Source organism: Catellatospora tritici, from assembly GCF_019083965.1.
Classification (GTDB): Bacteria; Actinomycetota; Actinomycetes; order Mycobacteriales; family Micromonosporaceae; genus Catellatospora; species Catellatospora tritici.
The window spans coordinates 685,714-742,542 of sequence record NZ_JAHRCY010000002.1 but is presented as its reverse complement, the minus strand read 5'-3'; the positions used below and the strand labels follow the sequence as shown (position 1 = coordinate 742,542).

Annotated in this window: 52 protein-coding genes and 1 pseudogene (2 of these 53 cut by a window edge); 32 read left to right on the top strand and 21 right to left on the bottom strand. The window is 71.7% G+C overall.

Features of this window, described 5'->3' with window-relative positions:
- Both KUA19_RS07335 and KUA19_RS07330 read right to left on the bottom strand, forming a co-directional pair.
- Positions 1-1,183: the 5' portion of an FHA domain-containing protein gene (locus tag KUA19_RS07335; protein ID WP_217395309.1), read on the bottom strand. Its footprint begins 566 nt before the window's first position; 1,183 of the gene's 1,749 nt are visible here — the first part of the coding sequence; its start codon is at positions 1,181-1,183; its stop codon lies beyond the left edge, outside the window.
- A gap of 241 nt (positions 1,184-1,424) precedes the next feature.
- Complete coding sequence (locus KUA19_RS07330) at positions 1,425-2,240, bottom strand: hypothetical protein (RefSeq protein WP_217395308.1); 816 nt, start codon at positions 2,238-2,240, stop codon at positions 1,425-1,427.
- 173 nt (positions 2,241-2,413) lie between these two features.
- On the opposite strand from KUA19_RS07330, the gene KUA19_RS07325 reads away from it, so the two are divergent.
- On the top strand, positions 2,414-4,117 hold the full coding sequence (locus KUA19_RS07325; protein ID WP_217395307.1) for a helix-turn-helix domain-containing protein: 1,704 nt from the start codon (positions 2,414-2,416) through the stop codon (positions 4,115-4,117).
- Positions 4,118-4,557: 440 nt separating this feature from the next.
- Here KUA19_RS07325 and KUA19_RS07320 read toward each other — a convergent pair whose 3' ends face one another.
- A complete protein-coding gene (locus KUA19_RS07320) occupies positions 4,558-5,304 on the bottom strand; it encodes a phosphoglyceromutase (protein ID WP_217395306.1) in 747 nt (248 codons plus the stop codon).
- A gap of 156 nt (positions 5,305-5,460) precedes the next feature.
- Here KUA19_RS07320 and KUA19_RS07315 point away from each other — a divergent pair, with 156 nt between their 5' ends.
- The 8 genes from KUA19_RS07315 to KUA19_RS44445 all read left to right on the top strand — a co-directional run bounded on the left by KUA19_RS07315 (position 5,461) and on the right by KUA19_RS44445 (position 15,266).
- On the top strand, positions 5,461-6,714 hold the full coding sequence (locus KUA19_RS07315) for an MDR family MFS transporter (protein ID WP_217395305.1): 1,254 nt from the start codon (positions 5,461-5,463) through the stop codon (positions 6,712-6,714).
- The gene (locus tag KUA19_RS07310; protein ID WP_217395304.1) at positions 6,695-7,942 is read left to right on the top strand and encodes an MDR family MFS transporter; all 1,248 of its coding nucleotides are present in this window, start codon (positions 6,695-6,697) and stop codon (positions 7,940-7,942) included. Before KUA19_RS07315 ends, KUA19_RS07310 begins: the two co-directional genes overlap by 20 nt.
- Positions 7,943-7,949: 7 nt before the next feature.
- Entirely contained in the window at positions 7,950-9,287 is a 1,338-nt protein-coding gene (locus tag KUA19_RS07305) for an MFS transporter (RefSeq protein WP_217395303.1), read from the top strand.
- 189 nt (positions 9,288-9,476) lie between these two features.
- On the top strand, positions 9,477-10,379 hold the full coding sequence (locus KUA19_RS07300) for a MurR/RpiR family transcriptional regulator (protein ID WP_217395302.1): 903 nt from the start codon (positions 9,477-9,479) through the stop codon (positions 10,377-10,379).
- 240 nt (positions 10,380-10,619) lie between these two features.
- Positions 10,620-12,053, top strand: a complete 1,434-nt coding sequence (gene ngcE / locus KUA19_RS07295) for an N-acetylglucosamine/diacetylchitobiose ABC transporter substrate-binding protein (RefSeq protein WP_217395301.1) — start codon at positions 10,620-10,622, stop codon at positions 12,051-12,053.
- 119 nt (positions 12,054-12,172) lie between these two features.
- Complete coding sequence (locus tag KUA19_RS07290; RefSeq protein ID WP_217395300.1) at positions 12,173-13,183, top strand: carbohydrate ABC transporter permease; 1,011 nt, start codon at positions 12,173-12,175, stop codon at positions 13,181-13,183.
- A gap of 10 nt (positions 13,184-13,193) precedes the next feature.
- On the top strand, positions 13,194-14,144 hold the full coding sequence (locus KUA19_RS07285) for a carbohydrate ABC transporter permease (RefSeq protein WP_217395299.1): 951 nt from the start codon (positions 13,194-13,196) through the stop codon (positions 14,142-14,144).
- A 210-nt stretch (positions 14,145-14,354) separates the two neighbouring features.
- Positions 14,355-15,266, top strand: coding sequence for a DUF559 domain-containing protein (locus KUA19_RS44445; RefSeq protein WP_217395298.1), 912 nt, complete (start codon positions 14,355-14,357; stop codon positions 15,264-15,266).
- 184 nt (positions 15,267-15,450) lie between these two features.
- Here the strand turns inward: KUA19_RS44445 and phoU are convergent, their stop codons facing one another.
- Complete coding sequence (phoU, locus tag KUA19_RS07275) at positions 15,451-16,089, bottom strand: phosphate signaling complex protein PhoU (protein WP_217395296.1); 639 nt, start codon at positions 16,087-16,089, stop codon at positions 15,451-15,453.
- A 211-nt stretch (positions 16,090-16,300) separates the two neighbouring features.
- Between phoU and KUA19_RS07270 the strand changes: the two genes are divergently transcribed.
- Positions 16,301-17,632: a sensor histidine kinase gene (locus KUA19_RS07270; protein ID WP_254548950.1), complete on the top strand. Its 1,332-nt coding sequence runs from the start codon at positions 16,301-16,303 to the stop codon at positions 17,630-17,632.
- 24 nt (positions 17,633-17,656) lie between these two features.
- Positions 17,657-18,340: a response regulator transcription factor gene (locus tag KUA19_RS07265; protein ID WP_212827902.1), complete on the top strand. Its 684-nt coding sequence runs from the start codon at positions 17,657-17,659 to the stop codon at positions 18,338-18,340.
- A 36-nt stretch (positions 18,341-18,376) separates the two neighbouring features.
- Here the strand turns inward: KUA19_RS07265 and KUA19_RS07260 are convergent, their stop codons facing one another.
- Genes KUA19_RS07260 through KUA19_RS07250 form a run of 3 tightly spaced genes read right to left on the bottom strand, consistent with a single transcriptional unit; the run spans position 18,377 to position 19,748 of the window.
- On the bottom strand, positions 18,377-18,760 hold the full coding sequence (locus KUA19_RS07260) for a type II toxin-antitoxin system death-on-curing family toxin (protein ID WP_308167364.1): 384 nt from the start codon (positions 18,758-18,760) through the stop codon (positions 18,377-18,379).
- Entirely contained in the window at positions 18,757-18,939 is a 183-nt protein-coding gene (locus KUA19_RS07255; protein ID WP_217395294.1) for a hypothetical protein, read from the bottom strand. Before KUA19_RS07255 ends, KUA19_RS07260 begins: the two co-directional genes overlap by 4 nt.
- Positions 18,936-19,748 carry a DUF3109 family protein gene (locus KUA19_RS07250; RefSeq protein WP_217395293.1) on the bottom strand — a complete coding sequence of 271 codons (813 nt, stop codon included), beginning with the start codon at positions 19,746-19,748 and terminating at the stop codon, positions 18,936-18,938. Before KUA19_RS07250 ends, KUA19_RS07255 begins: the two co-directional genes overlap by 4 nt.
- 309 nt (positions 19,749-20,057) lie before the next feature.
- On the opposite strand from KUA19_RS07250, the gene KUA19_RS07245 reads away from it, so the two are divergent.
- Together KUA19_RS07245 and KUA19_RS07240 are read left to right on the top strand one after the other, a co-directional pair.
- Positions 20,058-20,984, top strand: a complete 927-nt coding sequence (locus KUA19_RS07245) for a Ppx/GppA phosphatase family protein (protein WP_217395292.1) — start codon at positions 20,058-20,060, stop codon at positions 20,982-20,984.
- Between the two features lie 20 nt (positions 20,985-21,004).
- Entirely contained in the window at positions 21,005-21,805 is an 801-nt protein-coding gene (locus KUA19_RS07240; RefSeq protein ID WP_372451773.1) for a sugar phosphate isomerase/epimerase family protein, read from the top strand.
- 3 nt (positions 21,806-21,808) lie between these two features.
- Here KUA19_RS07240 and KUA19_RS07235 read toward each other — a convergent pair whose 3' ends face one another.
- Positions 21,809-22,408, bottom strand: coding sequence for a CGNR zinc finger domain-containing protein (locus KUA19_RS07235; protein WP_217395290.1), 600 nt, complete (start codon positions 22,406-22,408; stop codon positions 21,809-21,811).
- 350 nt (positions 22,409-22,758) lie between these two features.
- Here KUA19_RS07235 and KUA19_RS07230 point away from each other — a divergent pair, with 350 nt between their 5' ends.
- From KUA19_RS07230 to KUA19_RS07205, 6 genes are all read left to right on the top strand, one after another.
- Positions 22,759-23,712, top strand: coding sequence for a proline dehydrogenase family protein (locus tag KUA19_RS07230; RefSeq protein WP_217395288.1), 954 nt, complete (start codon positions 22,759-22,761; stop codon positions 23,710-23,712).
- Positions 23,713-23,864: 152 nt separating this feature from the next.
- Positions 23,865-25,712 (top strand): hypothetical protein, encoded by a 1,848-nt coding sequence (locus KUA19_RS07225; protein WP_217395287.1) that lies wholly within the window; start codon positions 23,865-23,867, stop codon positions 25,710-25,712.
- A 119-nt stretch (positions 25,713-25,831) separates the two neighbouring features.
- A complete protein-coding gene (locus KUA19_RS07220) occupies positions 25,832-26,032 on the top strand; it encodes a helix-turn-helix domain-containing protein (protein ID WP_212829236.1) in 201 nt (66 codons plus the stop codon).
- A 97-nt stretch (positions 26,033-26,129) separates the two neighbouring features.
- The gene (locus KUA19_RS07215; protein WP_007465623.1) at positions 26,130-26,231 is read left to right on the top strand and encodes a 30S ribosomal protein bS22; all 102 of its coding nucleotides are present in this window, start codon (positions 26,130-26,132) and stop codon (positions 26,229-26,231) included.
- Positions 26,232-26,297: 66 nt separating this feature from the next.
- The gene (locus KUA19_RS07210) at positions 26,298-27,377 is read left to right on the top strand and encodes an NAD-dependent epimerase/dehydratase family protein (protein WP_217395285.1); all 1,080 of its coding nucleotides are present in this window, start codon (positions 26,298-26,300) and stop codon (positions 27,375-27,377) included.
- Complete coding sequence (locus KUA19_RS07205) at positions 27,374-28,234, top strand: lysophospholipid acyltransferase family protein (RefSeq protein WP_217395284.1); 861 nt, start codon at positions 27,374-27,376, stop codon at positions 28,232-28,234. The genes KUA19_RS07210 and KUA19_RS07205 overlap by 4 nt, the downstream gene beginning before the upstream one ends.
- Positions 28,235-28,243: 9 nt before the next feature.
- Here the strand turns inward: KUA19_RS07205 and KUA19_RS07200 are convergent, their stop codons facing one another.
- The 4 genes and pseudogenes from KUA19_RS07200 to KUA19_RS07185 form a co-directional block, all read right to left on the bottom strand.
- A complete protein-coding gene (locus KUA19_RS07200; protein ID WP_217395282.1) occupies positions 28,244-29,401 on the bottom strand; it encodes a hypothetical protein in 1,158 nt (385 codons plus the stop codon).
- A complete protein-coding gene (locus KUA19_RS07195; protein ID WP_217395280.1) occupies positions 29,398-30,279 on the bottom strand; it encodes an HAD family hydrolase in 882 nt (293 codons plus the stop codon). Before KUA19_RS07195 ends, KUA19_RS07200 begins: the two co-directional genes overlap by 4 nt.
- Positions 30,280-30,604: 325 nt before the next feature.
- Positions 30,605-31,441 (bottom strand): annotated as a pseudogene (locus KUA19_RS07190) (DUF5667 domain-containing protein); the annotation flags it as partial.
- A 145-nt stretch (positions 31,442-31,586) separates the two neighbouring features.
- Positions 31,587-32,417 carry an ECF subfamily RNA polymerase sigma factor, BldN family gene (locus tag KUA19_RS07185; RefSeq protein WP_443623174.1) on the bottom strand — a complete coding sequence of 277 codons (831 nt, stop codon included), beginning with the start codon at positions 32,415-32,417 and terminating at the stop codon, positions 31,587-31,589.
- Between the two features lie 656 nt (positions 32,418-33,073).
- Here KUA19_RS07185 and KUA19_RS07180 point away from each other — a divergent pair.
- The 9 genes from KUA19_RS07180 to KUA19_RS07140 all read left to right on the top strand — a co-directional run bounded on the left by KUA19_RS07180 (position 33,074) and on the right by KUA19_RS07140 (position 42,141).
- Positions 33,074-34,615 (top strand): AMP-binding protein, encoded by a 1,542-nt coding sequence (locus KUA19_RS07180; protein ID WP_217395276.1) that lies wholly within the window; start codon positions 33,074-33,076, stop codon positions 34,613-34,615.
- A gap of 4 nt (positions 34,616-34,619) precedes the next feature.
- On the top strand, positions 34,620-34,847 hold the full coding sequence (locus tag KUA19_RS07175; protein WP_217395275.1) for a glutaredoxin family protein: 228 nt from the start codon (positions 34,620-34,622) through the stop codon (positions 34,845-34,847).
- A 20-nt stretch (positions 34,848-34,867) separates the two neighbouring features.
- Positions 34,868-35,521, top strand: coding sequence for an HAD family hydrolase (locus KUA19_RS07170; RefSeq protein ID WP_217395274.1), 654 nt, complete (start codon positions 34,868-34,870; stop codon positions 35,519-35,521).
- Positions 35,522-36,011: 490 nt separating this feature from the next.
- A complete protein-coding gene (locus KUA19_RS07165; protein ID WP_217395273.1) occupies positions 36,012-36,893 on the top strand; it encodes a redox-sensing transcriptional repressor Rex in 882 nt (293 codons plus the stop codon).
- Positions 36,890-38,227, top strand: a complete 1,338-nt coding sequence (locus tag KUA19_RS07160) for a glutamyl-tRNA reductase (RefSeq protein WP_217395272.1) — start codon at positions 36,890-36,892, stop codon at positions 38,225-38,227. Before KUA19_RS07165 ends, KUA19_RS07160 begins: the two co-directional genes overlap by 4 nt.
- Positions 38,224-39,147 carry a hydroxymethylbilane synthase gene (gene hemC / locus KUA19_RS07155; RefSeq protein WP_217395271.1) on the top strand — a complete coding sequence of 308 codons (924 nt, stop codon included), beginning with the start codon at positions 38,224-38,226 and terminating at the stop codon, positions 39,145-39,147. The genes KUA19_RS07160 and hemC overlap by 4 nt, the downstream gene beginning before the upstream one ends.
- The gene (locus KUA19_RS07150; protein WP_217395270.1) at positions 39,144-40,724 is read left to right on the top strand and encodes a bifunctional uroporphyrinogen-III C-methyltransferase/uroporphyrinogen-III synthase; all 1,581 of its coding nucleotides are present in this window, start codon (positions 39,144-39,146) and stop codon (positions 40,722-40,724) included. Before hemC ends, KUA19_RS07150 begins: the two co-directional genes overlap by 4 nt.
- A gap of 36 nt (positions 40,725-40,760) precedes the next feature.
- Positions 40,761-41,744, top strand: coding sequence for a porphobilinogen synthase (gene hemB / locus KUA19_RS07145; protein WP_217395269.1), 984 nt, complete (start codon positions 40,761-40,763; stop codon positions 41,742-41,744).
- A 22-nt stretch (positions 41,745-41,766) separates the two neighbouring features.
- On the top strand, positions 41,767-42,141 hold the full coding sequence (locus KUA19_RS07140; protein ID WP_217395268.1) for a VOC family protein: 375 nt from the start codon (positions 41,767-41,769) through the stop codon (positions 42,139-42,141).
- Here the strand turns inward: KUA19_RS07140 and KUA19_RS07135 are convergent.
- From KUA19_RS07135 to KUA19_RS43795, 5 genes are all read right to left on the bottom strand, one after another.
- Complete coding sequence (locus KUA19_RS07135; protein WP_217395267.1) at positions 42,138-42,626, bottom strand: helix-turn-helix domain-containing protein; 489 nt, start codon at positions 42,624-42,626, stop codon at positions 42,138-42,140. The genes KUA19_RS07140 and KUA19_RS07135 overlap by 4 nt on opposite strands.
- A 570-nt stretch (positions 42,627-43,196) precedes the next feature.
- Positions 43,197-43,727 carry a ribonuclease FAU-1 family protein gene (locus tag KUA19_RS07130; protein WP_217395266.1) on the bottom strand — a complete coding sequence of 177 codons (531 nt, stop codon included), beginning with the start codon at positions 43,725-43,727 and terminating at the stop codon, positions 43,197-43,199.
- A 2-nt stretch (positions 43,728-43,729) separates the two neighbouring features.
- Complete coding sequence (locus KUA19_RS07125; protein ID WP_217395265.1) at positions 43,730-43,942, bottom strand: FmdB family zinc ribbon protein; 213 nt, start codon at positions 43,940-43,942, stop codon at positions 43,730-43,732.
- Between the two features lie 10 nt (positions 43,943-43,952).
- Positions 43,953-44,990: a GNAT family N-acetyltransferase gene (locus tag KUA19_RS07120; protein ID WP_308167363.1), complete on the bottom strand. Its 1,038-nt coding sequence runs from the start codon at positions 44,988-44,990 to the stop codon at positions 43,953-43,955.
- Positions 44,991-45,143: 153 nt separating this feature from the next.
- On the bottom strand, positions 45,144-46,265 hold the full coding sequence (locus tag KUA19_RS43795; protein ID WP_217395263.1) for a lytic murein transglycosylase: 1,122 nt from the start codon (positions 46,263-46,265) through the stop codon (positions 45,144-45,146).
- 287 nt (positions 46,266-46,552) lie between these two features.
- On the opposite strand from KUA19_RS43795, the gene KUA19_RS07110 reads away from it, so the two are divergent.
- Positions 46,553-49,243, top strand: a complete 2,691-nt coding sequence (locus KUA19_RS07110) for an ATP-binding protein (protein WP_372451772.1) — start codon at positions 46,553-46,555, stop codon at positions 49,241-49,243.
- 120 nt (positions 49,244-49,363) lie between these two features.
- Here KUA19_RS07110 and KUA19_RS07105 read toward each other — a convergent pair whose 3' ends face one another.
- Entirely contained in the window at positions 49,364-49,894 is a 531-nt protein-coding gene (locus tag KUA19_RS07105) for a phospholipase (protein ID WP_308167362.1), read from the bottom strand.
- 244 nt (positions 49,895-50,138) lie between these two features.
- Here KUA19_RS07105 and KUA19_RS07100 point away from each other — a divergent pair, with 244 nt between their 5' ends.
- From KUA19_RS07100 to KUA19_RS07090, 3 genes are all read left to right on the top strand, one after another.
- The gene (locus KUA19_RS07100) at positions 50,139-51,431 is read left to right on the top strand and encodes a hypothetical protein (protein ID WP_217395261.1); all 1,293 of its coding nucleotides are present in this window, start codon (positions 50,139-50,141) and stop codon (positions 51,429-51,431) included.
- 66 nt (positions 51,432-51,497) lie between these two features.
- Positions 51,498-52,046 carry a SigE family RNA polymerase sigma factor gene (locus KUA19_RS07095; protein ID WP_217395260.1) on the top strand — a complete coding sequence of 183 codons (549 nt, stop codon included), beginning with the start codon at positions 51,498-51,500 and terminating at the stop codon, positions 52,044-52,046.
- Positions 52,043-52,801, top strand: coding sequence for a hypothetical protein (locus KUA19_RS07090; RefSeq protein WP_217395259.1), 759 nt, complete (start codon positions 52,043-52,045; stop codon positions 52,799-52,801). The genes KUA19_RS07095 and KUA19_RS07090 overlap by 4 nt, the downstream gene beginning before the upstream one ends.
- A gap of 244 nt (positions 52,802-53,045) precedes the next feature.
- Here the strand turns inward: KUA19_RS07090 and KUA19_RS07085 are convergent, their stop codons facing one another.
- From KUA19_RS07085 to KUA19_RS07075, 3 genes are all read right to left on the bottom strand, one after another.
- Positions 53,046-54,077: a 2-oxoacid:ferredoxin oxidoreductase subunit beta gene (locus tag KUA19_RS07085; protein ID WP_217395258.1), complete on the bottom strand. Its 1,032-nt coding sequence runs from the start codon at positions 54,075-54,077 to the stop codon at positions 53,046-53,048.
- A complete protein-coding gene (locus KUA19_RS07080) occupies positions 54,070-55,884 on the bottom strand; it encodes a 2-oxoacid:acceptor oxidoreductase subunit alpha (protein ID WP_308167369.1) in 1,815 nt (604 codons plus the stop codon). Before KUA19_RS07080 ends, KUA19_RS07085 begins: the two co-directional genes overlap by 8 nt.
- A 314-nt stretch (positions 55,885-56,198) precedes the next feature.
- Positions 56,199-56,829 carry the 3' end of a SigE family RNA polymerase sigma factor gene (locus tag KUA19_RS07075; protein ID WP_254548701.1) on the bottom strand. The gene runs 1,160 nt beyond the window's last position, so the window shows 631 of its 1,791 coding nt (coding positions 1,161-1,791); its start codon lies beyond the right edge, outside the window; the stop codon is at positions 56,199-56,201.

Below are 56,829 nucleotides of genomic sequence, written 5' to 3'. Positions count from 1 at the left end.
CCGAAGTGTCCACAAAGGCGAACGGCATGCCCATCATCAGCATGAACCCGCCCCGGGTCACGGTGCGGCCGTACGACTTCACCGCCAGCGCGTGCGCCGACTCGTGCACCATCAGCGCGAGCAGGTACCCGAGGCCGACCGCGACGACGCCGCCCACCCCGGCGCCCCGGATGTCGAACAGGTTCTGCTCGGCGCCGGCCACCACGGCGGCATACAGCCCCACCGCGATCACGATCCAGAGCAGGGCCACGCCGGTACGCGTGAAGAAGCGCCAGCCGAACGCCCGGTACAGCCCCCCGAAGAAGCCGTCCAGTCCCTTGATGGACAGCTCCATGCGCAGCAGCGCGTGCAGCACCGCGCGGCCGATCCGCTTGAGCAGCGGCGGCTTCTCCGGTTCGCGCTGGCCGTGCACGCCGCGCACGAGTTCCAGCGCGGCGAAGGTATCCAGGGTGCGCTCGATGCGGGGCAGGGCGAGCTCGCCGAACTTCTGCGCGTACGCGAACAGCAGGTCTCGTACGGTGTTCTCGCCGTCGAGCTGGTGCCACAGGAACACGTCGCGCTCGTCGAGCTGCAGATACTGCCCGGAGCGGGTGTTGCGCAGCACCCACTGCTGGTCGCCGCGCACGTCGGGCACCTGCTTGAGCGCCCAACCGCTGCGCCGCTTCGGCCGCGCCGACAGCGGGCCGCCCGCGGTGGGCGCGGGCTCGGGCAGGCCGGGCTGCGCGGGCTGCGGCTGCAGCAGCATGCTGTGCTCGACCCCGGCCACCATGGTCTTGGAGCCGATCGCGGCGCTGCGCGGCTGCGCGAACCGCACCGGCACGTCGCCGACGTGCAGCTCGATCTCGTCGGTGAGCAGCATGGCGTTGCCGTGCATTGTGTATCCGGCGACGGTGGTGCCGTTGAAGGAGTTCAGGTCTTCGATCTCGAAGCCGTTGGCGGTGCGGGTCACCCGGGCGTGGGCGCGCGAGACGCTGCCGTCGTCGAGCACCACGTCGTTGTCGGCGCTGCGGCCGATGGTGGTGACCGGTTTGACCAGCTCCAGCGTCCGCGATCCGGCCGGGGTGTCCCAGCGCAGCTCAGGCGCGGCGTAGGCCTCCACTTTGGCGCCCTTGCGCAGCGTGCCGCAGTGCAGGCAGTAGGGGTAGTCCCGGCGCAGGTGCACGTGGCAGGCGTGGCACAACATCTTTCGGCCTCTCGGGGGCGACGAAGGTCGGCCTGTGCCCGGCGAGCCGTGTGCGGGTGGTGCGCCGGACGGGCCACCCTCGTGGGGGCGAGCCAGATCATAAGCGGCCGAACGGGTGTACGGGGTCGGCTGACTGCTTTACGACCCTTCACCGATCAGCCGGTCCGGGCTGGTGATCTGCTGCCGGGCAGCGGGGAGGCGACGGGGGACACATTCCCCGCCGCCCGGCAGGGTCTTCGGGTCAGGCCGCGGCCGTACCCTCGTCTTCGGACTTGTTCAGCGACTTGCCCGCGACCGCACCGGCGATGCCGCCGGCGAGCGCGCCCGCGGCCAGCCCCGCGCCGCCCAGGATCAGGCCGGTGGTGCCGATGCCGCCGTCGGCCTGCTCGGCCGCGACCGGCTGCACCGCGGCCGGGTCCGCCGCGCCGGTCGCGTCGCCGGTCTGCAGCGGCCCGACCTCGACGGCCGGCTCCGGCTCCGGCTCGGGCAGCGGCGGCGGTGTGGGCGCCGCCCCGGCGTCGTGCGACGAGCCGTGCGACGAACCGTGGTCGGAGCCATGGTCCGAGCCGTGGCTGGACCCGTGGTCGCCGGAGTCGCCGTCGTCGTGCACCAGCGGCGGCGGCAGCGGGTCGCCGCCGTCCGTCGGCGGGTCGACCGGGTGGATCACGCCGGGGTCGAGCGGATGGATGTCGATCGGGCCGATCGGGAACAGCGGGCCGATCGGGGGATCCGGGTGCACGGGGTCGACGATGACGCCCTGCGGTAGGTGGATGTCGAACGGCGGCGAGATCGGGTCCGGCTCCGGGTCCGGCAGCTGGAAGTGCGGCGTCTCGAGCAGCCCGGCCAGGCCGCCGGTGCCGATGCCCGACTTGGACAGGCGGGCGCCGAGCGCGGTGGGTCCGGCCCCGGCGGACGCGTCGGCCAGGCCGCGCAACTGCTCGGTCTCGTCGGGCGTGAGGCCGTACTGGGCGGCGACGGCCTCCGGGTTGGCGCGGGCGTGCCGAGCGAACTCGGGGTCCACCGCCATCCGTGCGATCAGGTCACGGAACTGGGACATTGCTGACTCCTCGGCGGGTTCCGGAACCCGGCGCGTCGCGTGGGCGGCGGTCGTGTCCCGAGCGGGGGGTTGTGCATTTCACGCTAGGTCCGGTAGGGGACTGCGCACATCGCGGCGAGTACGTAACTTTGCCGGGAGGGTGCTGCGTACCGGCCCGGAGAGGGGAGGCGGTCGTGGACCACCAGCAGGCCGCGGAGCTGCTGGCCGAGCGTATCGGGCGGCCCGTGCCGCCGCGCCTGGTCGAGCAGCTGCTCCGGCGTACCGACGCCGATCGGGCGCTGCTGTCGGCCGTGGCCGACCAGGTCGACCCGGACGGCGACGTGCTGCACCGTATCCCGCTGCGCTGGCCGCCGGAGCAGGTCGCGGCGGTGCGGGAGGCGCTGACGGGGCTGGGTCCGCACGGCCGGGCCGTGGCGGGCGCGGGCGCGGTCATCGGGCGCGAGTTCGACCTGGCCATCCTGGAGGGCGCCTGCCCCGACGTCGAGGTGCTGGCCGGGCTGGAGGAGGCCGAGGAGGCGGGGCTGGTGCGACCGCTGGCCGGGCAGGTCTTCGGGTTCGTCCGGGCCCTGGACCGCGAGGTCTGCTACGAGGCGCTGGGCACCCGGCAGCGAGCCGAGCTGCACGGGCGGGTCGCCGCGGCACTGATCCGGCTGGGGGCGCTGGGTGGGGCGCGGGCGGCTACCGTACCGGAGCTGGCTCTGCACACCGCCGAGGCCGCCGCGCTGGGCGGCGCCGAACGCCTCGACGCCGCGGTCGCCGCCTCGGCCGCCGCGGGCGCGGCCGCCGCCGACGAGGGCGCACACGACCTGGCCGCGGGCTACCTGGCCCAGGCCGCCCTGTTCGCCGGGCGGGCGGGCTGGGCCCCGGGGCAGTCCGGGCGGCTGCTCGCCGCCGGGGGCACGGCCCGGCTGCGCGCGGCGACCGCCCCGAGCGCCCGCGAGGCGGGCCGGGCGTCGCTGCTCGGCGCGCTGCGGCTGGGCCTGCGCGCCGGTGACCCGGGCCTGGTCGCCGCGGCGGCGCTCGGCCTGGGTCCCCGCGCGAGCACGGGCGCGCTGGCAGGCGACCGCCCCGCACCGGCGGACCCGGTCCGCCTCGACGCGCTGCGCCAGGCCGCGGCCCTGCTCCCGCTGGACGGGACCGTGCCGTCCGAGCTGCGCTCGGCCGCCGCGCGGGTCGCCGCCCGGCTGGCCCTGGAGGAAAGGAAGGGCCCCTTCTTATCGCTTTGCGAGGTGGAAGGGCCCCTTCCAGACGTGGGCGCGGCAGCCCCGGACGCGCTGGCCCTGGCCCGCGCGAGCGGCGACCCGCGCGCGGTCGCCGAGGCGCTGCTGACCGCCGACCAAGATCTTGATCAGGTGGTCCGCGAGGCGGCCGCGCTGCACGACCCGGAGCTGCTGTCCCGGGCGTACGACCGGGCCGCCGCGGCCGCCGTCGCCGCCGGGGACCGCACCCGTGCCACCCGGCTGCTGGCGGCGCTCGCCGCCCTGGGCAGCGCGTCCTCGCGGGAAGTTCGCCCGCCCGCCTTCGTCCGCTGGTACGCCCTGCGTGCCGCGGCCGAGCTCGCGGTGCTGCGCGGCGCCCCCGACCCGGCGGCCGCGGCCCAGGCCCTGGCCGCGGGCGAGGTGGTCGACCCGGCCGCCGCCGAGGCCGCCGACGCGGCGCTGCGCGAGTTCGGCGGGCGCCGGGGCGGGCCCGACGGGCTGACCGCGCGTGAGCGTGAGGTGCTGGCCTGGGCGCTGCGCGGGACGCCCGCCAAGGAGATCGCCGAGGGGCTGTTCCTGGGCGAACGGACGGTGGAGACGCACCTGGCGAGCATCTACCGCAAGCTCGGCGTACGGACCCGCATCGAGCTGATCAAGAAGCTGGGTGGCGGTAGCTAAGCGTAGAGGTGACAGTTACAAAATGTTACGAATGAGATTCGCAAATGGGTGGACGCTGCTCTGAACAGGCGCGTAGCGTCTCTGGCAAGCGCATCGCTCGATGAACACCCGGGGGATGGCCCAGCTGATCGATTTTCGGCTGTGGCGCCGAGCGAAGCGCCGGGGGATGGGTGGCACCACGCCGTTGGGGGACGGCCGCCACCTGAGACCGGTCGGCCGGCCGGCGACGCTAACGGGGGTGAGCGTCGCACGGGCCGGCCGCCGGCATTGTTGCTGGCGCCCGCCTTCGCGGGCGCGGGCTTCCGTCCCTGAAGCCGATGGCTGCCGCGCGTCGCTACATCGCTGCGCGATGTCACGCTCCTTTACGGCAACCATCGGCGGACGGAAGCCGGTCTGTGGGCGCTGTCCTCGGTGGGCGCGCTTGAGACAGGCGCTGTCCGTTACCGGCCCTGGTTGGCGACCGCGGCGGCGGCCTCGGCGGCGGCGGCCGGGTCGAGGTAGGTGCCGCCGGGGGTGACCGGGCGCAGCTTGGCGTCCAGGTCGTAGCGCAGCGGGATGCCGGTCGGGATGTTGAGGGCGGCGATGGCCTCGTCGGAGATCCCGTCCAGGTGCTTGACCAGCGCGCGCAGCGAGTTGCCGTGCGCCACGACCAGCACGTTCTTGCCGTCGAGCAGGTCCGGGATGATCGCGTCGTACCAGTACGGCAGCATCCGCGCGACCACGTCCTTGAGGCACTCGGTGCGCGGCTTCAGCTCGTCCGGCAGCCCGGCATAGCGCGCGTCGGCGAACTGCGAGAACTCGTCGTCGTCGGCGATCGGCGGCGGGGGGGTGTCGTACGAGCGGCGCCAGAGCATGAACTGCTCCTCGCCGTACGCCTCGAGGGTCTGCTTCTTGTCCTTGCCCTGCAGCGCGCCGTAGTGGCGCTCGTTGAGCCGCCAGCTGCGCGACACCGGGATCCAGTGCCGGTCCGCCGTGTGCAGGGCGATCTCGGCGGTACGGATCGCGCGGCGCAGCACGCTGGTGTGCACCACGTCGGGCAGCAGGCCGTGCTCCTTGAGCAGCTCTCCGCCGCGGCGCGCCTCCGCCTCACCCTGGGCGTTGAGGTCGACGTCGACCCAACCGGTGAAGAGGTTCTTGGCGTTCCATTCGCTGTAGCCGTGCCGCAGCAGCACCAGTGTTCCAACCATGTCCTGCATCCTCCCTGATGGTCGTCAAAGGGCTGTGACCAGGCCCCAGCGGCGCCGCGTGGTGACCGTCACGCGGAAAGGCGAGTGACTTCTGTCAGGCCGGGCCCCTAGGTTGTAAGGCACTGAGGGCCATAGCGAGCATTACAGGAGCGCGGCGTGCGGGGCTGGCTACAACAGACGGCGGGCGGACTACCCAAGACTTTCTGGTACCTGTGGAGCGGCACCCTGATCAACCGAACGGGTGCCTTCGTCATGCTCTACCTCGAGATCCACATGGTGTACGACTACGGCTTCACCGCCTCGTTCGCCGGTCTCGTGCTCGGTCTGTTCGGTGGCGGCATGGCGCTCGGCTCGCTGGCCGGAGGCGTGCTCGCCGACCGCTGGGGCCGTCGCTCGACGCTGCTGCTGTCCAACATCGCCCTGGCCGTCACCGCGATCGGCCTCGGCCTGTCCTTCCAGCCCGTCGTCGTCGCCGCGCTCGCCACCGTGTACGGCTTCTGGAACGGCCTGGGCCGCCCCGCCTTCTCCGCGACGATGGTCGACGTGCTCGGCCCGAGCCTGCGCATGCGCGGTATGAACCTCAACTACTGGGCCATCAACCTGGGCTTCTCGGCGGCCGCGATGCTCGCCGGGGTGCTCGCGCACGCCCCGCACCTGACCGTGTTCGTGCTGAACGCCGCCAGCCAGCTGGTCATGGCCACCATCGTCTTCCTGCGCGTGCCGGAGACCACCCCGGTCACCGCCGTTACCGGCCGTCCGAAGTCCGAGGGCAGCATCGGGCTGGTGCTGCGCGACCGGGTCTTCATGACGTTCGTGCTGCTCAACCTTGGTCTCTGGATCATCATCGAGGCCTGCAAGCTCATCCCGATCGCGATGCACCAGCGCGGCCTGGACGCCACCGACTACGGCACCGTCATCGCCGTCAACGGCATCATGATCGTGGTCGGCCAGCTGTTCGTGCCGCGCCTGCTGGCCGGGCGCAGCCGCAGCCGGGTGCTCAGCGCCGCCGCGCTGCTGGTCGGCCTGGGTATGGGCGCGGTGGCCGTCGCCGGGACGGTGCCGCTGCTGATGCTGACCGTGGTCGTGTGGACCGCGGGCGAGATGATCAACGCGCCGGTGAACGGGACCTACATCGCCGACCTGTCCCGGCCGACCATGCGCGGGCGATACCAGGGTGTGGCCTCGATGGGCTTCACCGCCGCCAACTTCGTCGCGCCGATCATCGGCGGCGCGCTGCTCGACCACGCCCCGCGCGCGACCCTGTGGTTGGTGCTCGCGGCGCTCGGCGTGGTGGTCGCGGTCGGGCAGGCGCTCAGCGGCCCGTCGCGCGAACGCCGGGTGCAGGCACTCCAGGCCGCGCAGGCCCGCCCCGCCGAGGGGGTGCGCGCGGATGCGGCCCTGGCTGCGTGAGCGAGCGGGGATCCGCGGTTGGCTCAGTGAAACCGCGGGTGGGTTGCCTGCCACCTACTGGTACCTGTGGACCGGCACGCTGATCAACCGGGCGGGCGGGTTCGTGGTGGTCTACCTGACCATCTACCTGACCACGGTGCAGCACTTCAGCTCGACCGAGGCGGGCCTGGTGCTCGGCCTGTGGGCGGCGGGCGGCGCGGTCGGCACGATGATCGGCGGCGTCGCGGCGGACCGGATCGGGCGCCGCCCGAGCCTGCTCGCGGCGCACCTGGGCGCGTGCGCGCTGCTGGTTTCGCTGGCGTTCGCCCAGGGGCTCGCCGCGATCGCCGCGCTGACGTTCCTGTTCGGCCTGGTCGCCGAGTCGGCCCGGCCCGCGTTCCAGGCACTCATGATCGACGTGGTGCCCGAGCGGGACCGGCTGCGGGCGTTCACGCTGACGTACTGGGCGGTCAACGTCGGGTTCGCGGTCGCCGCGACGGTCGCCGGGCTGGTCGCCAAGGCCGACCCCAAGCTGATCTTCATGGTGGACGCGGCGACGACGCTGGCCCCGTTCCTGCTGATCCTGCTCAAGGTGCGCGAGCCGCAGCGGGTCCGCCCGGTCGTGGCGGCCGACACGCCGGTAGGGCCGAAGCCCGGCCTGGGCACGGTGCTGCGGGACCGGATCTTCATCGGGTTCGTCCTGCTCAACGTGCTGATCTCGTTCGTGTTCATGCAGCACCTGTCCACGCTGCCGATCGCGATGACCCGCGACGGCATCCCGCCGCAGCAGTATGGCCTGGTCATCGCGCTCAACGGCGTCCTGATCGTGGCCGGGCAGCTGTTCATCCCGAGACTGATCAAGCAGTACGACCGCTCGCGGGTGCTCGCCGCCGCCGCCCTCATCATCGGGCTCGGCTTCGGCCTGACCGCGTTCGCCGACTCGGCCGCGTTCTACGCCGTCACGGTGCTGATCTGGACCGTCGGCGAGATGCTGAACTCCCCGTCCAACTCGACCCTGATCGCGGCGCTGTCCCCGGCGGCGATGCGGGGCCGATACCAGGGCATGATGTCGCTGTCCTGGTCGGTGGCGGGGTTCGCCGCCCCGGTGCTCGGCGGCTGGGTCCAGCAGCATCTCGGCGACGAGGTGCTGTGGCTGGGCTGCGCGCTGATCGCCGCGGTCGCGGCCGGGGCGCAACTGTGGGCCGGACCGGCCCGGGAACGGCGGGCCGCCGCGCTGCGGGCGATGTGAGGACTCCATGACTTTCCTGCGCCAGACCGTGGGCGGGCTGCCGCGCATCTTCTGGATGCTGTTCACGGTGATGCTGGTCAACCGGCTCGGCGCGTTCGGCCTGCTGCTGTTGCCGACCTACCTGACCAGCGCCCGGGGCACCACCCTGGCCGTCGCGGGCCTGGTCACCGGCGTGTACGGCGCGGGCGGCGCGGTCGGCACCCTGCTCGGCGGAGTGCTGGCCGACCGATGGGGCCGCAAGCCCACGTACCTGGCCGGGCTCACCACCGCCTCGGTGCTGATGCTGGCCATGGGCCTGGCCCGGCCGATCTGGCTCATCGCGCTGCTCGCGGGCGGCATCGGCCTGGCCCACTCGCTGCCCGGCCCGGCCACGGTCGCCGCGATCGTGGACGTGCTGCCCGAGGCGGACCGCTCGCGCGCGTTCAACCTGCAGTTCTGGGCGTTCAACATGGGCGGTGCGGTCGCGGCGTCGCTGGCCGGGCTGATCGCCGAGGCCAGCTTCGTGGCCCTGTTCTTCATCGACGGCGCGATGACCGCCGCCACCGCCCTGGTGGTGTGGCGCCTCATTCCGGAGACCCTGCGCCGCCCCGCTCCGCCGCCGCCCCATGATCGTCATCTTCGGTCAGCGGGTGCGGCGGAAGCCGAGCTGGTGACCGCCAACGGCGATCCTGCCGGGACGACGGCGAGCGCCGCGGCCGAGACCAGGCGGGCCGGGCTGGGAACGGTGCTGCGAGACCGGGTGTTCCTGACCTTCGTCGGGCTGACGTTCGTGCTGGCGCTGTTGACGGTGCAGGGGCAGTCGATTCTGCAGTTGGCGATGGAGGGCGACGGGCTGCGGCCGGCGGCGTACGGGGCGGTGGTGTCGCTGGGCGGGGCCATGATCGTGGTCGGGCAGCTGTTCGTGCCCCGACTGATCCGGGGTAGGCGGCACGCGACCGTGCTGGCCGGGGCATTCGCCCTGCTGGCGGTCGGCTACACGGCGGTGGCCCTGGCCGGGCCGCTGTGGACGTACCTGGCAGCGGCGTCGGTGTGGACGGTCGGGCAGATGCTGGCCGCCCCGCCCAACGCCTCGATCATCGCCGAGCTGGCCCCGGTGCGACTGCGGGGCCGGTACCAGGGCGTGTTCTTCCTGGTCTTCCCGGCGGCGGGTTTCGTCGCGCCGACCGTGGGCGGCTGGAGCCTGCAGCAGTTGGGGGCGTGGCACTGGGTCGGGTGCGGACTGCTGGGACTGCTGGCGGCGGGCGGACATCTGCTCGCGGCACGCACGCGGGAACGTCGCGCCGACCACATCAGAGTGATCGAATCGGCCGCTGCTTCGGCCGCGCTGGAGCCCGCCGCTGCCTGATCGTGATCGGGCCCTAATAACCCCGCAACATGCCCTCCACCGAACGGTGGAGGGCATGTTCGTCTATACGGATGAGCTCGCAAAGTAACGGTTTGAAAACGTCCAACGTGACTGTTGACACGGCCGCAAATTAAGTAAGAATTCTTTCCACATACAGTTAACACTCCTTCCTAAAAGAGGTTGACGATCGTGGAACGAGGCGGGCACTCGGCGGCAGGCACCGACAGCGTGCTCGCCCGGCTGCGCGCCAAGCTTCCCGAGTTCACCGGGGCGCTGCGCCGCGTGGCCGAACAGGTGCTCACCGATCCCGCCGGGGCGTCCCGCGCGACCATCGTCGAGCTCGCGGAGCGTTCGCATACATCGCCCGCGACGATTACCCGGTTCTGCCGGGCGGTCGGCTTCGAGGGATACGCCGACCTGCGCCTGGCCATCGCGGGCGAGACCGGCCGCGCCGCCCGCTCCGCCGGCTGGGCCGTGGACATCGGCCGCGCCATCCAGCCGGGCGACCCGCTGGAGCGCGTGCTCGGCCAGATCATGGCCGCCGACACCCAGGCGATGCAGGACACCGCCGCCATGACCGACCTGGCCGAGGTGGAGCGGGCCGCCGACGCGATCGCCGCCGCCGAGCGGGTCGACATCTACGGCGCGTCCGGTTCGGCCCTGGTCGGCGCGGAGATGCAGTTCTCGTTGCACCGCATCGGGATCGCCGCCTGGTCCTGGCCGGACGTGCACAACGGACTGGCCAGCGCCGCCCTGCTGCGCAACGGCGACGTGGCGCTGGGCATCTCGCACTCGGGGCAGACCCGGGAGACGATCGAGATGATCGCCGAGGCGGGCAGCCGGGGCGCCACCACCGTCGCGCTGACCAGCTTCCCCCGTTCGCCGCTGGCCGACGTCGCCGACATCGTGCTGACCACGGCCACCCAGGCGACCACGTTCCGGCCCGACTCGCTGTCGGCCCGCCACCCCCAGCTGGTGGTGCTGGACCTGCTCTACATCGCGGTCGCGCAGCGCACCCACGAGCGCGCGCACGCGGCCTTCCAGCGCACCGCCCAGGCCGTTGCCGGCCACCGCCTGCGGGAGGTGGTGTGACGTGCTCACCGCACTCGCGCCGCGCGCCGCGCGTCCGGCCCCGGCCCAACTCACAGACTCCGGCGCGGCAGCGTCGGTAGACGCGGCGACGTCCTGCTCGGACGTGCCGCTGCGGCATCTGGTCACGCCCTCGGGCGTGACGTTTCCCGGCATCCCCGGGGAAGCGCAACACCAGAGCGAAGTGCAGCGACGCGCCGGATGGGCCCGACGCGCCGCCATATCTCGTACGAGGAGATTCTCATGACCGTAACCCCCGACAGCCCGTCGGAGCTGAACCGCCGCACCGTGTTGCGCCGGGCTGCCGCCGCCGGTCTGCTCGCCACCCCCGCCGCCGGCATCCTGGCCGCTTGCGCCAGCACCGACAACGGCGGCGACACCGGTGACAAGGGCGCGACCAGCGAGTCGAACCCGTTCGGCGTCGACGGGACCAAGCCGGTTGAGGCGGTCGTCTTCGACGGCGGCTTCGGCCAGGACTACGCCAAGTACTACGCGGCGTCCTACGAGAAGAAGTACTCCGGCTCCAAGGTCGGCATCGTGTGGTCGAAGGAGATCCAGACGGACCTCCAGCCGCGCTTCGCCGGCAACAACCCGCCGGACGTCATCAACAACTCGTCGCCGAAGACCCTCGGCATCGACGTGCTGGTCGCCAACAGCCAGGTCGAGGACCTGACCCAGCTGTTCGACGCGGGCAGCGTCGACGACCCGAAGGTCAAGGTCAAGGAGACCCTGCTCGCCGGTGTCATCGACGAGGGTCTGTACAACGACAAGCCCTACACCCTGAACGCCGCGTTCACCGTGTACGGCTTCTTCCACGACGCGACGCTGTTCGCGGCCAAGGGCTGGACCGTCCCGAAGACCTGGGAGGAGTTCCTCACCCTCGCCGAGAACGCGAAGAAGGAGGGCATCGCCGCGTTCACGCACCAGGGCAAGTACCCCTGGTACATGAACAACGTGATCATCGACTGGGTGTGGAAGGTGGGCGGCAAGTCGGCCGTCGTCGCCATCGACAACCTGGACGCCAACGCGTGGAAGGCCCCCGCCGTCGTCACCGTGATCGACAAGATCAAGGAGATGCTGGACAAGGGCTACGTGCAGCCGGGTGCGGCGGGTCTGGACCACACCACCACCCAGCAGGCCGTCATCGACGGCAAGGCGCTGTTCATCCCGTGTGGCACCTGGCTCGAGGGTGAGATGGCCAAGACCCTCAAGCCGGACACCAAGCTCGAGGTGACCGCGCAGTGGAGCCTGACCGCGTCCGACGCGAGCCCGTACGGCACCATCCGTGCCGCCGCGGGTGAGGGCTGGATCGTGCCGTCCGGCGGCAAGAACAAGCAGGGTGGCCTGGAGTTCCTGCGCCTGATGCTGTCGAAGGACAACGCGCGCAAGTTCGCCGAGCTGACCAAGTCGCTGCCGGTCGTCAAGGGCGCCGCGGAGGGTCTGACCGGCTCCTCGCAGTTCACCTCGGCGAACAAGGCGCTGGCCGAGGCCGGCACCAACATCGTCAGCACGAAGTTCGGCGGCTGGTACCCCGACCTGTACAAGGCCTTCGAGGGCGCGATCAGCAACCTGATGGCCGGCAAGGGCGGCTCCGCCGAGTTCACCGACGCGATGCAGAAGGCGGCCGACAAGATCGCGGCCGACCCGAACGTCAAGAAGCAGAAGCGGACCAACTGACGTTCGCCGTCTGACCCGGCCGGGTCCGGAACTCCTTCGCGGGGTTCCGGGACCGGCCGGGTTCCGGGGCTTCCGCTCCTCGTACCCCCTGGTCTTCACTCATCCGAAGGATTGCGGTCATGTTGCGAGCCCGGCGTCGGTTCCGGCCCGACAGGTTCCTGTTCATCACGGGCTTCCTGGTCTTCCCGGTCGTGCTCTACCTGATCTACGTGATCAACCCATACCTGCAGACGGCGTTCTACTCGCTCACCGACTGGAACGGCTTCTCGCCCGACGTGCCGTTCGTCGGCACCGGCAACTACGTCGACCTGTTCAAGGACGATGTCTTCCTGCGCGCGCTCTTTCACAACGTCCTGATCCTGACCGTGTATCCGCTGGTCACGATCACGATCGGCCTGTTCTTCGCGTTCATGCTGAACGTGGGTGGCCGCGGCGACAAGGCCGGTATCCGGGGTGTGCGCGGATCGTCGTTCTACAAGATCGTGTTCTTCTTCCCGCAGGTCCTCTCGATCGCCGTCGTCGCGATCATCTGGGGGCGGGTCTACGAGAGCAGCGCCGACTCGGGCCTGCTCAACTCGCTGCTGCTGAAGCTCGGCCTGATCGACCACGACAAGCCGAAGCTGTTCCTCGGCGAGTCCGACTCGTGGCCCTTCCCCGCGCTGCACCTGGGCGACGTGACGCTCGACGCCTCCGTCGTGCTCTGGTGCCTCATCGCGGTGGCGGTCTGGGGCGGCGTCGGTTTCTACCTGGTGCTCTTCTCGGCCGGCATGCAGTCGATCCCCAAGGACATCTACGAGGCGGCGCTGCTGGACGGCTCCTCGCGGGCGCAGTCCTTCTTCCGGGTCACCCTGCCGCTGCTGTGGGAGCAGATCTCGGTCGCCTGGGTCTACCTCGGCATCGCCGCACTCGACTTCTTCCTGCTGGTCTGGACGATGACCCCGGGTTCCGGCGGTCCGGACCACGCCAGCGAGGTGATGAGCTCGTGGATGTACTTCACCGCGTTCAACGCCAGCCGGATCGACAAGTTCGGCTACGCCTGCGCCATGGGCATCACCATGGCCGTGTTCACCCTGCTCTTCACGGTGGTCCAGCTGCGGATCACCCGCCGGCGCGACAAGATCGAATTCTGAGGTGGCTGCGATGACTACGACTACCACCCGCTCCGCGCACTCGAATCCGGCGCCGGCGCCGACCGCGCCGGACGGCATCGGCCCGTCGAAGGAGGACGGCCGCGTCCTCAACATCTTCTCGCACGGCTTTCTGATCATCTGGGCGCTGCTGGTCACCATCCCGCTGGTGTGGGCCGTGATCCAGTCGTTCAAGACCGATCGCGAGATCCTCACCAACCCGCTCAGCCTGCCGTCGAGCCTGAACTTCGACGCGTTCGGCCGGGCCTGGAGCAAGGGTCACATCGGCGAGTACTTCCTCAACACCGTTGTGGTCATGGTGTTCAGTGTCAGCCTGACCATGCTGCTGGGCGCCATGGTGGCGTACGTGCTGGCCCGCTACCCCTTCCCGGGCAACCGGTTCATCTACTACCTGTTCGTGGTCGGCCTGACCATGCCGATCTTCCTCGGCCTGGTGCCGCTCTACCTCACGGTGAAGAACTTCGCGGCCTCGCTCGGCCTGGAGAGCGTGATCGGGCTGAACACCTACGGCGGCCTGATCCTGGTGTACGTCGCCTACTCGCTGCCGTTCACCGTGTTCTTCCTGCACGCGTTCTTCCGCACGCTGCCGACCACGATCGCCGAGGCCGGCATGATGGACGGCGCCGGGCACTCCCGCCTGTTCTTCCGCATCATGCTGCCGATGGCCAAGCCCGGCCTCATCAGCGTCGGCCTGTTCAACATCATCGGCCAGTGGAACCAGTTCCTCCTGCCGAAGCTGCTGATGTTCCCGCAGTCGGGCTTCGAGAAGGGCCACTTCGTCATCACGCAGGGCCTGCTGGAGCTGGCGAACAACTCCAAGTACGAGACGGACTGGGCTCGGCTGTTCGCCGGCATGACGCTGGCGATGCTGCCCATCCTGGCCGTATACCTGGCCTTCAACCGGCAGATCCAGGCCGGCCTGACGGGTGCCACGGTCAAGTAGCGCCAGCCCGCCGCTTGACGGGACTCCGGGGTCAGGCCCGGGTTTGTCATTGACGCTGGCCTATCCAGAGGACGATTTTCCGAAATCCGTCCACTGGATAGGCCAGCGTCAATGCTATGTGAAGGGGGTCCTGTGGACAGGTGCGCGTGTCGTCCACAGGTCGGGCTCACCCGGTGGTGGCGGAGGTGAATCAGCTCCACGCTTGCCGAGGTGAACCCACGACTGCTGAAGCTCATGGAGTATGGCGAAGGGGTCTGCCACCGCCTCGACGCCACGCAGGTGGTGCCGCCCCACGTGATCGAGTACGCCGTCGCGACTGGGCAGGTGGTCCGGCCCCTGCCGCGTACGCTGATCGATCCGGGGCTGCTCGGTGACCATGATGCCGTCCTACGAGCAGCGCTCGCCTATTCTCGCGGCCCGGCCGCCGCGAGTCACCTGTCGGCGCTGCGGGTCTGGGGTCTGCCTGTACCGCCTCTGATGTGGGTGCACCTACTGACCGACGACCGACGGCACCTTCGCGGCGTGCCCGGCGTCCGGGTTCACCGCCGCGAGGATTTCGTCATCGAGCCGCCGGAAGTGCTGATGCGGCGCGATATCCCGGTGACCAGGGTCGAGTCGGCGGTCGTCGACAGCTGGCCGTTGCTCGATGGGGATGCCAAGCGCGCGCCGGCGATCGCGGCCGTGGCTTCCCGGCTCACGACCGTCGAGCGAATCCGCGAGGTGTTCGACCGCTTTCCCAGGATCGCGGGGCGACGCCACCTCGCTCGGCTGCTCGCGCTGCTGGATGCGGGATGCCGCAGCATGCTGGAGTTGTGGGGGCATGATCACGTCTTCTCCGGCCCTCAGTTCGTCGGGCTGCGGTGGCAGGTCCCGGTCCGGATCGGGGAGCGTTGGGTGTACCTGGATGCGCTGGACGAACCGTCCGGAGTGAACCTCGAACTGGACGGGGCCGCGACGCACGCGGGTGCGTCGGACCGGGAGCGGGATCTGCGTCGGGATGCCGCGCTGACAGCTCTCGGCTTCACCGTGGTGCGCTTCACGTCGGCTCGTCTGCGGCGAGAGCCGGCGAAGGTGCGTGCGGAGGCGTTGTCGATCATCGAAGCGCACCGACGCGGGCGATGAGTCAGTGCGGGTAGTCGATCGGTCGACGGGTCACCCGGTCGAGGTGATGCTCGGGGAGGGGGCCTCGGCGGCGCCACCTAGCATTGACGCTGGCCTATCCAGTAGACGGATTTCATGGAATCGTCTTCTGGATAGGCCAGCGTCAATTGAAAACGGGCTGGGGCCCGCGGTGGTGCCAGGCGGCTCAGGACTCGCCGGTGACCAGGTAGATGACGTGGCGGCCGGCGTTCACGGCGTGGTCGGCGTACCGCTCGTAGAAGCGGGCCAGCAGTGCCGCGTCGACCGCCGCCTCGACGCCGTGCGCCCAGTCCGGCCCCAGCAGCGTGTTGAACAGCGCCTTCTCCAGCTCGTCCATGACGTCGTCGTCGCGCTCCAGTTCGGCGGCGCGCTCGATGTCGCGGGAGGCGAGCACCAGCGTGATCTTGCCGGCGATGCGGTCCGCGATGTTGGCCATCTGGCCGAAGGTGGGGGCGAGCTCGGACGGTACGCAGACCGCCGGGTAGCGCCGCAGGGCTGCCTTGGCGACGTGCTCGGCGAGGTCGCCCATGCGCTCGAGGTCGGTGCCGATGTGCAGGGAGGTGATGACCATGCGCAGGTCGGAGGCGACCGGGGCCTGCTGGGCGAGCAGGCGCAGCACCTTCTCCTCGACCTGCTTGAACAGGGCGTTGATCTCCTCGTCGCGGCGGACGACCCGCTCCGCACCTTCCTTGTCGGCGCTGAGCAGGGCGGTGGTGGCGGCGCTCATGGCGGTGCGGACCGCCTCGGCCATCGACACCAGCAGGCGGCCGACCTCGAGCAGGTCTGCCCGGAACTCCTCGCGCATTCGTCACTTCCTGAGGTGGGGGCGGGACCGGTGTCCCGGTGTGGTGCGCCCAAGGTAGGTCGCGTACGCGTCTTGAAGGTGAACAATGGTGAACGAAGACGGGCGCACCGGTGAACACTGTGCAACCAATGCCAGTTATAAACCAGTTCGCGCCTTTTTGTACCAGAACGTGAGTCGCAAGATCTGACCTACGATCGGCATCGTGACGGCACTGGCAGCGGCTTCGAGCGACGGCACGATCGGCATCGCGATCGCTGTCGGTGTCGTGCTGGGCCTGCTGGCCGGGCTCGCCCTGGCCCGCTACCGCGCGAACAAGCGGGCGGCGTCGGCGGTCAACACCCTCGGCCCGAGCGGCCTGGGCGCGCCGCCCCCGAACGACCCGCTGGCCGGACTGGGCCGCAAGAGCCTGGACTCGCTGCGCGTCGGGGTGGTGCTGCTCGACGCCGGAGACCAGGTCGTGCTGGCCAACCGGGGCGCCCGCGCCATGGGGCTGCTGCGCGCCAGCGCCATCCCGGGCGCCATCACCGCCCACCCCATCCTGCGTACGCTCGCCGCGCAGGTGCGGCACACCGGCGTGCCGCGTGAGGTCGAACTGGACCTGCCGCGCGGGCGCGAGCTGGCCGAGTCCCAGCCGCTGGGCGTGCACCTGCGTGCCGTGGCGGTCGGCGGTGGGCTGGTCTGTGTGGAGGCGGCCGACGTCACCGACGCGCACCGGGTCGAACGGGTGCGCCGCGACTTCGTCGCCAACGTCAGCCACGAACTGAAGACCCCGATCGGGGCGCTGCAACTGCTCGCCGAGGCGCTGCTGGACGCGACCGAGCCGCGTACCGACGACGAGGACGCCGACCCGGTGGCCACCGCCGCGCAGGCCGCCGAGGATGTGGCGGCCAGCCGCCGGTTCGCCGAGCGGATCAAGCGGGAGAGCACCCGGCTGGGCCGACTGGTGTCGGAGCTGCTGGAACTGTCCCGGCTGCAGGGCGCCGAGCGGCTGCCCGACCCGGAACCGGTCGCCGTCGACGCGGTGATCGCCGAGGCGCTGGACCGCGCCCGTACCACCGCCGTGGCCAAGAAGATCGAGCTGGTCGTGGTCGGCACCCGGGGGCTGACCATCTTCGGCAGCGACACGCAGTTCGCCACCGCGCTGGGCAACCTGGTGGAGAACGCTGTCGCCTACTCGCACGAGGGGGCGGCGGTGATCGTCAGCGCCCTGGCCGAGGGCGACCGGGTCGACATCAGCGTCTCCGACCAGGGCATCGGTATCGGGCCCGAGGATCTGGACCGCGTCTTCGAGCGCTTCTACCGCGCCGACCAGGCCCGCTCGCGCGCCACCGGCGGCACCGGCCTGGGCCTGGCCATCGTCAAGCACATCGCGACCAACCACGGCGGGCGCGTCGACGTGCGCAGCCGCCTCGGCGGCGGCTCCACGTTCACGCTGCGCCTGCCCGCCCGCCCGCCGGAGGCGATGCTCCCGCAGCCCGCCGACATCGACCTGACTGCCGCCATACCCCCCGCAAACCCTGTGCATCCGGCCCCGGCCGGCTGACCAACCTTCGGAAAGGTGGGCCAGATGTCCCGCGTACTGGTCGTGGAGGACGAGGAGTCCTTCTCCGACGCGCTCTCGTACATGCTGCGCAAGGAGGGATTCGAGGTCTCCGTCGCCGCCACCGGCACCGCCGCGCTCACCGAGTTCGACCGGACCGGCGCCGACATCGTGCTGCTGGACCTGATGCTGCCGGAGATGTCCGGCACCGAGGTGTGCCGCCAGCTGCGCCAGCGCTCGCACGTGCCGATCATCATGGTCACCGCGCGCGACAGCGAGATCGACAAGGTGGTCGGCCTGGAGATCGGGGCCGACGACTACGTGACCAAGCCGTACTCGCCGCGCGAACTGGTCGCCCGCATCCGCGCCGTGCTGCGTCGCCAGGCCGGGGACGTGGTCGAGGTCGCGGGTGGGACGCTGGCCGCCGGCCCGGTGCGGATGGACGTGGAGCGGCACGTGGTGACCGTCGAGGGCACCCCGGTGCAGCTGCCGCTCAAGGAGTTCGAGCTGCTGGAGCTGCTGCTGCGCAACGCGGGCCGGGTGCTGACCCGCGGGCAGCTCATCGACCGGGTGTGGGGCGCGGACTACGTCGGCGACACCAAGACGCTGGATGTGCACGTCAAGCGGCTGCGCTCGAAGATCGAGCCGGAGCCGTCCACCCCGCGCTACCTGGTGACGGTCCGCGGACTGGGCTACAAGTTCGAGCCGTGAGCCGGTGCGGACGGGCCCACGACCCGCCAAGCGGGGTCAGTACAGGTCGCGCAGTGCCTCGGCGATCTGCTCGACTTCGCGCAGTTCGCTGGTCGAGACCGCGATGACCAGGTCGTACGCCGCGTCCTGGTTCAGCGCGGCCAGGCGTCGCCGGGTCACCGCACCGTTGACGGTCAGGAACGCCGTGGCGGCGATCCAGCCGATCCGCTTGTTGCCGTCCACGAACGGGTGGTTGCGCACCAGCGACTGCAGCAGCGCCGCCGCCTTGGTCCACAGGTCGGGGTAGGCGTCGGCGCCGAACACGGTGCTGCGCGGCCGGGCGACCGCCGATTCGACCAGGCCGGGGTCGCGCACGGCGACGCCGAGCCGGGCCGCGATCGCCATGACGTCCGCGTACGACGGGACGTAGACCTCGCTCACTGGGCGAGCCGCTCGAGCAGGTCCTCGTGCAACGCGAGGATGTCGCCGACCGCCGCCGCGAACGCCTCGGGTGAGGCGTCGACGGTTTCGGTCACGTCGTCGAGCGCGGCCAGGCGCTCCTCGTCGACGGGCGAGGCGGGTTCGCCGGTCGTGGTGCGGGGACGGGTCTCGTCGGTCATGGCTCGAGGTTAGTCCCGTCGGCAACCGGGTTGGCGCGCTCGCGGGCGGCGACGGTGGCCGGGTGCTCGGCGACCAGGCCGTGCTTCTCGCGTTGGGCGCACAGCTCGGCCAGGCGGGCGTACGCGGGCTCGCCGATGAGTTCGGTCAGTTCGGGGCCGTAGCTGAGGTACATCGGCTCGGTGCCGGTGTGTGCGTCCGGCGACGAGGTGCACCACCAGTGCAGGTCGTGGCCGCCCGCGCCCCAGCCGCGCCGGTCGAACTCGCTGATCGAGGAGACCAGGATCTTGGTGTCGTCGGGGCGCTTGGTCCACTGCTGGTCGCGCCGGATCGGCAGCTGCCAGCACACGTCGGGCTTGTAGCGCAGCGGGTGCACCCCGTCGCGCAGCGCCTGGGCGTGCAGGGCGCAGCCGCCGCCGCCCGGGAAGTCGTCGTCGTTGAGGAACACGCACGGGCCGTGCTCGCCCTGGGTGGCGGTGCGCCGGGCGGGCTTCTCGTCGTGCAGTTCGTCCAGCTCGGTCCACTTCTCGAACCCGCGTACGTGGTGCTGCCAGGTGGAGCGGTCCAGCCGTTTGACCGCCGCCTTGACCCGCTTGATGTCGTCGTTGTCGGTGAAGAAGGCGCCGTGCGAGCAGCAGCCCTCGCGCTCGCGGCCCGCGATGATGCCCCGGCACTTGCTGCCGAACACGCACGTCCATCGCGAGAGCAGCCAGGTCAGGTCGGCCCGGATCACGTGCTTGGGGTCGGCCGGATCGGCGAACTCGAGCCATTCGCGCGGGAAGTCCAGCGGGGTCTCGCCCTCGTGCTCCATCCGTCCAGGGTACGGCGGCCGCCGGAGCGCCGGTTCCTGCCGCGCCCACCGCCCGGCTTCCGTCCGCCGATGGTTGCCGTAAAGGAGCGTGACATCGCGCAGCGATGTAGCGACGCGCGGCAGCCATCGGCTTCAGGGACGGAAGCCCGCGCGCGCGGGGGGGGGCCCGGCCCGCCCCCCCGTCCCCCCGCCCCCGCGGGGGGGGGCGCCGGCAGCTCAGACGGAAGCCCGCGCCCGCGCAGGGGGGCGCCGGCAGCTCAGACGGAAGCCCGCGCCCGCGCAGGCGGGCGCCATGACACAGTTATGCGCATGCGGCTCGGGGTGCTGGACGTCGGGAGTAACACGGTCCATCTGCTGGTGCTGGACGCGCATCGGGGTGCCCATCCGTGGCCCGCGCATTCACAGAAGGAGCGGCTGCGGCTGGCCGAGCAGCTGGGTGAGGCCGGGGAGCTGACCCGGGCCGGGGCGGATGCGCTGGTCAAGGCGTGTGCGCAGGCCCGCCGGGCGGCGAAGGAGCTGGAGGTCGACGAGCTGATGGCGTTCGCGACCTCGGCCGTGCGTGACGCCACGAACTCGGCCGAGGTGCTGCGCCGGGTGCGCGAGGAGGCCGGGGTCGAGCTGCGGGTGCTCTCCGGCGAGGACGAGGCCCGGATGACCTTCTTCGCGGTGCGCCGCTGGTTCGGCTGGTCGGCGGGGCGGATGCTGGTGCTCGACATCGGCGGCGGGTCACTGGAGATCGCGGCCGGGATCGATGAGGAGCCCGCCCTGGCCGTGTCGCTGCCCCTCGGCGCGGGACGTCTGACCAGGCGTTTCTTCCAAAGTGACCCACCGTCGGCGGCGGAGTTGGCGGAGCTGGAGTCGTACGTGGACGAGCAGCTGCAGCACCGGGAGCTGGACGCGTTGCGCGGCTGGAAGATGGCGGCCGCCACCTCGAAGACGTTCCGTTCGCTGGCCCGGCTGTCCGGCGCGGCGCCCAGCGGCGACGGGCTGTGGTCGCCCCGCGCGATGACCCGTCAGGGCCTGCACCAGGTGCGCGGCTTCATCCAGCGGATGGCGTCGTCGGCACTGGCCGAACTGGATGGAGTCAGCGCCAGCCGGGCGCACCAACTGCTCGCCGGTGCCGTGGTGGCGGAGGCCACCATGCGCCGTTTGGGCATCGACGAGCTGCGGATCTGTCCCTGGGCGCTACGGGAGGGGGTCATCCTCGCCCGCCTGGATCAGCTCACCGGCAGGTGAACGGGGATACCCTGGACAACGTGTCCATTCCCGTACTGCTGTCCAGCTCGTCCGTTTTCCCGGAGCCGACCGCGGCCGCCTTCGAGCTGGCCGCGTCACTGGGCTACGACGGTGTCGAGGTGATGGTGTGGACCGACGCGGTCAGCCAGGACGCGGGGGCGCTGCGCGGCCTGTCCCGCCACTATGGCGTGCCCGTGCTGTCGGTGCACGCGCCGTGTCTGCTGGTCACCCAGCGGGTGTGGAGCTCCGACCCGCGGGAGCGGCTGCGGCGCGCGGTGGTGCTGGCCGACACGCTGAGCGCCCCGACGGTGGTGGTGCATCCGCCGTTCACCTGGCAGCGCGACTACGCCCGCCAGTTCACCGACACGGTCGCCGACCTGGCGCACCGGCACACCGGCATCCGGATCGCGGTGGAGAACATGTACCCGGTGCGGATGGGCCGCCGCCAGTTCGTGCCGTACGCCCCGGGCTGGGATCCGACCGAGACCGGCTATGACTCGTACACGCTGGATCTGTCGCACTGCGCGGCCTCGCGCTCCAACGCGATGATCATGGCGGACGCGATGGGGGCGGGACTGGCCCACATCCACCTCGGCGACGGCACCGGCGAGGGCCGCGACGAGCACCTGGTGCCGGGCCGGGGCGGCCAGCCGTGCGGGGCGCTGCTGCGCTCGCTGGCCGGACGCGGCTTCACCGGCTCGGTGGCGCTGGAGGTGGCGACTCGCAAGGCCGGCAGTCGCGCCGAGCGCGAAGCCGACCTGGCGGAGTCACTGGAGTTCGCCCGCAAGCACCTCAGCCCGGCCGTGACCACCCCAGCGTGACCTTCAGCTGAGAGCGGGGGCCAGTTCCTTGGCGCGCTCGGCGGGCTGGGGGAGGCGGGCGACCGGAGCGGCCGGGGCGGCGGCGTTGGCGGCCTTCTTGCGGGCGCGGTGCGCGGCCACGTGCGAGCGGGTCGCGCAGCGCTCGGAGCAGAAGCGGCGGCAGTTGTTGGACGAGGTGTCCAGGTAGACGTTGCCGCAGCGGTCGTCGGCGCAGACGCCGAAGCGGGCGCTGCCGTACTCGCACAGCCACACCGACAGCCCCCAGACGGCCCCGGCCAGGTACTCGGCGCTGACCGCCGAACCGCGGCTGGTGACGTGGATGTGCCAGTTGCCGGACTCGTGGCCGGAGATGCGCGGGTGCACGGGGTGCGCTTCGAGCATCGAGTTCAGCTCGTTGACGGCCTCACGTTCGCGGCCCGCGGCGCCGTGCTCGAACACCTCGCGCAGCCGCCGCTGGGCCTTGCGGAAGACCTGCAGGTCGCGGTCGGTGGCGTCTTCGCACATCCAGTCCGGGCCGGGCAGCATGGCGCGGAGCTGGATGAGGTCGTCCAGCGGCGCGTTGATGAGCTCAACAGCCGTTCGGGCGTACGCATCGAAGTTCACCCGACAAAGGTAGAGCACCCGCGCCGATTGTGCAGTGTCAACATAAGCCGGGGTCGGCACGGGGGCGGTGCGGGTGACCGTGCGTGATCATGTTGATGCGCTGCGGCGATATCGGCGCCACGGACGGTGGTCGGACCGGGCGTGATCCGGTCGCGGCGAACCGGCGGCGAGGCACGCACTCCCGGTCGGGAGCGTCCTTTCGCCACGGCCACGGTCGGTGACGCCGCGGCCGGGCGCAGTGACGATCGGCACAGCGACCGCGCGGGTCCTCAAGACATAGAAGAGTGTTCTTGTATACAGAGTCAGGTGGTCCCGCGAAGCGGCGGCCGTAGGGGAGTTACGCTGCCCTCATGCTTCGCTCCGTGATCCTTGCCGCCGCTCGCTCCCACAAGGTGGAGCGGCTCGTGGAGACCGCACCGGTCAGCCGTGATGTGGTCAAGCGCTTCGTCGCCGGTACCGGTACCCCAGAGGCCCTCGACACCACGGCGGAACTCGCCGACCAGGGGCTGTGCGTCACGCTCGACAACCTCGGCGAGGACACGCTGACCCCGGAGCAGGCGGAGGTCACCAAGCAGGCGTACCTGGAGCTGCTCAAGGCGCTGGGCGGGGCTGGGCTGACCACCGACCGGGCGCCCGCCGGGGCGCAGACCATCGCCACGGCCGAGGTGAGCCTGAAGCTGTCCGCGCTCGGGCAGGCCTTCGACGAGCAGCTGGCCGAGCGCAACGCGCGCGAGATCTGCGAGGCCGCGGCGGCGGTCGGCACGACGGTCACCCTCGACATGGAGGACCACACCACCACCGACTCGACTCTGGACATCCTGTCCCGACTGCGCCGCGACTTCCCGGCCACCGGGGCGGTGCTCCAGGCGTACCTGCGGCGCACCGAGAGCGACTGCCGGGAGCTGGCCACCGCCGGGTCGCGGGTGCGGCTGTGCAAGGGGGCGTACAAGGAGCCCGAGCACGTGGCCTACCAGGCGACGCTGGAGGTCGACAAGTCGTACGTGCGGTGCATGAACATCCTGATGGCGGGCGAGGGCTACCCGATGCTGGCCACGCACGACCCGCGCCTGATCGCGATCGGGCAGGACCGGGCCCGCTGGTTCGACCGCGCCCCGAGCCAGTTCGAGTTCCAGATGCTGTACGGCATCCGCCCGGACGAGCAGCAGCGCCTGGCCCGCCTTGGCCACACCGTCCGCGTCTATGTCCCCTACGGCACGCAGTGGTACGGCTACCTCATGCGACGGCTCGCCGAGCGGCCCGCCAACCTGGGCTTCTTCGCCCGAGCCCTGGTGTCGAAGAAGTAACTGATCGGCTGATCATCGGTGCTTGACCGGGCACGGTAGCGTCCACGTCCGTGCAGCCCGAGGACGCGACTTCTCCGTATCAACCGCCCGTCCCCGACCAAACGGAAACGCGGCACCTCCCCCTCGACGGGGAGGAGCCCACTCCCAATGCCGTGATCGCCGCCGCCCAGACGCCGATCGTGCCCTCCCAGTACGTCCCGCGGGAACCGGCCATGCCGGTGGCGCCGCGGGACGAGCCGGTGGCGTTCGGCGGTCCGACGCAGGCGGTGCCGGTGCAGCAGCCCGTGCCCGCGCGGCCGTCCCAGGCGGTCCCCACGCCCGTGGCGCCCGCGCAGTACGGTCAGCCGACGTACCCCCAGCAGCCCTACGGGCAGCAGTACCCCCAGCAGCCCCACCCGCAGCCGACGTACGGGCAGCCCGGGTACCCGCAGCAGCCGACGTACCCGCAGCAGCCCGCGTACCCGCAGCAGCCCTATGGGCAGCCGACGTATGGACAGCCGACGGCGCCGCCGACCGTGCCGCCGACGGCGCTGCCATACCCGGGCCAGCAGGTGCCGGGGCAGCAGATGCCGGGGCCGGGCGCCGCGGGGGCGCCCGGTCAGCCGGTGACGCAGCCCTGGCCGTACCCCCAGCAGGCGCCGCAGCCCACGGCCTGGCCGCCGCAGCCCTATCCGGGCGCGATCCCCGGTCAGTGGCCCGGCGCGCCGGTGCCCCCGCCGCCGCGCAAGAAGCGCGGCAAGCTGATCGCGATCCTCGCGGTGGTGCTGGTGCTGGTCTGCCTCGGCGCGGGCACGGCGGTCGTGATCGGCGTGCCGTGGCTGGTCAAGCAGGCGGACGGCGACCCGAGCGCGAGCCCGAGCGGGGTGCGCAGCCCCAAGCCGGGCGACCCGGTCAGCGTGGCCCAGGCCTGGGCCGACGACAAGATCCGCAAGACCCTGGCCAAGCAGGACGCCGCGCTGCTCAAGGGCGACGAGGCGGAGTACCTGAGCATGGTCGACCCGGCCGCGACGGCCGCGTACGAGACGCTGCAGCGGCAGTTCCGCTCGCTGCGCGCGATGAAGGTCTCCAGCATGGTCGACAAGGCCGACCGGGCGGCGCCGGTGGTCACCACCGACGGCGAGTGGCGGGCCGAGGTCACCACCCAGACCTGCTTCGTGGTCACCCCGTGCGAGGACGCCGAGGCGAAGTCGGGCACCCGCTGGCGGATCGAGAACGACCAGGCCGTGGTCGTGGAGTGGACGCCGCGTACCGGCAACCCGTCGCCGCACCCGTGGCAGGTCAGCGAGCTGGTCGCGCGGACCGGCAACCGTACGGTGGTGGCCACCACCAAGACGTACGCGGCGAAGCTGCCCACGCTGCTGCGCGAGGCGGAGAAGGCGGCGCTGGTCGCCGACCGGTTCGTCCGGGCCGACCACAAGCCGAGCCAGTACATCGTCTACTACGCCGGTAAGCGGGAGTGGAAGAGCTGGTTCGACTGGGGCCCGCCGGACTGGGCCGGCGGCGTGGCGATCGACGTGAGCGACGACCGGTACGAGCTGGTGCTCAACGCCGACGTGCTGCAGCCGAGCTTCCTGGACAACATCCTGCGCCACGAGCTGACCCACGCCTCCTCGCTGCCGGGCCGCTACACCGACCGCGACGACCTGTGGTGGCTGGTGGAGGGCATCGCCGAGGTCGCCGAGATGTCCGGTCTGCCGGTCAAGCAGTACGAGGGCCTGCCCGACGTGAAGAAGTACCTGAAGACCTGGGACGGCAACGTCGAGGTGGATCCGCCGGGCGACAAGACCGCCGAGTGGATCGTGGGCGCCCGCTACGGCGTCGGCTTCCTGGCGCTGCGTCACGTCAGCGAGAAGTACGGCGAGAAGAAGCTGGTCGAGTTCTTCCACGCGGTGGTGCACGACCACGAGACGTTCGAGAACGCCGCCAAGAAGGTGCTGGGCACGTCCTGGTCGGCGTTGGAGAAGGAGTGCGCCGAGTACATCAAGCGCAATGCGCGCTGATCTTGACGAAAGCCTCGCATCGGTAACAATGGTCCCGGTACCGTACTCAATACACAGGAAGCCACGGCCGCGACACATCCACCACCGGCCGCCCTGTGCCAGAGGAGGTGGGGCTGGTCATGATCGGATCAGCGCGACAGGACGCTCGACTGGCGGAAGTCAGGTTCCTCACCGTCGCCGAGGTGGCCACGCTCATGCGGGTGTCGAAGATGACCGTCTACCGGCTGGTGCACTCCGGCGAGCTGTCGGCGGTGCGGGTGGGCAGGTCGTTCCGGGTCCCCGAGCAGGCGGTTCAGGAGTATCTGCGCGCGGCGCTGTGAGACCGAGCGCTCAGGCACAACCCCCTGGACGTGCAACTGCGGCTGCTCGGCTACCCTGAACGGGTTCCACCACCGTCAACGTCGAGAGGGATGCCGTATGGGCTCCGTGGTCAAGAAGCGCCGCAAGCGCATGGCGAAGAAGAAGCACCGCAAGCTGCTGCGCAAGACCCGCGTTCAGCGTCGTCGTCTCGGCAAGTAGTGCGTCTGCCCGGGCTGTGACTGTTCCGGCTGGGCATCGAACTTCGCCGCCCCGGGGAGGCGCGTCATGACCGCGGTAGAGACCGGCCCGGCCGGAGACCGCGTGCGCGCTCCCCGGGTCGTCATCGTCACCGGCATCAGCCGGTTTCTCGGGGCGACCATCGCCGCGCGCATCGCGGCCACCCCCGGGGTGGTGCGCGTGATCGGCGTGGACCGCGCCGACCCGCCCAGCGAGCTGCGCCCGTTGCTGCGCGGCGTACGGGTGCACCGCATCGACCTCACCGAAGGCGCGGCGGAGCTGATCGACCTGGGCGCCGAGGCACTGGTGCACCTGGCCGTGGTCTCCTCGCCCGACGGCAAGGGTGGCCGGGCGGCGATGAAGGACCAGAACGTCATCGGCACCATGCAGCTACTCGCCGCGTGCCAGCAGATGCCGTCGCTGCGGCGGCTGGTGCTGCGCTCGTCGACCGCCGCCTACGGCGCGTCGTTCCGCGACCCGGCGGTGTTCACCGAGGACACCGAACCCCGGGCCGTGCCGCGCGGCGGATACGCCCGCGACATCCTCGACATCGAGGGCTACGTGCGGGGCTTCCGGCGCCGCAATCCCCGGGTCACCACCACGGTGCTGCGCTTCACCCCGTTCGTCGGCCCGCGGCCGGACACCGGGCTGCTGCAGCTGCTGGCGCAGCCGGTCGTGCCGACGGTGCTGGGCCGCGACCCGCGACTGCAGTTCATCCACGTCGACGACGCGCTGGAGCTGCTGTACCGGTCGGTGGTCGAGGACCACCAGGGCGTGTTCAACGTGGCCGGGCCGGGCACCATCACGCTCTCCCAGGCCATCCGCCGCCTCGGGCGCATCGCGCTGCCGGTGCCCGAGGGCATCCTGCAGGCCGCCGCGGTCTACGGTCGGGGCGTCAACGGGCTGCGCAGCCTGGACCAGGTCGACCTGTTCGTGCACGGCCGGGTGGTCGACACCGCCCGCCTGACCGAGCAGTATGGGTTCACGCCCCGCTCCACCGCCGAGGCCTTCGACGACTTCGTCCGGGCCCAGCGCGGCGACGCCGTGCTCACCCCGGGCCGGTTGGCCGAGACAGAGCGGCGGCTGCTCGAAATGATCCGCTCGGTACGCGCAGGGAGGACGCCGTGACCGTCCCCGAGCTCGCCGACGAGTTCGACAACCGGGTCGCCTCCGGCCTGGCCTTCCTCCGCCGCCGCCTGTCCGGCCAGTACCGGGTGGACGAGTTCGGGTTCGATCCCGAGCTCACCGAGCAGGTGTTCCAGCCCGTGCTGCGGCTGCTCTACCGCGACTGGTTCCGCACCGAGGTGCTCGACGTCAAGAACCTGCCCGCCGAGGGCGGCGCGCTGGTCGTCGGCAACCACTCCGGCACCATCGCCCTGGACGCGCTGATGCTGACCGTGGCCTGCCACGACGAGCACCCGGCGCACCGGCACCTGCGGCTGCTCGGCGCCGACTTCGTGTTCAAGCTGCCGTTCGTGTCGGAGCTGGCCCGCAAGTCCGGCGCCACGCTGGCCTGCAACCCCGACGTCGAGCGGCTGCTGGAGGCCGACGAGCTGGTCGGCGTCTTCCCGGAGGGGTTCAAGGGCGTCGGCAAGAAGTTCACCGACCGGTACAAGCTGCAGCGGTTCGGCCGGGGCGGGTTCGTGTCGGCGGCGCTGCGCACCCGCAGGCCGATCGTGCCGGTCGCGATCGTCGGCGCCGAGGAGATCTACCCGCTGCTGGGTGACATCAAGCCGCTGGCCCGGCTGATCGGCGCGCCGTACTTCCCGGTCACGCCGACGTTTCCGTGGCTGGGGCCGCTGGGGCTGGTGCCGCTGCCGAGCAAGTGGCTGATCCGGTTCGGCGAGCCCATCGACACCGAACCGTACGCCGACCGCGCCGACGACCCCGCGGTCGTGTTCAATCTGGCCGACCACGTGCGCGAGACGATCCAGGGCATGCTGAACGAGCTGCTGGAGCTGCGGCCGGACGCCTTCGGCCCGTAGGCCGGGCGGCTACAGCGCCAGCGCGTGCAGGTTCAGCACGTGCCACTTGAGGGTCTCGTTGTCGCCGGTGGACCACCACAGCACCCCGTCGCGCGCCACGACCTGGTTGGCGACCGGGGCGACCCGGGACAGCCTGCCGGTCTTCAGGTCGAACAGCAGCAGCTCGGTGGCGGAGTAGTCGGAGGCGGCGCGGGAGTAGACCTCGTACCGGTCCAGCATGGCGATGTCGGTGACCGCGGCGGCGACGCTGCCGGTGGCGGTGCGGACCGCGCCGCTGCCGTCCGGCCGTCGTAGCTCGATGGTGGTGGTCGCGTCGTCGCTGCCGATGGTGCTCGACCGGCACCAGGTGGGGGAGCAGGACAGCATCTCGCCGCTGTGCGCGGCGACGGTGGTCTCGGCTCCGCCGACCAGGTCGCGCAGCCGCACCGGGGTGCCGTCGGCGGTGTCCTCGCTGACCAGCCACGGCCACGCGCTGATCGACCAGGCCCCGGGCACCTCGAGCCGCTGCGGCTTGCCGCCGGTCAGCGGCAGGGTGTACACCGCCGACACGTCGGCCTTGCCGATGTCGGAGATCCAGCTCAGCTGCCCGTCGTGCAGGCTCAGGTCGCCCTGCTTGTCGAACAGAAGCACGTTGCCGGTGTCGGCGGTGAGTTCGCGCGGCGCCCCGGCGGCCAGGGTCGCGGCCATCACCCGGGTGTGCGCGGCACCCTCCTTGTCGGAGGTCAGCTCCAGCCAGGCCAGGGTGGTGCCGTCGGTGGTGAAACCGGCGAACTCGGGTGCCCGCTCGCGCGGCACCGTGTCCAGCACCCGCTGCTGGCCGCCGCCGAGCAGCAGCAGCCGGATGGAGGCCTCGTCGGCCGTGGGCGCCGTGCCCACCGACCGCTGCGCGTCCAGGAAATACACCGGGGTGTACGGCGCGCCGTCGGGCAGCGTGCCCGGCAGCTCGGTCACCGCCCCGCCCGCCGCCAGCTCGGGCGTGCCGTCCTTCGACCGGCCGGGATCATCGGACCCGGGATCGAGGACCAGCAGCGCGCCGGCGGCGCCCAGCGCCGCCACCAGGGCGACCGCCCCGCCGATCGCCCGTCTGGACGGCCCGGAACGGCCCTTCGTCGACTCCCCGTCGGCGGCACCCATGTCCGCCTGCCGCAGCCCCCCGGTGTCGGTCACAGAGCCTTCTTCCTCCGCCTGCTCAGAGCCATTCCGCCGACCACGGCGCCGGCCACCATGCCCGCGCCCAGCACCACCGGCACGGCCACCTTGGCGGCGTTGCGGCCGCTGCGGAAGTCGCGCACCTCCCAGCCCTGGCTGCGGGCCATCCGGCGCAGCGCGCTGTCCGGGTTGACCGCGACCGCCCGGCCGACGGTGGTCAGCATCGGCACGTCGTTGATCGAGTCGCTGTACGCGGTACAGCGGGAAAGGTCCAGTCCTTCGGCCGCGGCCAGCGCCTCGACGGCGTTGGCCTTGTTCGGCCCGTGCATCATCTCGCCCACCAGCCGCCCGGTGTACGCGCCGTCGCGGATCTCGGCGACCGTGCCCAGCGCACCGGTCAGGCCCAGCCGGGTCGCGATGACCCGGCCCAGCTCGACCGGGGCCGCGGTGACCAGCCACACCCGCTGGCCCGAGGCCAGGTGCGCGTCGGCCAGTGCCCGGGTGCCCGACCAGATCCGGTCGGCCATCAGCTCGTCGAAGATCTCCTCGCTGAGCCGCTGCATCTCCTCGACCTGCCAGCCCTTGACGAAGGACAGCGCCGCCTCACGGGCGCGGTCCATGTCGCCGGCGTGCTCGGCGGCCAGCAGCCGGAACCGAGCCTGGCTGATGGCGAACCGGGCCAGGTCGATGGTGGTGAAGTAGCGCCGCGCGGCCAGGCCGCGGGCGAAGTAGTACAGCGAGGCGCCCTGCATCATCGTGTTGTCGACGTCGAAGAACGCGGCCCCGGTGCGGTCCTGGGCGGGCTGCGCGGTCGGCGCCAGCTCCGCGGCGGCCAGTGGCGGCTGCGCCACCAGCACCGCCTCGTCGAGCGGAGCTGACCTCTGCCTGCGCGCCATCGGATCTCCTCTACCCCTGCCCGCAACTTCCTGCGAGCTCTCTCACAGCCTAGGGGCGCGATGCCCGTTCGGCATCGCGCCCCAGTTCCGTGCGGTCGCCCGATCAGCCGAGCAGGCCCCCGAGGATGCGGCCCAGCTCGTCGAGCAGGCCCTCCTCCTGCGGCGCCGGCGTCTGCTCCCCGGCCGGGGCCGGGGTCGCGCTGGCCGACGGGGCCGGGGAGGTCGACGGGTTGGGCCCGTTACCGCTGGGCTTGCCGTTGTTCTCCTTGACCGGCTCCGGCGTGTGCTGCTGGGTCGGCTGCTGCGGCTGGGTGCTGACGTTGACGCAGGCGCCGGGGACGGCACCCAGCTTGTCGCTGCCGACCGAGGCCGCGCCGCAGGCCATCGCCGTACGGGCGTCGGCCGAGCGCTTCTCGATCTGGTCGAGCAGGCGCAGCGAGTCGGTCACCTTGTCGCGGGCGGTACCCGTGGCGTCGTCGAGCAGCTGCGCCACGAGCATCCGCTGATCGGTGACGAACCGGTCCACCGCGTCCAGGGACCCGGTGTCGCGGCGTTCGATCGCGGAGGTGAGCAGCATCTTGACGCCCTGTCGGGTGTCGCCGTCCATGTCGCGCAGCGCGTCGCCGAAGCCCTCGGCCCCGCGTACGGCGTGGGCCTCCTGCAGGCGGGTGCGGGCGAACTCGAGGTAGAGGCGGCCGCGGCTGAGGTCGGAACCGGCCAGGGCCAGCTGTGCCTTCTCCGTCGAGCGCTTCACGCCGTACAGCGTGTCGCCGGGGATCGCGTCACCGCTCGCCACCGACACGCCGGACAGCGCCAGCGTGCCGGCGGCGATACCGACCACGATCGCGCCCCGGGCGCGGGCCCGCCCGGTGCGCGCCGGCCAACCGGCCGTGGAGCGCCGGTCCTCCGTCTCGGGTCGGGCGGTGACGCCGATGCCGTCCCGCTGCGCGGTGGCGATCAGCTGGGCGCGAAGGTCGCGCTTGAACGAGGCGTCGGGCGTGCCGGGCAGCGTGACGGTCTGCAGCTGCTGTCCGACCGCCACCAGCTCGGTGAGCTGGTCGTCGACGCGGGAACGGGTGTGGTGACGGCGGCCGCCGTTGGCCTCGTCGAGTAGCTGGGCGAAGCGCTCGGCGCGCCGGCGATCGAACAAGGAGGTGTTCACCGCGGGCACCCCCCTTCGCTGATCGCGGTGACTGAAACTGCGAGGGCGGTGGAGAATGCCGCTCGCACCCGGTCAAACGCGATCAGGGCACGATCAGTTACGCCCGCCGCGGCCAGGCCACCGCAGAGAGTGATGTGAATCACGTTCACGGCTGGAAACCCTCCGGAAGCAGTCGGGCCAGGGCGCGGACCGCGCGGTACTGCAGCGCCTTGATCGCGCCCTCGTTCTTGCCCATCGCCTGGGCCGTCTCGGCGACCGAGAAGCCCTGCAGGAACCGCAGCACGATGCACTCCTGCTGCTCGGGGTTGAGCTGCTTGACCGCCGTCAGCAGCGCGACGTTGGTGATGTGGTCCACCACCGCGGTCTCCGGGCTCCCCTCGGGCCCCCGGTCCTCCCGATCCGCGTCGAGCACGTCGCCGGTCGTGACCTCCAGCCGGTACCGGCCGGACTTGAAGTGGTCGGCGACCAGGTTGCGCGCGATGGTCACCAGCCAGGCGCCCAGGTCGCGGCCCTGCCAGGTGAAGCTGCCGATGCGCTTGAGCGCGCGCAGGAAGGTGTCCGAGGTCAGGTCCTCGGCCAGCGGACGGTTGCCGACCCGGAAGTAGATGAACCGGAAGACGGTGTCGACGTACCGGTCGTAGATCAGGCCGAACGCCTCGGCGTCGCCCTGCTGGGCCCGCTCGACCAGCGTCCACACCTCGTGCGCGGCGTCGCTGGGGTCGGGTCGGTCGGGGTAGACCGGCCCGGCACCGCCACCGCCGGTGCCCTGCTCCTCGACCGAGGGCAGCACCGCGGTGTCGCCGTCGGACGCGCCGGCGCCGTGCGGGCCGCTCTGGGTCGGCATGCCCGTGCGGCCGGTGACACGGCCGCCGACCGGCTTGGTGCCGGGCGGCTGGTGCCGGGTCGCGGCGTCATTGGTCTGCCGGGTACGGATGCGCTGGGTGCCGCCGTCGCCACGTACCGCCGTGGCGAGCATCTCGTTGAGCGAGATACGGAGGGCGGACAGACCGTCGACCAGGGCTCGGCGGGCCGACGCCACCTCACTGGTGATCAGCTCGTCGCCGTAGAACAGAGAACTCATCCCGCCACCTCCGCGTGCCCCCAGTCCGATACGCCCCGGGCTGCGGGCGGCCGCGAACGGCTACCGGCATACCGGGCAATCTCCACCATAAGCCGCTGAACACCCATGGGGCACGCGTTCAGTGCGATAACCGGCACAAAGGCCTCCTCTGGCTGAGGGGTGTCGACTCATGGCAAAACGGGCGAGTCGACCCTGGTGATGATAAGGGCCGACGTCACTCAGCGGTGTGGAGCCAACGCTGGAGCGAAATGTTGCCGCGTACTGGGCGACCTCGTCGCACAACGTGTGCGGCTTGGCGCCCTCGGTGTGCCAATGTGTGTCGGTCTCACCCGCCCGGGTGAAGATCACCCCTTGCCCCCCGCCCGCCGCCCCTTCACCACGGGCCGGGAAAGCCCCAAGACCACGCGAGTTGCCGGGCAGTCGTGCGTATCTTGGGGCGCCATACGCCCAGTTGCCTGGCAACATGAGCGATCTTGGAGGGGTGGGCGGGCGGGCAAGGGGCTGCGGGAGGGCTGGGCGGGGCACCCTCCGCTGTGGAAAACTCAGCCCCCGTGAACCTCGCCACACTGCTGCGCCAACAGGCCGCCGCCCAGCCGGACCGCATCGCACTGCGCGCGGGCGGGCAGACGCTGACCTGGGCCGAGTGGGACGCGCGCACCGACGCGGCGGCGTACGGGCTACTGGCACTGCGCCTGCCGACCGCCGGCGGCCACGCCGCCCGGGTGGCGATAGCGCTGCCGAACACCGTCGAGTTCGCGGTGGCGCTCACGGCGGTGCTGCGCGCGGGGCTGATCGCCGTGCCGGGCAACCCCGGCCTCACCCCGCGCGAGCTGCGCCACGTCCTGTCCGACAGCGGCGCCGAGGTGCTGCTCGCCCAGTCGGAGCTGCTGGCAGGGGTCGCCGGGGCGGTGCCGCACGCGCTGACGGAACTGCCGACCGCCGCCGCGACCGGCGGCCTGCCCGAGACCGGCGACGACGAGATCGCGCTGCTGCTCTACACCTCCGGCACCGAGGGCGCGCCCAAGGGCGCGATGCTGCCGCACCGGGCCCTGTTGGCCAACCACCGGCAGCTCGCCGCGCTGGAGCCGCCGCTGCTGGGCGCCGACGACACGGTGCTGCTGGCGCTGCCGCTGTTCCACGCGTACGGCCTCAACACCGGGCTGGGCTCGGTGCTCTGGCACGGGGCCACCGGCGTGCTGGTGCCCGACTTCGACCCGGCCGGCACCGCCGCCGCGATCGAGGCGCACGCGGTGACCGTGGTCGTCGGCGTGCCGCAGATGTTCCTGGCCTGGAGCGCCCTGCCAGACGCCCGCGCGCGCCTGGCCACGGTGCGGCTGGCGGTGTGCGGCGCGGCCGCGCTGGAGCCCGCCGCCGCGACCCGGTTCACCCAGCTCACGGGGATCGCCGTCCAGGTCGGGTACGGCCTGACCGAGACCGCGCCGGTGCTCGCCGCGACCGTGGCCGCGCCGGCGGCGAAGCCCGGCTCGATCGGGCGCCCGCTGCCCGGAGTGGAGCTGCGGCTGGTCAACGCCGCGGGCGAGGACGTGTGGCGGGGCGGGTCGGCGCTCCTGGAGGACGATGACGACCCTGATGACGAGGCTCCGGACCTGGCCGTGCCGGACTCGCCGGGCACCGACCCGGGCGAGATCGTGGTGCGCGGCGACAACCTGTTCCTGGGTTACTGGCCCGACGGGCGGGGCGGCCCGGACGCCGACGGCTGGTGGCCCACCCGCGACGTGGCGTACGCCGACGGCGACGGCGACCTGTTCCTGGTCGACCGGCTCGGCGAACTGATCCTGGTCAGCGGCTTCAACGTGTACCCGGCCGAGGTCGAGCAGGTGCTGCTGGCGCACCCGGGCGTGGCGCAGGCGGCGGTGCTGGCCGCCCCGCACCCGCTCACCGGCCAGCAGGTGCGGGCGATCGTGGTGCCCCGTCAGCGCGGCGGCGAGGTCGCCGAGCTGACCGAGGCGGAGCTGGCCGCGCACTGCGCGCGCAACCTGGCCCGGTTCAAGTGCCCGGCGCGCATCGAGTTCGCGCGGGAGCTGCCGCTGTCGGTCATCGGCAAGGTGCGCAAGTCGCTGCTGCGAGAATGACCCGGTGACCCGACTGACGCTGTACACCCGGTCCGGCTGCCACCTGTGCGAGGTGGCCGCCGAGACGCTCGACCGCATCGGCGAGCCGTACGAGGAGATCGACATCTCCGGCGATCGCGAGCTGGAAGCCGAGTACGGCGACCGCATCCCGGTGATCATGCTGGACGGTCGGGAACACGGCTACTGGCGGGTGGAGGAGGAGCGGCTGCGCCGCGACCTGGCCAAGGGCTGATCACCCGGTACCCTGTCCCGATGGCAAGGCATCTCGTCTGGGACTGGAACGGCACCCTGCTCGACGACCTCCATCTGGTCGTCGCCTCGACCAACGCGGCGTTCGCGACGGTCCCGGGACCGGCGGGCCCGGTCTCGGTCACGGTCCACGAGCACCGGCGCGACTTCCGCCGTCCCATCCACGAGTACTACGGGCAGGTGCTCGGCCGTGAGGTGGGGCTGGCCGAGTTCGCGTTGCTCGACCGGGTGTTCCACGACAGCTACCGCACCCGGCTGACCACGGTGGCGCTGGCCGCCGACGCGCTGGCCGCGCTCGCGGCGTGGCAGGGCACCCAGTCGCTGCTGTCCATGTGGTTCCACCGGGAACTGGTGCCGATGGTCGAGGGGTACTCGCTCACGCCGCACTTCCTGCGGGTGGACGGGCTGCGCGACAACACCGACGGCGGCTTCAAGTCGATCCACCTCAAGCGGCACCTGGGTGAGCTGCGCATCGACGGCGCGAACGTGGTCATGATCGGCGACTCGATCGACGACGCCGACGCGGCGGCCTCGGTCGGCGCGAAGTGCGTCCTCTACACCGGCGGCCTCACCGATCCGGACCGGCTGCGCGCCTACGGCGTGCCCGTGGCCGACAGCCTGCTGGACGCGGTGGCCGTCGCGACCGCGCTGGCCTGAGCATCCGTGAACCTCGTCGCCGAGTATCGGTGACCCTCGGCCCGGGGGATCGGTGACTCTCGTCCCTGGGCATCGGTGACCCTCGTCGCATCCCGACGTCTCGGGCAGTGAGATCGATCACTGCCCGGTTTCTGTTTCCGTGCGCTGTTCGGGACAGGAGACGCTCAGGGTGGCCGGTGGGAATGGGCGTGTTCTGCGGATGTTTGTCATGGTTGCGACATAATCGCGGAGCAGCGCCCATCCGGACTGCCGCGACGAGCCGCGCGTGAGCGCGTCCGCCGAGCCCGGTGGCGCGTGACGAGCCAGAGTGGGGGCACCATGCCGCGGGGGCATTCTGGCTGTTGCGCGAGACCCGGATGGGCGCGCTTTCAAGATCGCGATTTGTGCACCCGTTCACAAGCGCCTACTCTGTTACCTCGACGTTCCCCGCTAGCACAGAGCCGTTCGGCCATGTGATCGGGGGTCTAAGCCTTGTTCGGCACGGAGTCTCATGAGTCAGCAGCGCACCGGTCACGAAGCCGGGATCACCGGCCGTGTCGGCGCGGTCGCCGGAGGGTCAGGCCCGGATTTTCCGGATCTGCCCGAAGCGACGGTGGCCCGGCTGCCGGAGTACCTGCGCGCCCTGCACCACCTCGCCGAGACCGGACACGACACGGTCTCCAGTGAGGGTCTGGCGGGCGCCGCCGGGGTCAACTCGGCCAAGCTCCGCAAGGACCTGTCGCACCTGGGCTCCTACGGCACCCGCGGCGTCGGCTACGACATCGAGCCGCTGGTCAGCCAGATCGAATACATCCTCGGCCTGAACAAGCGGCGCGCCGTCGCCCTGGTCGGCGTCGGCAACCTCGGCCACGCGCTGGCCGGTTACGCGGGCTTCGCCAGCCGCGGGTTCCGCATCGCGGCGCTGTTCGACGCCGACGTCACCCGGGTCGGCGAGCTGATCAACGGCATCGCGGTCCGGCACGTGAACGACATCCCCGAGGTCGTCGCGACCGAGGGCATCTCCATCGCCGTGCTCGCCACCCCCGCCGGTGCCGCCCAGATGGTCGCCGACCAGCTCGTGGCCGCCGGCGTGACCAGCATCCTCAACTTCGCCCCGGTCGTGCTGAACCTGCCCGACCAGGTGGACGTGCGCAAGGTCGACCTCGCGGTCGAGCTGCAGATCCTGTCGTTCCACGAGCACCGCAAGTCGGCGCGCAACGGTGGAGCCGAGCCCCGTGACGGCGGCGACACCGGCGCCCGTGACGGCGGCGGCGAGCCCGGCGGCCCGCGCCTGCGCAACGGCGCCGCCCGCCGGGGCGCCCCGGCGGTGGCGCGCTTCCTGGCCCCGGAGACCGGCACCGGCCGGACCGCGCTTGGGGAGGTCGCCGCATGAACCTGATCGTGGTCGGTGCGTCATATCGCACCGCGCCGGTCGAGCTGCTGGAGACGCTGTCGCTGGTCGACGGTGCCCGCGCGCTGCCCCGGCTGCTGTCCGACGGACGGGTCGGCGAAGCCGTCGTCCTGTCCACCTGCAACCGGGTCGAGGTCTACGCCGCCGCGCCCGCGTTCCACCCCGGCCTGAGCCACCTCGGCGACGTGCTCGCCGAGCTGACCGGCCTGCCCGCCGACCAGCTCGCCTCCTCGCTGTACGTGCACCACGGCGAGGACGCGGTGCGGCACGTGTTCCGGGTCGCGGCCGGGTTGGACTCGATGGTGGCGGGCGAGGCGCAGATCCTCGGTCAGCTCCGCGAGGCGTACCAGTCGGCCACCGACGCCGACGCCACCGGCCGGATGCTGCACGAACTGCTGCAGCAGGCGCTGCGGGTGGGCAAGCGCGCGCACGCCGAGACCGGCATCGACCACGCGCCCCGCAGCATGGTCAGCGCCGCCCTCGACCACGCCGTAGCCGCCCCCGACCACGCCGTCGAGCAGCCGCGCAACTGGCTGGTCGTGGGCGCGGGCGCGATGGGCGCGCTGTCGGTCGCCGAGCTGTCCCGGCGCGAGGCGGGCACCGTCACCGTCGTCAACCGCGGCCCCGACCGGGCGCTGCGGCTGGCCCAGGCGTACGGCGCGCACGCCGCCCCGATCGAGCGACTGCCCGAGCTGCTGGCCGCCGCCGACGTCGTCATCACGGCCACCGCTTCGGTGGACCATGTGCTCACGGTCGAGAACGTGCGCGCGGCGCGCACCGGCGCCACCAAGATCCTCACTATCATCGATCTGGCGCTGCCGCGCGACGTGGAGCCGGAGGTGGGCGGGCTCGACGGCGTACGGCTGGTCGACGTCGCGCGTCTCGGTGCCGTCGTCGCGCAGCCCGCCGACCTCGAGGTCATGGCGGTCGAGCAGATCGTCGACGCCGAGGTCGAGGCATACGCCGGATGGCTGCGTGGGGCCGAGGTGGCCCCGACCGTGGCCGCCCTGCGAGCCCGCGCCGACGACGTGGTCACCGCCGAGCTGCGGCGGCTGACCCAGCGCCGCGCGGACCTGACCGACGAGCAGCGCGCCGAGGTCGCCCACACGGTGCACCGCATCGTGCAGCGACTGCTGCACCAGCCGACGGTGCGGGTGCGCCAGCTCGCCGCCGAACCCGGCGGCGCGGCGTACGCGCAGCTGCTGCGAGATCTGTTCGACCTGTCGGTGATCCCCGGATCGCCGGACCAGACGACCACGGTGGCCGACGTGCCGGACGTTTCCGGGCGGCCGGTGACGGAAGAGGGTGCCCGATGAGTTCTCCCACTGGTGTGCTGCGCCTGGGCACCCGGGGCAGTGCCCTCGCCCTCGCGCAGTCGCAGATGGTCGCCGACGCGCTCACCAAGAAGACGGGTATGGCCGTCGAACTGGTCGAGATCGTGACCCCCGGTGACCGCTCCTCCGCGCCGGTGCAGCAGCTCGGCGTGGGTGTGTTCGTCTCCGCGCTGCGCGACGCGCTCGGCGCCAAGGAGATCGACTTCGCGGTGCATTCGTACAAGGACCTGCCCACCGCGCCCGCGGACGGGCTGGCCATCGCGGCCGTGCCCGAACGGGCCGACCCCCGCGACGCGCTGATCGCCCGCGACGGGCTCACCCTCGCCGAGCTGCCCGCAGGGGCCGTCATCGGCACCGGGGCGCTGCGCCGTATCGCGCAGATCGCCGCGCTGGGGCTGCCCGTGACCACCGTGCCGATCCGCGGCAACGTGGACACCCGCCTGCGCAAGGTCGCCGACGGCGAGCTGGACGCGGTGGTGCTGGCCCGCGCCGGGCTGGCCCGGCTCGGCCGCGCCGGTGAGGTCACCGAGATTTTGGACCCGATGCTCATGCTGCCCGCGCCCGCCCAGGGCGCGCTGGCGGTGGAGTGCCGGTCCGCCGATACCGCTCTGGTCGAGGCGCTCTCCGCGCTCGACCACCGGGCCACCCGCGCGGCGGTCACCGCCGAACGGGCCCTGCTGGCCACGCTCGAGGCCGGGTGCAGCGCGCCCGTCGCGGCGCTGGCCGAAGTCACCGAAGACGACGAGATCTACCTGCGCGGTGCCGTGATCAGTCCGGATGGGCGGTTCGCCCTGCGACTGTCACGCACCGGAACGCTCGCCGACGCTGAGCAGGTCGGGCGGCTGCTCGCCGCTGACCTGCTCGAAGACGGTGCCGAGAATGTACTTGGGAGTGCTGAATGACCCGCACCCGTAAGCCCGCTGGGCATGTCGCGTTCGTCGGGGCTGGACCCGGCGACCCGGGCCTGCTCACCCGCCGCGCCTACGAGACGCTGCGCGAGGCCGACCACATCGTGTACGACCGCAGCGTCCCTGACGCGATGCTGGAGTCGCTGCGCACCGAGTTCGGCGAGCAGACCGAATACAGCCCTGCCGAGGGCGTGCCCGGCGACGTGGCGAAGGTGCTGCTGTCGGAGGCTCGCTCAGGCCGCAACGCGGTGCACCTGGTCGCCGGCGACCCGTTCGGCCACGACGCCGTGGTCAAGGAGGTCCAGGCGGTGGCCCGCACCAACGTGCGGTTCGCCGTCGTGCCCGGCATCGGGCAGGCCGCCGGTGTCGCGACGTACGCGGGGGTGCCGCTGACCGGCGTGCGCACCGCGACCGACGTCGACGACATCACCGCCGTCGACTTCGACGGGCTCGCCTCGGCGCTCAAGCACGGCTCGGTGGCGCTCGCGGTCGACGCGGGCGACCTGGCCTCGGTGCGCGACGGGCTGCTCGCGGCCGGCGTCGAGGGCACCGCCCAGGTGGCGATCACCGGGGACGGCACCGGCGAGACGCAGTACACCACCATCTCCACCGTCGACAGCTTCGTCGCCGCCGCGCTGGGCTTCTCCGGCCGCGTCGTGGTGACCGTCGGCTCCGGCGTGGCGCACCTGGACCGGCTCGGCTGGTGGGAGGCGCGTCCGCTGTACGGCTGGCGCGTGCTGGTGCCGCGCACCAAGGAGCAGGCGGGCGTGATGAGCGCGCGGCTGCGGGCGTACGGGGCGATCCCGTGCGAGGTGCCGACCATCGCGGTCGAGCCGCCCCGGACCCCGGCCCAGATGGAGCGGGCGATCAAGGGCCTGGTCGACGGCCGGTACGCATGGGTCATCTTCACCAGCGCCAACGCCGTGCGCGCGGTGTGGGAGAAGTTCGGCGAGCACGGGCTCGACGCCCGCCACTTCGGCGGCGTCAAGATCGCGTGCATCGGCGAGGCGACCGCGGAGGCGGTGCGCTCGTTCGGCATCCAGCCCGAGCTGGTGCCCGGCGGCGACCAGTCCAGCGAGGGTCTGCTGGCCGAGTTCGCGCCGTACGACGAGATCTTCGACCCGGTGGGCCGGGTGCTGCTGCCCCGCGCCGACATCGCGACCGAGACGCTGGCCGCGGGCCTGACCGAGCGTGGCTGGGAGGTCGACGACGTCACCGCGTACCGGACCGTGCGGGCGGCGCCGCCGCCGGAGGAGATCCGCAACGCCATCAAGTCGGGCGGGTTCGACGCGGTGCTGTTCACGTCGTCCTCGACCGTACGCAACCTGGTCGGCATCGCGGGCAAGCCGCACACCCGCACCGTCGTGTCGGTGATCGGCCCGAAGACGGCCGAGACCGCGGTCGAGTTCGGCCTGCGCGTCGACGTCCAGCCCGAGCACGCCTCCGTGCCGGACCTGGTCGAGGCGTTGGCCATGTACGCCGTCGAGCTGCGCGAGCGCCTGGCGGCGATGCCCGCCAAGCAGCGCCGCGGCTCGAAGGTGCAGGGCCCGACCGCACTGAGGTTCCGCTGATCGTCTGACCTGCCGGTATCGGTGTAGGGGGTAGCCATGTCGTTCCCGAACATCCGCCCGCGGCGGCTGCGCACCAGCGCGGCCATGCGGCGCATGGTCAGCGAGACCCGGCTGCACCCGGCCGAGCTGGTGCTGCCGCTGTTCGTCAGGGAAGGGCTGACCGAGCCTCGGCCGGTCAGCTCCCTTCCCGGCGTGATGCAGCACTCCCGTGAGTCGCTGCGCAAGGCGGTGGCCGAGGCGGCCCAGGCCGGGGTCGGCGGCGTCATGCTGTTCGGCATCCCCGAGCACAAGGACGCGACCGGCTCCGGCGGCATCGACCCGGGCGGCATCCTGAACGTCGCCATCCGCGATGTGATCCGCGAGGTCGGCGACTCGCTCGTGGTGATGAGCGACCTGTGCCTGGACGAGTTCACCTCGCACGGGCACTGCGGGCTGCTACGTGAGGACGGGGCGGTCGACAACGACGAGACGCTCGCCGCGTACGCCCGGATGGCGGTGGCCCAGGCCGCCGCCGGGGTGCACGTGGTCGGGCCGTCCGGGATGATGGACGGCCAGGTCGGCGTCGTCCGCAAGGCCCTGGACGAGGCGGGCTACGCCGACGTCACCATCCTTGCGTACGCCGCGAAGTACGCATCCGCGTTCTACGGCCCGTTCCGGGAGGCGGTCGAGTCGTCCCTGGACGGCGACCGGCGCACCTACCAGCAGGACCCGGCGAACCTGCGCGAGTCGCTGCGCGAGGTGGCGCTGGACGTCGCCGAGGGCGCCGACATCGTCATGGTCAAGCCCGCCCTGGCCTACCTCGACGTGATCAGCGCCGTGCGCGCCTCGTTCGACGTGCCGGTCGCGGCCTACCAGGTCAGCGGCGAGTACGCCATGGTCGAGGCCGCCGCCGCCAACGGCTGGATCGACCGCGAGCGGATCATGATGGAGACGCTGCACTCGATCCGCCGTGCCGGCGCGCAGATCATCCTGACGTACTGGGCCGCCGAGGCCGCCCGCCGCCTGCGCGCGGAGTACTGAGTTCAACTTCTAGGATCAGCTCATGATCGCCGAGCTGCAGTGCATCGTGCTCGACTGCCCGGAACCCGCCCGCCTCGCGGTCTTTTACCAGGCCGTGCTCGGCGGCGAGGTGGACCGACCGGACCGGCGCTGGTCGCGCGACGCCGACTGGTCGACGCTGCACCTGCCCTCCGGGCTCGTCCTGTGCTTCCAGCGGGTCGTCGCGTACCAGCCGCCGCAGTGGCCCGACCCCACCCGCCCGCAGCAGTTCCACCTCGACTTCGGCGTCCCCGACCTGGACCGCGCCGAGAATGAGGTGCTCGCACTCGGCGCCCGCCTGCTCGACGGCGGGTCGGGTCGCAGCTGGCGCATCTACGCCGACCCCGCAGGCCACCCCTTCTGCTTGGTACGCCACTAGTAGGACACCTCAGGTGGTTCCGGGTCGTGGCGGTACTTCTGCACCCGGACCTCCCACTGGCTGCGGCGGCGTTGGGCGTCGCGGCGAGCCCGGTCCCGGTGGAACGTTTCCGGCGGCCGGGCCAGGCCATAGATGTCGGCCCACCATTCACCCGGTTCCGGATCCGGGATCACGTCGAGATGCGACGGGTAGCGACGCCCGGCGCCGTCGCGCAGATCCTCACGATCGTCCATCGGTATGAGCACTGCGCCCTCTTCGTCCACGACGGCCAGGTAGAAGCCTGTCGCGATCATGAGCAGGTTGAACGTGGCCAGGCTCGGCACAAGCTCGCCGGCCTCGATCCGACCGACCGTCGACGGGTGCAGACCAGCGCCCCTGGCCAGCTCACGTTGACTGAGGTCGGCCCGTCGCCGGGCCGCGCGGATCAGCCCGATCGCCGGGAACGGCGAGCGTCCCGAACGCGGGTCTTCGCGGTGACGTCCCATGCCCGAAGCCTTACGGAGGTGCCAGACCCCGGCAACCTCGGCTCGCCCTCCCCTGTGGACAACGGCCCGCTTGTGGATAACCCGCGACTACCCATCTGGCGATGCGACCGCGTCACCGCCAGCCGATGACCGGCGACCGGCGACCGGCGACCGACCATCTCCGGAGGTGTACACCAATCGTTCCGGCACATTTGCTCTGCACCCACGGCCTTGCTCTGCACCCACGGCCTTGCTCTGCACCCACGGCCTTGCTCTGCACCCGAATACGCATGTGGTGGTGGCATCGTGAGGCTGCCCGAACTCCAGCGTCGTACCTTCGTCAAGATCACGGTTGTTGGTCGAAATCAGTGGTTGGACCGGCTCTTTTGACCGCGATCAGCGATCTTGGCGTGAAGATCGGCCTCAGCGGTCCGAAAATTCTGTTCAGCCGGCGATCTTGTTGCGTCCACGGGTGCAGAGCAAGGCGGTGGGTGCAGAGCAAATGCAGTCGCGCCAATGGTGTGCTCCGGTCTGCTCGCGGAGCTCGGACTGGTCCGGGCCAGGACGGGCTGATCAGGTGGCGAGGCTCGATCAGCCGGTGACGGGGAGGGCGGCGAGGCGGTCGAGCCAGTTGAGGTGGCGGCCGTCGAACGGGGCCGCGTCGGTGCGCAGGGCCTCGGCAAGTTCCGAGGCCGCGGCCTCGGCAGCGCCGATCACCTCGGGCGGATAGGCGTAGCGGACGCGGTGGTCGGCGAACTCGTCCTCGTCGTCGATGTACACGGTGCGGTCGGCGCGGATGCGGCAGACGTCCAGGTCCAGGTCGATCATGGTGACTTCGCCGGGATGCGGCCAGCGCGAGGGGGTGGCGATGTCGCAGTAGGCGTCCAGCCGGGCCGGGGCGGCCTGGAACAGGGCGGTCCACCAGGCTTGGTGCGGGAAGAGCATGACCCGCGGCTCTTTGGTGGCGTAGATGGGTGAGCCGTCACGGTGATAGACCGTGCCGACGGGTGCGCCCAGCCAGACGCCGTGCTCGTCCTCGCCGAGGCGGTGCATGCGGTGCTGCCAGTGCGGGCTGCCGTCGTATTTGCGGACGGTGACCAGCACCGAGGTGGGATGGTCCACGGTCAGCCGCAGCAGCCGCCACCGCAGCAGCCGCCCCCACCGCCGGAGGGCGCGGGCGCGGCGGCGCCGCGGGCGCCCAGGCCCACGGTGGTGAGCAGCTTGACCGTGTCCTCGTGCCCGGCGGGGCAGGCGGCGGGGTCGCTCGCGGCGGCCATCGGCCGGTCCACCTCGAACGTGTCGCCGCAGGCGCGGCAGCGGAAGTCGTAACGGGGCATGCGGGTCAGTCTAGGCCGAGGTGCCGGTGATGCCGAGCCGCTGTGCCAAGGCTGCGACGTCGCCCTCGTACTCCAGCCAGGAGCGGTCGGCCAGGAAGCCGAGTTCCTGGTTGACCTTGATGAGCGGCTCGTTCACGGCGGCGTTCCAGGTCTGCACCTCGGTCAGCTTCGGCTCGGCCGAGCGCAGCTCGAAGAGCATCCGGGCCTTGATCGCCCGGCCCACGCCGTAGCCGCGGTGCCGGGGGACGACGACCGTGTCGTACTGGTCGGCGCGGCCGGGGCGCTGGGCGGGCACCACGACCTCGGTAAGCCCGGCGATCTCGCCGGTCTTCTCGACCACGGCCACCACGACGTAGAGCTTCAGCCCGCGCGCGTCCAGGGTGTTCAGACTGGCCTGCAGGCGCTGCGGCTCGTACGAGCTCGGCCGCAGCTCCAGGTCGCCGAGTTCGTAGTCGTCGCGCACCTCCGCCTTGGCGGCCGCGTACGCCGCGATCAGGTGGTCCGGCGGCCCGCCCGGGTAGAACTCGATCTGGTAGCCGGCGCCCACGCCGGCGGCGAGGTCGCCGAGGGTGAACCAGTCGACCGTGTTCAGGCTGAGCAGGCTGCGGATCTCGGTGAACGCCAGCGTGAAGCCGTACGCCTCGAAGAAGTCGACCGCGCAGGTGCCGCCGGCGACCTCGACCCCGAGCAGGTCGAAGCCCTCGGAGTGGGCCAGCCGCACCTGTTCGGTGAGCAGCGCCCGGCCGATCTGCTGCCGCCGCGCCTTCGGATGCACCAGGATCTCCACCACGCCGATGTCACCCAGTAGGAGGATGCTGCCCGCGCCGAGCGGGGCGACGCCGCGGGCGGCGTCACCGGGAGTCTCCTCGACCAGCCACATGGTCTTGCGTTCGCCGGGCATGGTGACCGACAGGTAATCGCGCATCCGACCGTCGTGCCACAGCGGATCATCTGGTAGGTCGACCGCACTGACCTCGTTGAGGAGGGCGACCAGAGAGGTGATCTCAGTGGCGGACGCGGTACGGGGATCCCATTCGCGCACCTTCACCCGTCCAGCTTGCACACTGCGGCCGGTAAAAGGAAGGGTCCTACCTGTCATCGTATGCAAACCATTACTCTGAGTGTTGGTCGTCGCGCGGCCGGGTCGCTGTCGGTAGCGTGGATCGTCACCTTCGGCGGCCCGCCCCTGGCGCGGCGGCGGTCACGCCCGGCTCTTCGCTCCGTACGCCTGGGCGGTGTCGTAGACCTTCTGCAGGTATACGCCGATGTTGTTGTATGAGAGCACGACGGCCTTCCAGTTCGCCACGACTGTCAGATCCTTGCCGGGTGCGCACAGATAATAGGCGGCGGCCAGGGCGGCGTCGTCGAGGTCGTGCGGGTCGGCGAGCTGGTCCGAGTCGGCGTCCACCGCGTACGACCGCCAGGTCGCCGGGATGAACTGCATCGGGCCGACCGCGTGGTCCCAGGTCTTGTCGTTGTCGAGCGCACCGGCGTCGGTGTCCTTGACGCGGCCGAGGCTGCCGGAGCCGTTCAGCGCTGGGCCGATGATCGGCGGCAGCGCCCGGCCCTGCTCGTCGAGCTTGGCACCCTTGGCGCGGCCGTGGTCGGACTCGATCTGCCCGATCGCGGCCAGCGTGGTCCAGTTGAGGTGGCAGGCGGGCCGGGTCGTCCCCAGCACCCACTCGGCGTACGCGTACGCCTCCAGCGCCGGTATCGGCACCTGTACCTTGACCGACTGCTGCTCGGCCCAGCGGTGGAAGGCCGCGGCCGGCCGCGGCACGCCGGTCGGCGGCGGTGACAGCGACGGCAGCGGGATCTCGCTCGGGGTCGGTGCCCCGGTCGGGGCGGCCTCGGCCGACACGGTCGGCGCGGGTGCGGCCTTGGCCGAGACCAGCGCCGGAATCAGCAGCGCGCCGGCGGTGGCGGTCGCCGCGACGACGGCGATGATGGTCAGCCCGGCGGTGGTCAGCCGCCCGTACGGCTTGCGGGCGCCGCGCTGCAGGCCGTCCCAGGCGACCCGGCTGCCGCGCATCGCGCCGTCACGCAGCTTGGGCAGCCCGGCCCGCACCGCCGACACGGCCCACGCCGCGCGCCCGGCGGGCGCCACCTCGGTGGTGACCCGATGGGCGCCCACGCGCTCGTCGGTGCCGGTCGAGACGGTGGGCGTGCCGCCGGTCGAGACGGTGGGCGTGCCGCCGGGCTCGGCGGTCGCGTCCGCCGTCGCCGCGGCCGTGGCATCGCTGTCGGGGGTCGACGGATCGCCGGACGTCACCGTCGGCTCCGCCTCGACCGCCGCCTGCTTGGCTTCCTCCCCGTCGCGCACGCCGTCGAGTATGTCTCACATCCCGGCAACTGTCGCACCGCGCAGGTCAAGCCCTATCCCCGCGTCGGATGATCCAGCTGTGCCCTGACGGCCCACATCCGCCCAGCGGTGTCGTCGTTACGACGGTTGGCAGCGCTGATCGCCGGGGACCGCATCGGCCCGGAGCGATGCAACGAGGCCCGCCCGCAGTTCGGGCGGCTCGATCAACCCGTTCTCACGATGTCCGGTGCAGGTGGGGGTACGGCAGCATGAACCGCGACTTCCAGGGGGGCGGAGGTTCTCCACGCGTGCCGCAGCGTTCAGACCTGCCGCGTGGGCAGGTGACGTTTCTGTTCACCGACATCGAGGGCTCGACACGACTGGCCCAGATGCTCGGCGAGGGCTACCGGCCGGTGCTGCACGAGCACCGGCGGGTGCTGCGTGCTGCGCTCGCCACCGCGGGCGGGGTAGAGCTGTTCACCGAGGGTGACTCGTACTTCTTCGTCTTCGCCGAGGCCGCGCACGCGCTGCAGGCCTGTGCCGCGGCGCAGCGCGCGCTGGCGCAGCACCCGTGGGACGACCCGAAGGCCCAGCCCCGGGTACGGATGGGCCTGCACACCGGCGTCGCGCACCCGCACGGCGGCGAGTACGCCAGCCCCGAGGTGCACCGCGCCGCGCGGGTGGCCGCGGCCGCCCACGGTGGCCAGATCCTGCTCTCCGCGTCGACCGCCGAGGCCGCCTGCACGCTGCCCGACCAGGGCTGGCTGCTCGACCTCGGCCTGCACCGGCTGCGCGGCTTCGACGGCCGCGAGCGGCTGTACCAACTGGTCGCGCCCGGCCTGGAGCAGCACTTCCCGCGACCGCGCACCGAGCACGCCGCCCCGCACAATCTGCCCAATCACCTGACCTCGTTCGTGGGCCGCCGTGGGGAGCGCGCCGAACTCGGCTCGCTGCTCGCCGAGCATCGCCTGGTCACGGTCGTCGGCGCGGGCGGGGCGGGCAAGACCCGGTTGGCCGTCGCGGTCGCCGGTGACCTGGTCGAGTCCCATCCGGACGGTGTCTGGTCGATCGACCTGGCCACCGTCACCGATCCGGGCCTGGTCGCGTTCACCGTCGCCACCGTGCTGGGCCTGCGCCCCGAGCCGGGGCGCCCGGTCACCGAGACGCTGGCCGACTTCCTGAGCACCCGCCGGATGCTGCTGCTGCTGGACACCTGCGAGGCGCACCTGTCGGCGGTGGTGCCGCTGCTGGCGCGGCTGCTGGCCGGGGCGGCCGAGGTCACCGTACTGGCCACCAGTCGGGAGCCGCTGGGCCTGCCCGGTGAACTGGTGTGGCGCATCCCACCGCTGTCGCTGACCGCCGACGGCGAGGACGGCACCAGCGACGCGGTGGCGCTGTTGGCGCAGCGTACGGTCGCCGCGCGCGGTGGACGGCCGATCGAACCGGCCGAGCTGGCCGGGCTGGCCCGGGTCGCCGCCCGGCTGGACGGGCTGCCGCTGGCCATCGAGCTGGCCGCCGCGCGGCTGCGGGTGCTGTCCGCGGGCGAGCTGGCCGGGCGACTGCACGCCGAGCTGACCGCCGACGAGGCCGATCCGCTGCTGGCTCTGGACGCCGGTGGCAACACGGCCGCCGCGCACCCCCGGCACGCCACCATGCAGGCGACGGTGACCTGGTCGTACCGGACGCTGCCCGAGGACGCGGCCCGCCTGCTGCGCTGGCTGTCGGTGTTCGCCGGGCCGGTGGGGCTGTCCGGGGTGGAGGCGCTGCTCGACGCCGACCCGCTCGGACCGCTAACGGTGCTGGTGGACAAGTCGCTGGTGCAGGCCGAGCCGGGCCCGCACGGCACCACGTACCGGATGCTCGACCCGATCCGCGGGTACGCGGCGCGGCGGTTGACCGAGCACGGCGAGGAGGCGGCCGCCCGCGACCGGCACGTGGCCTGGGCGCTGGCCGAGCTGCGCGAGGTGCACCACGGCCCGGACGCGCAGCCGGTGACGCTGTCGCTGTACTCGATCGACCCGCTCGCGGCCGAACTGCGCGCCGCGCTGCGCTGGTGCGGCACCGGCGGCAGCGCCCGTGACGGCCTGCGCCTGTCGTGTGGGCTGGACCAGTGGTGGCGCGAGCGCGGCCTGGCCCGTGAGGGGCGGCTGTGGCTGTTCCGCCTGTACGCCCGACTGTCCGAGACCGGCGAGCCGGTGCCCGACGCGGAGCTGGCCCGGGTCTATCACGCCCACTCCGGGCACGCCGCGGTCGACGGCGAGTTCGCCGAGGAGCTGCGGTTCAGCCGTCGCGCCGAGGCCTCGGCCCGGCGTGCGGGCGACCCGCGACTGCTGGCCCGGGTGCTGGCCGGGCGGTCGGGGGCGCTGCGCGACGCGGGCCAGCCCGCCGACGCCGAGAAGGCCTGTCGTGAGGTGATCGAGTGGGCCGAGCGGCACGACGTCGCCTCCGACGCCCTGTTCGCGGTGTGCAACCTGGCCGAGCTGCTGTGGCTGCGCGGCGCGCTGGACGAGGCGGCCGACCTGCTGGCCGCGTCGCGGCAACTGGAGCAGCTGCGCCCGGCCGAGCGCGGCCGTCGCACGCTCGATCTGCTGCTGGGCATGGTGGCGCTGCGCCGGGGCGACCTGGTGGCCGCGCACGAGCACCTGACCGTGGCGCTGCGCTCGCGGATGGCGTACGGCTTCCACGGGCGCGCCTGTGTGGCGATCAAGGCGATGGCGGCCCGCTGTGTGCAGGGCGGCGATGCGCGGATCGCGGCGGTGCTGTTCGGGGCGGCCGAGTCCACGACGGTGAAACTGCACTGCGGCCCCGGCATCTTCGCGGCGTACTGGACCGCGCAGCAGGAGTCGGCGCGGGCGGCGTTGGGCGATGCCGCCTTCGACGAGGCGTACGCGGAAGGGGCCGCGCTGTCGCTCGGGGAGACCGCGACGCTGGCGTTGGCGGTGGAGCACCCGGATCTGTCTGTCGACTCCGGCCGCTTCGCCGAGCTGCCCGCCGCCTGAAACGCTGCCCGCCGCCGGAAACGGACCATCCCGGCGTAGCGGCGCCGGGCGGCCGTTCCTGCGCGGGCTTCCCGGAGACGGATCGGGAAGCACGCGCAGGCTGTCACGGGTGCGGCCGGGTCAGTCCAGGCCGCCGTTGGCGCGGATCGCGTCGCGCTTCATCCGCTGCGCGCGGGCCAGCTCGGCGTCGCTGACCACGACACTGCCGAAAGCCTTCACCGCCTGGTAGTAGGTCCAGGCCAGGCTCGTGCAGGCCGGTCGCACGACCACGTTGTACGTCGCGCACTTACGCTTCAGATCTTCGTAGAAGGCGCTGTCCAGGCGGGACTTGTTCGCGTCGAACTGCCCCATCGCCTTGTAGTTGCGGTAGCCGAAGTCGTGCCGGTGGCAGGAGAGCTTGAAGTCGAACCCGATCGGGTTGTCCGGGCTGGAGGAGCAGTAGTCGGTGCTCCAGTTGAACGCGTACGCCGACCACGAGCCCTGGTTCTGCCGGGCCGAGTTCCAGGCGTTGTAGCTGGTGACGCTGGTCTGCGTCCAGCCGGACAGCACGGACAGCTTCTCCTCGGCGGTGACGGCGGCGGCGGGGGCGGCCAGCGCCAGCACGGCGGTGAGCGTGGTGAGCGGGACGAGCAGGAGGCGGAGGCGCTTCACGGGGGTCACCTCGGTTTCGAGTCGGCACGGGTACAACGAGCAACTCGGGCGATGCGGGGGGCGTGCATCGGTTGGGGTGAATCTAGCTGTTGCGCCGATGTTTCGGAAGTGTTGATTTGTCGGTACTGGACAGCCGCGATTCGGACCCGCTTCCCTGCCGCACCCCCGCCGTGGGCGTGGTGCGGCTAGGATCCCCTGGCCGGTGCGAACCCGTGCCGCGCTCACGTTGCCCGGGAGCGAGCCGATGTCCCACTCCGACCGCGACTTCGATCCCTGGGGCGACCGGTCCGACCGTGACCGCTCCCAGCAGGAGCGGCAGCCGTCCGTGCCGCCGCAGGGCGGCTATCCACAGCCAGGCGGCTATCCACAGCAGGGCGGTTATCCACAGCAGGGCGGCCACTCCCAAGCGGGTTATCCACAGCAACCAGGCGATTACCCACAGCAACGCGGTGGATATCCCCAGGGCGCCCCCGGCCCGCAGGGCTACGGCCAGCAGCCGCAGTATGGCCAGCAGCCCGGTTATGCACAGCCCGGCCCGGGACAGCCCGGTTATGCACAGCCCGGTTATGGGCAGCAGCCAGGCTACGGCCAGCCGACCGGTCAGCCCGGCTACGGCCAGGGCGCCTACGGCGGTCAGCAGACCTACGGTCAGCAGCCCGGTTACGGCCAGCCCGGTTACGGCCAACCCGGCTACGGTCAGCACGACGGCTATCCGCAGCACGACGGCTACCCGCAGCAGGACCAGCAGGGCTACGGCCAGCAGGGTGGCTACCCGCAGCAGGGCTACGGCCAGCAGGGCGGGTACGGGCAGCAGGGTCACCCGCAGCCCGGCTACGCGCCCGCCGGGCGGCAGGACGACGACTTCCCCGGCTGGGGCGAGGTCGACCCGCAGCCGGAGCGCGGCCGCCGCCATCCGATCATCGAGAAGCGCCGTAAGAAGTCCCGCAAGGGCCTGTGGATAACCCTGGTGGTCTTCCTCGTGCTGTGCGGTGGCGGCGCCGCCGGTGGGTACTGGGTGTTCAACAAGGCCAAGGACACGGTCGAGGACGTCGCCGACAAGGTGAACGACGCCGACCGGATCTCGGTGGTCGAGCCGAAGACGCTGGGCGGGCGAGCCAGGAGCACCGACCCGGGCCTGGCCAAGACGGTCAACGAGCTGAAGTCGGGGATGGCCTCCGAGCTGCCCGGCGCGACCTCGTCTGTCGCGGCCTACTACGGCTCGGCGGAGAAGAAGAACCTGACCATGGCGTTCGCGGTGTCGGTGCTGAACCCCGCGCCGCAGACGGCGCTGGACGCCTTCACCTCGGCGGCCACCTCGGAGCTCGGCAAGATCACCTTTGAGAAGGTCGAGCCGGGCCCGCTGGGTGGGCTGGCCCAGTGCGGGCAGGCCAACATCAGCGGCGTGCCGACCACGATCTGCCTGTGGGCCGACAACGGCAGCCTGGGCATGCTCATGTACTTCCAGCAGAACTTCGCCGCTCTCAAGACCAAGTTCGCCGCGGAGCGCGGCGAGATCGAGAAGAAGGCGGCCGGCTGATCCGATGCAACCTCGCTGCCTGACTCCTCCGTCACCCGCACAGGAACGACGGAAGGAGACACGGGGGTGAAGGAGAGCGAGGAGCGGGAGTTCCGCGACTTCGCCGCGGCCAGACTGGAAAGCCTGCGCCGCGTCGCCTATCTGCTGTGCCACGACTGGCACGCCGCCGACGACCTGGTGCAGACGGTGCTGCTGAAGCTGTACCAGCGCTGGCGGCGGCTCGCGCACGTGGACAACCTCGACGCCTACGTGCGTGGCATGCTCGCCAACGCCTGGCTGGACGAGCTGCGGCGCCCCTGGCGACGTGAGCGGGCCACGGAGCGGCTGCCCGAACACGCGGCCGCGGCAGACGGGGCCGACCCGGACCGGCACCTGGGTCGACTGCTGCTGCGGCTCGGCCCACGCCAGCGCGCGGTGGTCGTGCTGCGCTTCTACTGCGACCAGTCGGTCGAGCAGACCGCCCACCTGCTCGGGATCTCCGAGGGCACGGTCAAGAGCCAGGCCGCTCGGGCGCTGGACACCCTGCGTGCGCTGATGACCGGCGCCGCGCCCGACCGCACGGCGGGCGGCGCGTCGCGCCCGCAGCGGCTGCTCGCCACGGAGGTGACCCGATGAACGACCTGCATGACCGCCTCGACGACTACCTGGGCGCGTCTCCGGCGACCACGATCGACCTGGACCGAATCGTCAACCGGGGCCGTCGTGCCCGCCGGATGCGGGTCGCCGGAGTGCTCGGTGCCGCGGCGGCGGTGTGCGCGGTGGTGGCGATCACGGCCGCGATGCGCCCGGTGGCGCTACGGCCGGACCCGGCCGCCTCGACCCCGGCGCCGGTCGTCTCCTCGGCGGCGCCGCTGCCGACCGCAGACCGCCTGCTGGCGGCCGTACGGGAAGCGGTCACCGAGGCGGCGCCGGAGGTGGGCGGCCTCGACACGTTCCAGCGCCAGATGCGCAAGTGCGACGTGCACCCCGGTCGCATGGTGCCGTACGACGAGCAGACCCGGGCGCAGGCGTGCCCCCGGGACATGCAGTACCCGGAGCAGTACCACTGGGAGGGGCGGCTGACCCGCGACGGAAAGACCTACCGGGTGGCGGTCTCGATCGGCCCGGTGGTGTACCGCGCCCCGTCGCCTCCGTCGATCGACGACACCGACGCCCAGGCCGACGTCGCCAACGGCACCGCTCCCCGGCTCGGGCCGAACGGTGAGTCCGTCCAGGTGTTTCCCGACGTCCTGCGCGTGGAGAAGCCCGACGGCACCGGCATCGACATCCACTGCCGGGCCGACGATCCGGACGCCATACCCAACAACGTCGGCCCGTTCTCCGTCGCGGAGTTGACCGCGATCGGGCTGAATCCGGCACTGGTGCTGTGAAGACACCGCCGCCCCCGTCGAAGCCGGCGGGGGCGGCGGTTCGTCATGTGTATGCGACCGCCGAGTCGGCCGACACTGACCGAGCGCGCCCGGGTCCGTTCAAGGTCATCCAAGTTGCCGGGCAATCGGGCGTATCTTGCACCGTCATACCCCCGATTGCCCGGCAACTTGCGCGATCTCGCGCCCGGGAACGGCGCCGCCCCCGCCCGGAGGTCCGGGCGGGGGCGGCGGCCATGCCTCACACCTACAGGATGGTCCAGGTGTCGCCGGAGTTGAGCAGCGCGGCCAGGTCCTGCTCGGGCTCGCCCGCCTTGGCCTTCGCCGCGTCGAGCTGGTTGCGCACCAGCTCGTCGTAGGAGGGGCGGCGCACCGAGCGGAACACGCCCACCGGGGTGTGCCGCAGGTCCGGCCCGGCCAGCCGGGACAGCGCGAACGCGTACGCGGGGTCCTCGGCGTGGGCGTCGTGCACCAGCACGTCAGCCGGGTCGGTGTCGGCGGCCTCGCCCACGGCCAGCCCGAAGCTGCCCGCCGGGTGGGTCACCACGTGTGTGCCGTCGGCCCCGAACGTGATCGGCTGACCGTGCTCCAGCCGGATCAGGTAGTCGTCGCGGGTCTCCGGCTCCTTGAGCACGTCGAACGCGCCGTCGTTGAAGATGTTGCAGTTCTGGTAGATCTCCACGAACGCCGAGCCCTGGTGGTCGGCGGCCTGGCGCAGCACCGACTGCAGGTGCTTGCGGTCGGAGTCGATGGTGCGGGCCACGAACGAGGCCTCGGCGCCCAGCGCCAGCGAGATCGGGTTGAACGGCGCGTCCGAGGAACCGCCCGGCGTCGACTTGGTGATCTTGCCGAGCTCGCTGGTCGGCGAGTACTGCCCCTTGGTCAGGCCGTAGATCTTGTTGTTGAACAGCAGGATCTTCAGGTTGACGTTGCGGCGCAGCGCGTGGATCAGGTGGTTGCCGCCGATGGAGAGCGCGTCGCCGTCGCCGGTCACCACCCACACCGTCAGGTCCGGCCGCGACACCGACAGGCCGGTCGCGATCGCCGGGGCGCGCCCGTGGATCGAGTGCATGCCGTAGGTGTTCAGGTAGTACGGGAAGCGCGAGGAGCAGCCGATGCCCGAGACGAACACGGTCCGCTCGCGCGGGATGCCCAGCTCCGGCAGGAAGCTCTGCATCGCGGCGAGGATCGCGTAGTCACCGCAGCCGGGGCACCAGCGCACCTCCTGGTCGGACTTGAAGTCCTTCATGGTCAGCTGGACCGGCACCGCGTTAGACATTCTTGATCACTTCCTCGAGCATGGTCTCCAGCTGGGTGGAGGTGAAGGGAAGCCCGCGGACCTGGTTGTAGCCGACCACGTCGATCAGGAAGCGTGCCCGGATCACCTGCGCCAGCTGGCCCAGGTTCATCTCCGGGATGACCACCTTGTCGTACGCGGCGAGCACCTCGCCCAGGTTCTTCGGCAGCGGGTTGAGGTGCCGCAGGTGCGCCTGCGCCACCTGGATCCCGCGCTGGCGCAGGGCCCGCGCCGCCGCGCCGATCGGCCCGTACGTCGAACCCCAGCCCAGGACCAGCACCTTCGCCTCGCCCGAGGGGTCCTCGACCACCGCGTCGGGGACGTCGATCGCCTCGATGCGCGCGGCCCGGGTGCGGACCATGAAGTCGTGGTTGCCCGGGTCGTACGAGATGTCGCCGGTCTTGTCGGCCTTCTCCAGCCCGCCGATCCGGTGCTCCAGCCCCGGCGTGCCCGGCACCGCCCACGGCCGCGCCATGGTCTGCGGATCACGCAGGTACGGGTAGAACTTGCCGTCCTCGCCGTTGGGCCCGGTGGCGAACTCGACCCGCAGATCGGGCAGCTCGCTGATCTCCGGCAGCAGCCACGGCTCGGAGCCGTTGGCCACGTAGCCGTCCGACAGCAGGATGACCGGGGTGCGGTAGGTCAGCGCGATCCGGCACGCCTCGATCGCGGCGTGGAAGCAGTCCACCGGGGACTGCGCCGCGACCACGGCCACCGGCGCCTCGCCGTGCCGCCCGAACAGGGCCATGTTGAGGTCGGCCTGCTCGGTCTTGGTCGGCAGGCCCGTCGACGGTCCGGCCCGCTGCACGTCCACGATCACCAGTGGCAGCTCCAGCGCCACCGCGAGCGAGATCGTCTCGCTCTTGAGCGCCACGCCGGGACCGCTGGTCGAGGTGATGCCGAGCGAGCCGCCGTACGAGGCGCCCAGCGCCACGCCGACCGCCGCGATCTCGTCCTCGGCCTGGACCGTGGTGACGCCGAACTTCTTGTGCTTGCTCAGCTCGTGCAGGATGTCGCTGGCCGGGGTGATCGGGTACGCGCCCAGCACGATGGGCAGCTGCGCCCGCACACCCGCGGCGACCAGGCCCAGGGCGAGCGCGGTGTTGCCGGTGATGTTGCGGTAGTTGCCCGGGGCCATCTGCGCCGGCGGCACCTCGTAGCGCACCGCGAAGCCCTCGGTGGTCTCGCCGAAGTTCCAGCCCGCGGCGAACGCGGCCTTGTTCGCGGCGACCAGCTCGGGTCGCGCGGCGAACTTCTTCTCCAGGAACGCCATCGTCGACTCGTGCGGGCGCGAGTAGAGCCAGCTCAGCAGGCCCAGGGCGAACATGTTCTTGGCGCGCTCGGCGTCCTTCTTGCTCACCGGGTGATCGGCCAGCGCACCGACGGTCATGCTGGTCAGCCCGACCTTGTGCACCTGCCAGCCCGCGAGCGAGTCGTCCTCCAGCGGGTTGCTGTCGTAGCCGACCTTCTGCAGGTTGCGCTTGGTGAACTCGTCGGTGTTGGCGATGACCGTGCCGCCCTTGGGCAGGTCGGCGATGTTCGCCTTCAGCGCCGCCGGGTTCATCGCGACCAGCACGTTCGGCGCGTCACCCGGGGTCAGGATGTCGTAGTCGGCGAACGCCACCTGGAAGCTGGACACGCCCGGCAGGGTGCCCGCTGGTGCCCGGATCTCGGCGGGGAAGTTCGGCAGCGTCGAGATGTCGTTGCCGAGCTGCGCCGTCTCCGAGGTGAACCGGTCACCGGTGAGCTGCATGCCGTCGCCGGAGTCACCCGCGAACCGGATCACCACCCGGTCGAGCTGGTGAACCTCCTTGGCGGGGTGCCCGTGCTCGTTGGGACCCGGGTGCTCGCTGAGCTGCCCGGCGCCCTCACGTTGTTCGGCCACTGGACGCGACCTCCTGCTGGGGTGGTGTGCTGTTACGTCTCGATTAAGGTCAGCCTACGTCGGCGGTAGGGAATCGCGGCGACAAGGGTGCCCAGGCTAAACCGGCTATGACCGTGATAAAGGCGACACGACACCAGGTGCCGAGTCGCCCAGATCACTCACCCGTCCCAAAAGCTGACACGAACGAAGAACTTCGGTGTCGGGATCCGGTCGGAGTCTCAGCGCGCGAACGCCAATCCGGTCCACGTGTACGTGACCGGAACGATCTCGACCCCGAGCGGCGCGGCGGCCACGGTCAACCGCCCGTCGGGCGCCACCGTCCAGCCCGCGACGACATCCTGCGGCCCGGTGGGCACGGTCGCCAGCGCCCGCCAGCCGTCCGCGGCCAGGTCGAACACGACCAGGTTGTGCGAGGGCTGCACGTCGTAGGTGGCCGAGGGCGTGTCGTCGATCGCGCACGAGATCAGCAGCAGCAGGTACGTGTGCCCGGCGGGGTCGAGCCGGGCCAGCATGGGGCCGTTCGAGGGGGCTCCGGTCTGCACCACCCACTCGCGGTCGCCCTCGTCGGCGAGGCCCTCGTCGTTGAACCTGGGCCGTAGCGTCCCGGTCTTCGGGGGCAGGCTGTTGCAGTACAGCCGGTCGGCGACCGGGGTCAGGTCCAGCCACCGCCCCGGACCGCTCGGCACCACCGGCGGGTACGCCGCCGACACATCGACGGGGGCGAAGCCGGGAGCTAAGCCGGGGGCGAACCCGTTGGCGGCCCAGCGGTACCCGAACGCCATACCGGGGCGGTAGCCGCGCAGGCCGGCGTGCCAGGGGTGCATCTCGGCGTAGAGCACGCCGCCGGCG

What these genes read in the sequence shown, in the direction of transcription:
- KUA19_RS07330 (WP_217395308.1), bottom strand. Translation starts at nt 2,240, where the DNA reads ATGTCCCAGTTCCGTGACCTGATCGCACGGATGGCGGTGGACCCCGAG.
- KUA19_RS07320 (WP_217395306.1), bottom strand. Translation starts at nt 5,304, where the DNA reads ATGGTTGGAACACTGGTGCTGCTGCGGCACGGCTACAGCGAATGGAAC.
- KUA19_RS07310 (WP_217395304.1), top strand. Translation starts at nt 6,695, where the DNA reads ATGCGGCCCTGGCTGCGTGAGCGAGCGGGGATCCGCGGTTGGCTCAGT.
- KUA19_RS07305 (WP_217395303.1), top strand. Translation starts at nt 7,950, where the DNA reads ATGACTTTCCTGCGCCAGACCGTGGGCGGGCTGCCGCGCATCTTCTGG.
- ngcE (WP_217395301.1), top strand. Translation starts at nt 10,620, where the DNA reads ATGACCGTAACCCCCGACAGCCCGTCGGAGCTGAACCGCCGCACCGTG.
- KUA19_RS07290 (WP_217395300.1), top strand. Translation starts at nt 12,173, where the DNA reads ATGTTGCGAGCCCGGCGTCGGTTCCGGCCCGACAGGTTCCTGTTCATC.
- KUA19_RS07285 (WP_217395299.1), top strand. Translation starts at nt 13,194, where the DNA reads ATGACTACGACTACCACCCGCTCCGCGCACTCGAATCCGGCGCCGGCG.
- phoU (WP_217395296.1), bottom strand. Translation starts at nt 16,089, where the DNA reads ATGCGCGAGGAGTTCCGGGCAGACCTGCTCGAGGTCGGCCGCCTGCTG.
- KUA19_RS07265 (WP_212827902.1), top strand. Translation starts at nt 17,657, where the DNA reads ATGTCCCGCGTACTGGTCGTGGAGGACGAGGAGTCCTTCTCCGACGCG.
- KUA19_RS07255 (WP_217395294.1), bottom strand. Translation starts at nt 18,939, where the DNA reads ATGACCGACGAGACCCGTCCCCGCACCACGACCGGCGAACCCGCCTCG.
- KUA19_RS07250 (WP_217395293.1), bottom strand. Translation starts at nt 19,748, where the DNA reads ATGGAGCACGAGGGCGAGACCCCGCTGGACTTCCCGCGCGAATGGCTC.
- KUA19_RS07245 (WP_217395292.1), top strand. Translation starts at nt 20,058, where the DNA reads ATGCGGCTCGGGGTGCTGGACGTCGGGAGTAACACGGTCCATCTGCTG.
- KUA19_RS07230 (WP_217395288.1), top strand. Translation starts at nt 22,759, where the DNA reads ATGCTTCGCTCCGTGATCCTTGCCGCCGCTCGCTCCCACAAGGTGGAG.
- KUA19_RS07220 (WP_212829236.1), top strand. Translation starts at nt 25,832, where the DNA reads ATGATCGGATCAGCGCGACAGGACGCTCGACTGGCGGAAGTCAGGTTC.
- KUA19_RS07215 (WP_007465623.1), top strand. Translation starts at nt 26,130, where the DNA reads ATGGGCTCCGTGGTCAAGAAGCGCCGCAAGCGCATGGCGAAGAAGAAG.
- KUA19_RS07210 (WP_217395285.1), top strand. Translation starts at nt 26,298, where the DNA reads ATGACCGCGGTAGAGACCGGCCCGGCCGGAGACCGCGTGCGCGCTCCC.
- KUA19_RS07195 (WP_217395280.1), bottom strand. Translation starts at nt 30,279, where the DNA reads ATGGCGCGCAGGCAGAGGTCAGCTCCGCTCGACGAGGCGGTGCTGGTG.
- KUA19_RS07185 (WP_443623174.1), bottom strand. Translation starts at nt 32,417, where the DNA reads ATGCTCGCCACGGCGGTACGTGGCGACGGCGGCACCCAGCGCATCCGT.
- KUA19_RS07170 (WP_217395274.1), top strand. Translation starts at nt 34,868, where the DNA reads ATGGCAAGGCATCTCGTCTGGGACTGGAACGGCACCCTGCTCGACGAC.
- KUA19_RS07165 (WP_217395273.1), top strand. Translation starts at nt 36,012, where the DNA reads ATGAGTCAGCAGCGCACCGGTCACGAAGCCGGGATCACCGGCCGTGTC.
- KUA19_RS07160 (WP_217395272.1), top strand. Translation starts at nt 36,890, where the DNA reads ATGAACCTGATCGTGGTCGGTGCGTCATATCGCACCGCGCCGGTCGAG.
- hemC (WP_217395271.1), top strand. Translation starts at nt 38,224, where the DNA reads ATGAGTTCTCCCACTGGTGTGCTGCGCCTGGGCACCCGGGGCAGTGCC.
- KUA19_RS07150 (WP_217395270.1), top strand. Translation starts at nt 39,144, where the DNA reads ATGACCCGCACCCGTAAGCCCGCTGGGCATGTCGCGTTCGTCGGGGCT.
- hemB (WP_217395269.1), top strand. Translation starts at nt 40,761, where the DNA reads ATGTCGTTCCCGAACATCCGCCCGCGGCGGCTGCGCACCAGCGCGGCC.
- KUA19_RS07140 (WP_217395268.1), top strand. Translation starts at nt 41,767, where the DNA reads ATGATCGCCGAGCTGCAGTGCATCGTGCTCGACTGCCCGGAACCCGCC.
- KUA19_RS07135 (WP_217395267.1), bottom strand. Translation starts at nt 42,626, where the DNA reads ATGGGACGTCACCGCGAAGACCCGCGTTCGGGACGCTCGCCGTTCCCG.
- KUA19_RS07125 (WP_217395265.1), bottom strand. Translation starts at nt 43,942, where the DNA reads ATGCCCCGTTACGACTTCCGCTGCCGCGCCTGCGGCGACACGTTCGAG.
- KUA19_RS07100 (WP_217395261.1), top strand. Translation starts at nt 50,139, where the DNA reads ATGTCCCACTCCGACCGCGACTTCGATCCCTGGGGCGACCGGTCCGAC.
- KUA19_RS07090 (WP_217395259.1), top strand. Translation starts at nt 52,043, where the DNA reads ATGAACGACCTGCATGACCGCCTCGACGACTACCTGGGCGCGTCTCCG.
- KUA19_RS07085 (WP_217395258.1), bottom strand. Translation starts at nt 54,077, where the DNA reads ATGTCTAACGCGGTGCCGGTCCAGCTGACCATGAAGGACTTCAAGTCC.